Consider the following 57,671-nt stretch of genomic DNA (forward strand, 5'->3'; position numbering starts at 1 on the left):
CGGCGCCTGCCGGGGCGGCCGCCTGAGCCGGGGCGGAAGAGGCCGCCGGCGCGGCGGCGGTCAGCTGGCTGATATCGCCGCCGTCGCTGACCTTCACCACAAAGGCTTTGCCCTCCACTTCCACGGTGTAGACGCCGGAGGCCGCCGGTTTAGCGGCTTTTGCCGCCGGTTTGACCTCTTCAGCCTGCGGCACCGGCTCGAACGCCGCCGGGTTATTGCGATTCTCCAGGAACTTCAGGCCGATTTGCGGGAACAGGGCCACGGTGAGCACGTCGTCGATGGCGTTCTCCGCAAGCGTAATGCCCTTCTCCTGCGCCTGACGCTTCACGTCGGCTTCCAGAGCAGCCAGCTCCGGTTTGAGTAAATCCGCCGGGCGGCAGGTCACCGGGGCGGCCCCGTCCAGCACCCGCGCCTGCAGTGCCGCGTTCACCGGCACCGGGGTGTGGCCGTACTCGCCTTTCAGAATGCCCGCCGTTTCCTTCGCGATGGTTTTGTAGCGCTCGCCGGTCAGCACGTTGAGCACCGCCTGGGTGCCGACAATCTGCGAGGTCGGGGTGACCAGCGGGATGAAGCCGAGGTCCTCGCGCACGCGGGGGATTTCCGCCAGCACCTCATCCAGACGGTGGGCGGCGTTCTGCTGCTTCAGCTGGCCCTCAAGGTTGGTGAGCATCCCGCCCGGCACCTGGGCCACGAGGATACGGCTGTCGGTGCCCTTCAGCTGGCCTTCGAAGGCGTGGTATTTCCTGCGCACCTCGCGGAAGTACGCCGCGATGCTCTCCAGCCTGAGGATATCCAGCCCGGTGTCATATTTTGTGCCCGCCAGCGTCGCCACCAGCGCCTCGGTGGCCGGGTGGCCGTAGGTGGCGCTCATGGAAGAGATGGCGGTATCAACGCCGTCGACGCCCGCCTCGATGGCCTTCAGCAGGGCCATCTCCGCCATCCCGGTGGTGGCATGAGCATGCAGGTGCAGGCGCACGTCATAGCGCTTCTTGATTTCGCTGACCAGCGCAAAGGCGGCCCCCGGGGTGAGAATGCCCGACATGTCTTTAATCGCGATGGAGTCGACGCCGGTCTCCAGCAGCTGTTCAGTCAGGTCCAGCCAGGTCTGCAGGGTGTGGGCCGGACTGGTGGTATAGGAGAGCGTCCCCTGAGCGTGGGCGCCGTGGCTGCGCACCGCCTGCAGGGCGGCTTTCATGTTGCGCGGGTCGTTCATGGCGTCGAAGACGCGGAACACGTCCATGCCGTTTTTGACGGCGCGCTCAGTGAAGCGCTCCACCACGTCATCGGCGTAGTGGCGGTAGCCGAGCAGGTTCTGGCCGCGGAGCAGCATCTGCAGCGGGGTCTTCGGCATGGCCTTTTTGAGCTCGCGCAGGCGGACCCACGGGTCCTCGCCGAGGAAGCGGATGCAGGCGTCAAAGGTGGCGCCGCCCCAGCATTCAAGGGACCAGTAGCCCACGTCGTCGAGCTGAGCGGCAACCGGCAGCATATCGTCGAGGCGCAGGCGGGTGGCGAAAAGGGACTGGTGGGCGTCGCGCAGGACGACATCGGTAATGGCAACGGTCATGGATTCCTCCGTGAATTAAGGGTTAAGGCGGCGATGGTGGTGGATGGCGGCGGCAATCACCGGCTTCAAGCGGGCGAAATCGTCGGCGGGCGCGGCGGGCGCAGGTGCCGCCTTCGGGGCCGGAGCCGGTTCAGGGAAGAAGCGGTTAACGGCGGCGGACATGCCCTGGATGGCGAAAATCAGCAGAAACAGAAACGCCAGCACGAACCCCATGCCGAGGAACATCAGGGTGAAGCCTTCACCCAGCAGTACAGCTTCAGTCATTGAAAAACCCTAAAGTAAGGGCACGACGGCGTGTTTGAAGGCTAACCAAACGATGCTTCCGGCTAAGGAGTAGGGTGGATTTCCCGAAGCCGCCCCCGGCTCTGGCCCCTAATTGGCATCGCTGTGGTTGACGCTCAAACATCGCCATCGTGCGTGTTGGTTACATCATCATGCCGAACACAATGCTGGCGATGACCAGCACAATACCGCCGCCCAGACGGGAGGAGATTTGCGCATAAGAGATAAGATTCATACGGTTACAGGCAGAGAGCACTTCCAGGTCGCCTGAGCCGCCGCGGTTAGCCATGCACAGGCCTGCGGTGATGGCGGATTCGATCGGGAAGAAGCCAATCATCCAGCCGCCGACGGCCGCCCCGACGACAGCACCTACAACGATTACCGCAGCGATGATGACGTTCGCGAAGGTAATCGCGTCGATAATTTCCTGCAGGTCGGTGTAGCACACGCCGACGCCGACCATCAGTACCCACAGCAGCTGCTTAGAGAAGAAGTCAGACAGGCGTTTGGCCCCGGCTTTGATCTCCGGCGAGCAGAGGCCGGAAGCATTCAGCGCCGCGACGATCAGCACCATCCAGGCGAAATAGTGGATTGAGACACCGCCAATGCTTGGCAAAATTTTCTTAGCAATGACGTAGGCCAGCAGGAAACAGGTGGTGGCGAGCACCAGGCCGACCGCCGTTTCGCGATGGGTAATCTGGCCTGCTTTTTCATCATCATCGACTTTAAAGGAGGCTTTACGTACCAGTTCGCCTTCCCCGCTCAGCCAGGTGTGTTTTTTACCGATAATATCGAGCAGTGCGGCAAAAACGATGGCGAAGATATTGGCGATGGTCAGAATGGCAATCGCGGTGGAGTAGTACTCTTCACGGGAGCGGCCGGTGACGGAGTGATAAATTTCGGACAGCGGAACCGCGCCTGCGCCGTTGCCGCCGCCCATAATCGGCAGAACGTACAGCATCATGATGCGGTCTACGGAAATACCGAAGCACAGGCCGATGATAATCCCGAAGATAGATGCGCCGAGGATCCCCATAAGGATCGTCGGAATATAACCCAGCAGCGATTTCAACAGCAGTTTACGGTTAACCGAGAGAATTGCGCCAGTTATCAAAACTGCGATGAATAAGTTCAGGAAATTGCTTTTATCCATCACATTAGTGATTGCATCAATTTCTTTTTGGGTAAAAATGCCTGCGTAAACGAAATAAGCAGCTACGAGGAAGATCATCACCGGCGCGCCGCCAATATATTTATTAAATATCGGCAGCCGTTTGCCAATTTCGCCAAAGATGGCGCCGATAATAAACATGATGGCGAAGCCGCCAACAATGTCGGTCGGCAGCGCGTTATAAAAATGTGAAAGTAGTAAAGTGATTAACGCAAACGCGTATAGCGGAAGCGGCATGCCGAAGATTTTAAACTTCAGCAGTTCACTTACACCATTTTTCTCCGTCGAAGGAGCCTGGCTCATATTAGTCATATGACGTCACCCTGTTAAAAAAAGGAATAATGCCGTTAGAAAAAGCAATAATAGGACGGCGGCATAATAATAAAGATGCGCTACGGCGATATGTGATTACGTTCACTGATTAGTCGTGTTTTTAATTAATTTAATTGTTTTTATTCTTCTGAATTAATTAACAACATAAAAACCATAAAGCAAATTAAGGTACGGGGAAAAGTGTGATTCAAATAAAAGAACCGCTACGGGAACGGTGGCGAAATACAGCTCGTTTTGGTCAATGAAGCGCGAAAAAAATGAATCTGATATTAAAACGCGTCGTGGTACAGAAAGATCCCCGGCGGCGAGAGGCCGTTGACCTCTTTCTTCATCAGCATCAGCTCTCGCTGGAGGCGGATTGCGAAATAGTGATTGTCGCCGAGTACCAGCGGCGCATTGTTGGCTGCGGCGCGATTGCCGGATGCGTGCTGAAGTGCATTGCCGTCGACCCGTCGCTGCAGGGAGAAGGGCTTAGCCTGAAGCTGCTGACTGAACTGATGACCCTGGCGTATGAGCTGGGCCGCAGCGAGCTGTTTCTGTTCACTAAACCTTATAACGCGGCGCTCTTTTCCTGCGCCGGTTTCTGGCCTATCGCCCGTGCGGGCGACAGGGCCGTTTTGATGGAGAACAGCCGCGAACGCCTGGCCCGCTATTGCCGCCAGCTCAGGATGTATCGCCAGCCCGGAGAAAAAATCGGCGCCATCGTAATGAACGCCAATCCCTTTACGCTGGGGCATCGCTGGCTGGTGGAGCAAGCCGCTCGCCAGTGCGACTGGCTGCATCTTTTCGTGGTGAAGGAAGATGCTTCATTTTTCAGCTACCAGGATCGCGTGGCGCTGATCGAGCAGGGGATCGCCGGGATCGATAACGTGACCCTGCATCCGGGATCGGCCTATCTGATCTCGCGCGCCACTTTCCCCGGCTACTTCCTGAAAGACAAAGGCGTGGTTGACGATTGCCACTGCCAGATCGATCTGCAGCTGTTTCGCGAACATTTAGCTCCGGCGCTGGGGGTCACCCACCGCTTTGTCGGCAGCGAACCGCTGTGCGAATTAACCCGTAATTACAACCTGCGTATGCGACAGCTGCTGGAAGCGCCCGGCGACGCGCCGACCATTGAAGTGGTTGAGCTGGCGCGGGTTGAGAAAGAGGGCGCGCCGATTTCCGCTTCCCGGGTGCGCAAGCTGTATCAGCAGCGCCAGTGGTCGGCTATCGAGCCGCTGGTACCGCCGGGAACGCTCGCTTTTCTGATGCATCTGGCGGAAAGCGAACGCCAGACCGCCTGATTTTACCGCCATAACTAAGGATCAGCCTCTATGGAAATGATGATTGACGCCCTGGCCGGCACGCTGGAGTCCAGCGATGTGATGGTCAGGATTGGGCCTGCGAATGAGCCAGGTATTCAGCTTGAAATCGACAGCATTGTGAAGCAGCAGTTTGGCGCGGCGATTGAACGCGTCGTCAGAGAGACGCTGACCCAGCTTGGCGTTACCCGGGCGAACGTCGTCGTCGATGATAAAGGCGCGCTCGAATGCGTGCTGAAGGCTCGCGTCCAGGCCGCAGCGCTGCGCGCGGCGCAACAATCTCAACCGCAATGGAGCCAGCTATGAAACCTCGTCGCAGTATGCTGTTTATCCCCGGCGCCAACGCCGCGATGTTAAGCACCTCTTTTGTCTACGGCGCTGACGCGGTGATGTTTGACCTCGAAGACGCCGTCTCGCTACGAGAAAAAGATACCGCTCGCCTGCTGGTGCATCATGCGCTCCAGCATCCGCTCTACCGGGATGTGGAAACCGTGGTGCGTATTAACCCGCTCAGCACGCCGTTCGGCCTTGCCGACCTTGAGGCGGTGGTGCGGGCAGGTGTCGACATGGTGCGTCTGCCGAAAACCGATAGCAAAGAAGATATTCATGAGCTGGAGGCTCACGTCGAACGTATTGAGCGCGAGTGCGGCCGGGAGGTGGGCAGCACCAAATTAATGGCGGCGATTGAGTCGGCGCTGGGCGTGGTGAACGCGGTAGAAATCGCCCGCGCCAGTCCGCGTCTGTCGGCCATTGCGCTGGCGGCCTTCGACTACGTCATGGATATGGGGACCTGCCGCGGCGACGGCACGGAGCTGTTCTACGCCCGCTGCGCGGTGCTGCACGCGGCCCGCGTCGCCGGAATCGCGGCCTATGACGTCGTGTGGTCGGACATTAACAATGAAGAGGGTTTCCTCGCGGAAGCGAATCTGGCGAAAAATCTCGGCTTTAACGGCAAATCGCTGGTTAACCCGCGCCAGATTGAGCTGCTGCACCAGGTTTATGCCCCAACGCTGAAAGAAGTTGAGCATGCGCGGGACGTCATCGCGGCGGCGGAAGAGGCGGAAGAACGCGGACTCGGCGTGGTCTCGCTAAACGGCAAGATGATAGATGGACCGATTATCGATCATGCGCGCAAAGTCGTGGCGCTGTCGGCTTTCGGCATTCGTGATTAAGGAGGAAATAATGAAAGAGACCGTGGCAATGCTTAATCAACAGTACGTCATGCCGGAAGGATTAGAACCTTACGCAGGGGTAACGGCGAAGAGTCCGTGGCTGGCCAGTGAAAGCGAAAAGCGGCAGCGTAAAGTCTGCGCTTCGCTGGAGGAGGCGATTCGCCGCTCCGGGCTGCAAAACGGTATGACCATCTCCTTCCATCACGCGTTTCGCGGCGGTGACAAGGTGGTCAATATGGTGGTGGCGAAGCTGGCTGAAATGGGCTTTCGCGATCTGACGCTGGCCTCAAGCTCGCTGATTGACGCCCACTGGCCGCTGATCGAGCACATAAAAAACGGCGTGATCCGGCAGATTTACACCTCCGGTCTGCGCGGGAAGCTGGGGGAAGAGATCTCCGCCGGGCTGATGGAAAATCCGGTACAAATCCATTCCCACGGCGGCCGGGCGTATTTAGTGCAAACCGGTGAGCTAACCATTGACGTGGCGTTCCTCGGCGTGCCGTGCTGCGATGAATATGGCAATGCCAACGGCTTTAGCGGTAAATCCCGCTGCGGCTCGCTGGGTTACGCCAAAGTGGATGCCGATGCCGCCAGATGCGTGGTACTGCTGACTGAAGAGTGGGTGGATTATCCGAACTATCCGGCCAGCATCGCCCAGGATCAGGTGGATCTGATCGTGCAGGTTGATGAAGTCGGCGATCCGGCGAAAATCACCGCTGGCGCGATCCGTCTGACCAGCAACCCACGCGAGCTGCTGATCGCCCGCCAGGCGGCTAAAGTCATCGAACATTCGGGCTACTTCAAAGAGGGCTTCTCTTTGCAAACCGGTACCGGCGGCGCATCGCTGGCGGTAACCCGCTTCCTCGAAGATAAGATGCGTCGTAACAATATCACCGCCAGCTTTGGTTTGGGCGGGATTACCGGCACGATGGTCGATCTGCATGAAAAGGGCTTGATCAAAGCGCTGCTGGATACCCAATCTTTCGACGGCGATGCCGCCCGTTCGCTGGCGAACAACCCTAACCATATCGAAATTTCCGCTAATCAGTACGCCAATCCCGGTTCGAAAGGGATCTCCTGCGAACGCCTGAATGTGGTGATGCTCAGCGCGCTGGAAATCGACACCGGATTTAACGTTAACGTGATGACCGGCTCCAACGGTGTCCTGCGCGGGGCGTCCGGCGGCCATAGCGATACGGCGGCAGGCGCGGATTTAACCATTATCACCGCGCCGCTGGTGCGTGGGCGTATTCCGTGCGTGGTGGAGAAAGTCCTGACTCGCGTCACGCCGGGGGCCAGCGTGGATGTGCTGGTGACCGACCACGGTATTGCTGTTAACCCGGCGCGTCAGGACCTGATTGATAACCTGCGTAACGCGGGCATCCAGCTCATGACCATCGAAGAGCTACAGCAGCGCGCCGAACTGTTGACCGGCAAGCCTGATCCGATCGAATTCACCGATCGGGTCGTGGCCGTGGTGCGCTATCGCGATGGTTCGGTGATCGACGTGATTCGTCAGGTTAAAACCGCTGGTTAAACGCGCTGAGGAGAAAGGCATGAGCGAAGTGATAATAAGCCAGCATCGGCCATTGAGCCGTCAAACGGTGACGGCTGAGGAGATGGTTTCTCGCGTGGGACGGGCGCTACTGACTGAAGTTCGCCTGACGCCGAAGCCGGGTCTGGTGGATATTCGTAATGCCGGCGCGCATCGGGATATGGATCTGGCCACCTTTGAGGCCAGTACGGCGGTTGTCGCCCCGTGGATGGAGAAGTTTTTCATTATGGGACACGACACCGCCAATATCACGCCGGAACAGGTGTTGACGATGCTGCGTCCGGTGGGCATGGCCTGCGAGACGGATATGCTGGAAGCCACCGGCGGGGTGAACACCCATCGCGGCGCGATCTTCGCTTTTGGCCTGCTCTGCGCGGCGGCGGGAAGACTGGTTGCCAGAAGGGAGCCGGTTGAACAGCATCGGGTTTGCGATCAGGTGGCCCGATTCTGTCGCGGCCTGGTGGCGCGCGAGCTCTCCTCCTCTGAAGGAAAGAAGGTGAGCAAAGGCGAAGGGCATTTCCTGCGCTACGGGCTCTCCGGTGCCAGAGGCGAAGCGGAAAGCGGCTTTCACACCGTGCGCACTCAGGCGATGCCGGTATTCAATCGCGTCATGGCGAATACCGGCGACGCCAATCTGGCGTTATTGCAGACCCTGCTGCATCTGATGGCCTGGAATGACGATACCAATCTGGTATCGCGCGGTGGGCTGGAAGGGCTGAATTTTGTTCAGCAGCAGGCGCAAAAGCTGCTGTGGGAAGGCGGAGTGCTGGCCGATGGCGGGCTGGAAGCGCTGCGCCAGCTCGATGATGAACTGATTGTTCGCCATCTTAGCCCTGGCGGCAGCGCTGACCTGCTGGCGGTAACCTGGTTCCTGTCTGGTTTTCCTGCCGGGGAGATGTTCCTGCATTAATTGCCCGGTTTTTCATCGATAGCTGACCCCGGATTGACCTGCACATGGCTGAACCGGGGTTCCAGCCCCATTTGTTCATTCCTTCTCTCTGCCCAATGGCCGATTCCCGGCATAATCGTATAGTTTTTACTGATATCGGCGGCAGTTTGTCATAAATTTCTAATTATCGGTGTTTTTGAGTAGCGGCTCATCGTTGGGCTGGTTACTCTGAAAACAATTTACGTAGTGTTAACAAAAGAGAATAGCTATGCATGATGCACATATCCGCGTGGCCATCGCGGGCGCGGGCGGCCGGATGGGACGCCAGTTAATTCAGGCGGTACAGCAGATGGAAGGCGCAGCGCTTGGCGCGGCGCTGGAGCGCGAAGGTTCCTCGCTGCTCGGCAGCGATGCGGGCGAACTGGCGGGCGCGGGCAAGTCAGGGGTGGTGGTGCAGAGCAGCCTTGAGGCGGTAAAAGACGATTTCGATGTCTTCATCGATTTCACCCGTCCGGAAGGCACGCTGAACCATCTCGCTTTTTGCCGTCAACATGGTAAAGGCATGGTTATCGGCACCACCGGTTTTGACGACGCCGGGAAGCAGGCCATTCGCGAGGCGTCGCAGGAGATCGCCATCGTCTTTGCCGCAAACTTTAGCGTTGGCGTTAACGTTATGCTTAAGCTGCTGGAGAAAGCGGCGAAGGTGATGGGCGACTATACCGATATTGAGATTATTGAAGCGCATCATCGCCATAAAGTCGACGCGCCATCAGGTACGGCGCTGGCGATGGGCGAGGCGATTGCCGGCGCGCTGGATAAAGATCTGAAGGAGTGTGCGGTATACAGTCGCGAAGGCTATACCGGTGAGCGCGTTCCCGGCACCATCGGCTTTGCAACCGTGCGCGCCGGGGATATCGTCGGCGAACATACGGCGATGTTTGCGGATATCGGCGAACGTATTGAAATCAGCCATAAGGCTTCCAGCCGGATGACTTTTGCAAATGGTGCCGTTCGCTCTGCATTATGGCTAAAAGGCAAGAAAAATGGTCTTTTTGATATGCGTGATGTGCTTGAACTGAACTCTTTATAACGATTATTACCCATCGTGATGTGGTTATTGCTTTCAATAAGTAATTGATTGCAAGGGGCAATGCTTTATTGCCCTTTTTTATTTTTTGATTTTTGCGATTTTTATTGGCTGAACTCTTCAAAAAAATACATTATCTACCCTGATTTTGTTGTTTTATTGTAAATTTTGACCATCCGGTCCACTTTTTTACACCTTGAGCGCAGTTTTTACACTCTTCCGCCTCCGCAAGCGTTTTCCCAGGCGAGTTAGTTGATCTTTTTGCCGCTTAAAGCAGAGATTACAGAGTAGTCGCCTGAAACAAGATTAAAAATATCCGCTTTAAGTTGACTTTTACCCGCCATCTCTCCAGAATGCCGCCGTTTGCCAAAATTCTGCGGGCAACAGATTTGCATTGATTCAGATCTACATTATGAATTAATATGCAAATAAAGTGAGTGGATATTCTCTGGAGGGTGTTTTGATTAAGTCAGCGCTATTGGTTCTGGAAGACGGAACCCAGTTTCACGGTCGGGCCATTGGGGCTACCGGCACGGCGGTTGGGGAAGTCGTTTTCAATACTTCAATGACCGGTTATCAAGAAATCCTCACTGATCCTTCCTATTCCCGCCAAATCGTCACTCTAACTTATCCCCATATCGGCAATGTCGGCACCAATGCCGCCGATGAAGAATCTTCTCAGGTACACGCGCAGGGTCTGGTCATTCGCGATCTGCCGCTGATTGCCAGCAACTTCCGCAATACCGAAGACCTCTCTTCTTATCTGAAGCGCCATAACATTGTAGCGATTGCCGATATCGACACCCGTAAGCTGACCCGCCTGCTGCGTGAAAAAGGCGCGCAGAACGGCTGCATCATCGCCGGCGATAGCCCGGATGCGCAGCTGGCGCTGGAAAAGGCAAAAGCGTTCCCGGGCCTTAACGGTATGGATCTGGCGAAGGAAGTAACCACCGCAGAAACCTACAGCTGGACGCAGGGAAGCTGGACCCTTGCGGGTGACCTGCCGGAAGCCAAAGCGGAAAGCGAGCTGCCGTTTCACGTGGTGGCCTACGATTTCGGCGCCAAGCGCAACATTTTGCGCATGCTGGTAGACCGCGGCTGCCGTCTGACGGTGGTTCCGGCTAAGACTCCTGCCGAAGAGGTGCTGAAGATGAATCCGGACGGGATCTTCCTGTCCAACGGTCCCGGCGACCCGGCGCCTTGTGACTACGCTATCGACGCGATTGAGAAGTTTCTGGAAATCAGCGTTCCTGTATTCGGCATTTGCCTCGGCCACCAGCTGCTGGCGCTGGCGAGCGGCGCGAAGACCGTGAAGATGAAGTTCGGCCACCACGGCGGCAACCATCCGGTAAAAGATATTGATAACAACGTGGTGATGATCACCGCGCAGAACCACGGTTTCGCGGTGGATGAAGCGTCTATGCCGGCCAACCTGCGCGTCACCCATAAGTCGCTGTTCGACGGCACCCTGCAGGGGATTCATCGTACTGACAAACCGGCGTTCAGCTTCCAGGGACACCCGGAGGCGAGCCCCGGCCCGCACGATGCCGCACCGCTGTTCGACCATTTTATCGAGTTAATTAAGCAGTACCGTCAGTCCGCGAAATAATCAGGAGTTAAGAGAGCCATGCCAAAACGTACAGATATAAAAAGCATCCTGATTCTGGGCGCGGGCCCGATTGTTATCGGTCAGGCGTGTGAATTTGACTACTCCGGCGCCCAGGCGTGTAAAGCGCTGCGCGAAGAGGGCTACCGCGTCATTCTGGTGAACTCTAACCCGGCCACCATCATGACCGACCCGGAAATGGCCGATGCTACCTACATCGAGCCGATTCACTGGGAAGTGGTGCGCAAGATCATTGAGAAAGAGCGTCCGGATGCGGTTCTGCCGACCATGGGCGGCCAGACGGCGCTGAACTGCGCGCTGGAGCTGGAGCGTCAGGGCGTGCTGGCAGAGTTCGGCGTGACCATGATTGGCGCGACCGCCGACGCGATTGATAAAGCGGAAGACCGCCGCCGTTTCGACGTGGCAATGAAGAAAATTGGCCTCGACACCGCGCGTTCCGGGATCGCACATACCATGGAAGAAGCGCTGGCGGTTGCCGCTGAAGTTGGCTTCCCGTGCATCATCCGTCCTTCCTTTACTATGGGCGGCACCGGCGGCGGTATCGCCTACAACCGCGAAGAGTTCGAAGAAATCTGCGAACGCGGTCTGGATCTCTCGCCGACGAATGAGCTGCTGATTGATGAGTCGCTGATTGGCTGGAAAGAGTACGAGATGGAAGTGGTGCGTGATAAAAACGACAACTGCATCATCGTCTGCTCTATTGAAAACTTCGACGCAATGGGCATCCACACCGGCGACTCCATCACCGTCGCGCCGGCACAGACCCTGACCGATAAAGAGTACCAAATCATGCGTAACGCCTCGATGGCGGTACTGCGTGAAATCGGCGTAGAGACCGGCGGTTCCAACGTTCAGTTCTCGGTGAACCCGAAAGATGGCCGCCTGATCGTTATCGAAATGAACCCGCGCGTCTCCCGCTCCTCGGCGCTGGCCTCGAAAGCCACCGGCTTCCCGATCGCTAAAGTGGCGGCGAAGCTGGCGGTCGGTTACACCCTTGATGAGCTGATGAACGATATCACCGGCGGCCGCACCCCGGCGTCGTTTGAGCCGTCCATCGACTACGTTGTGACCAAAATCCCACGCTTCAACTTTGAAAAATTCGTCGGCGCCAACGACCGTCTGACCACCCAGATGAAATCGGTGGGCGAAGTGATGGCGATTGGCCGCACCCAGCAGGAATCCCTGCAGAAAGCGCTGCGCGGCCTGGAAGTGGGCGCCACCGGCTTCGACCCGAAAGTGAGCCTCGATGATCCGGAAGCGTTGACCAAGATTCGCCGCGAACTGAAAGACGCTGGCGCTGAGCGTATCTGGTACATCGCTGACGCTTTCCGCGCGGGCCTCTCCGTTGATGGCGTGTTCAACCTGACCAATATCGACCGCTGGTTCTTGGTGCAGATTGAAGAGCTGGTGCGTCTGGAGGAGAAAGTGGCTGAAGTCGGTATTACCGGCCTCGACGCCGACTTCCTGCGTCAGCTCAAGCGTAAAGGCTTTGCCGATGCGCGTCTGGCGAAGCTGGCTGGCGTGCGCGAAGCGGAAATCCGCAAGCTGCGCGACCAGTATGACCTGCATCCGGTCTACAAGCGCGTGGATACCTGCGCGGCGGAATTCGCTACCGACACCGCCTATATGTACTCCACCTATGAAGATGAGTGCGAAGCCAATCCGTCCGTTGACCGCGATAAAATCATGGTGCTCGGCGGCGGCCCGAACCGTATCGGCCAGGGCATCGAGTTCGACTACTGCTGCGTCCATGCCTCCCTGGCGCTGCGCGAAGACGGCTACGAGACCATTATGGTCAACTGTAACCCGGAAACCGTCTCTACCGATTACGACACCTCTGACCGCCTCTACTTTGAACCGGTGACGCTGGAAGACGTGCTGGAAATCGTGCGCATTGAGAAGCCGAAAGGCGTTATCGTGCAGTACGGCGGCCAGACGCCGCTGAAGCTGGCGCGCGCGCTGGAAGCCGCAGGCGTGCCGGTTATCGGCACCAGCCCGGATGCAATCGACCGTGCGGAAGACCGTGAGCGCTTCCAGCACGCGGTTGACCGCCTGAAACTGAAGCAGCCGGCGAACGCCACCGTGACCGCGATCGAAATGGCGGTCGAGAAGGCGAAAGAGATTGGCTACCCGCTGGTGGTGCGCCCGTCCTACGTTCTCGGCGGCCGCGCGATGGAAATCGTCTACGACGAAATCGACCTGCGTCGCTACTTCCAGACCGCCGTCAGCGTCTCTAACGATGCGCCGGTGCTGCTGGACCGCTTCCTTGACGATGCGGTTGAAGTTGACGTCGATGCCATCTGCGACGGCGAAATGGTGCTGATTGGCGGCATCATGGAGCATATCGAGCAGGCGGGCGTACACTCCGGCGACTCCGCGTGTTCGCTGCCGGCCTACACCCTGAGCCAGGAAATTCAGGATGTGATGCGCGAGCAGGTGCAGAAGCTGGCCTTTGAGCTGCAGGTACGCGGTCTGATGAACGTGCAGTTTGCGGTCAAAAACAACGAAGTCTACCTGATTGAAGTCAACCCGCGCGCGGCGCGTACCGTCCCGTTTGTCTCGAAAGCCACCGGCGTACCGCTGGCGAAAGTCGCGGCGCGCGTGATGGCGGGCAAAACGCTGGCTCAGCAGGGCGTCACTAAAGAGATCATCCCGCCGTACTATTCGGTGAAAGAGGTGGTTCTGCCGTTTAACAAATTCCCGGGCGTTGACCCGCTGTTAGGGCCAGAAATGCGCTCTACCGGTGAAGTCATGGGCGTTGGCCGCACCTTCGCGGAAGCGTTCGCCAAGGCGCAGTTAGGCAGCAACTCGACGATGAAGAAACAGGGACGCGCGCTGCTCTCCGTACGCGAAGGCGACAAAGAGCGCGTGGTGGATCTGGCGGCAAAACTGCTGAAGTTTGGTTTCGAGCTGGATGCAACCCACGGTACTGCGATTGTGCTGGGCGAAGCCGGCATCAACCCGCGTCTGGTGAACAAGGTGCATGAAGGCCGTCCGCACATTCAGGACCGCATCAAGAATGGCGAATACACCTACATCATCAACACCACCGCAGGCCGTCAGGCGATTGAAGACTCCAAGCTGATTCGCCGCAGCGCCCTGCAGTACAAAGTGCACTACGACACCACGCTGAACGGCGGTTTCGCTACCGCAATGGCCCTCAATGCCAACGCGATAGAGAAAGTGACCTCGGTGCAGGAAATGCACGCGCAGATTAAAAAGTAATCTCATCTGCCAGTAAAAGCGCCTCCGGTGGCCAACGCCGGAGGCGCTTTTTTTTTGCGTTGCGATAAAGCGAAATGGCGGGAGAGGGTTCATCCTTAATGGAACAAAACCATTTCATGACGCACGCAAGGATAACGACATGGCGATACTTTTGTTTGATTGGGGCGGTACATCGATTAAATATGGCGTCTGGCAGCAGGGGGAGCTGAAGGATACCACATCGGTTGAGACGCCTGATAGCTGGGAAGAGATGAAAAATCGGCTATTGGAACTTTATCAACAGTTTCAGTCGCGCTACGCCATTAATGGGATCTCAATTAGTGCTCCTGGGTGCGTGGATCCGCAGAGCGGGGTCATTAGCGGCCTGAGCGCCATTCCCTATATTCATCACTTTCCCATCGTCGAAGAGCTTTCCAGGCTGTTTTCACTGCCGGTATGCATTGAGAACGACGCCAACTCGGCGGGTATCGCCGAGGCGGCATTGGGCGCGGGCCGCGAGTATGACAGCGTACTGTTTGTGATTGCCGGTTCAGGTATCGGTGGCGCCATTGTCGACAATAAAGTCCTGCGCCACGGCAGCCATCGCTACGCCGGGGAATTTGGCATGATGACCCTGCACGAGGGGCAAACCTTTAGCGAACTGGCAACCGCCGTCGCTACGGCGCATCGTTATGCCCGGCGCATGTCGCTGGCGGCTGACTCCGTCTCCGGAGAGGATGTCTTTCGCCTGGCCGAGGAGGGCGACAATATCGCGAAGCAGGAAGTGGCGCAGTTTTACCACTGGATGGCGATAGGCTTACTGAATTTGCAGGTGTGCTACGACCCAGACTGCCTGATTATCGGCGGCGGTATCTCCGCCAGCGATAAGATTTTTAACGGCATCAAGCAGCGCCTGAACGAGCTGGTGAATGAAAAAGATTTAGCAGAATTTTTACCGCAGGTGGTGCTCTGCCAATACCGCAACGATGCTAACCTGATCGGCGCGGCGGTGAACTTCGAACAAAAACAGAGGGATCGGCGCTAACAGGCCACTTCGGAGAGTTCTGGTTTTCTCTCCCCGGACAGTCAGCTAGCCTAAAGTGGTTAGGGTGATAATGAATATGACTGAATAACGGGAGAGAAACACCATGTACAACAAGCCCCTCACCGCCGCTATTTTTGCCGCTGCTGCGCTTTTCACCGTGGCTGGCTGTTCATCTAATCAGTCGCTAAAAACCACCGATGGCAAAACTATTGTCACCGATGGCAAACCCCAGGTGGATGACGACACCGGTCTGGTGTCCTACAAAAACGCGGAAACCGGTCGTACCGAGCAGATCAATCGCGATCAGGTTAAATCGATGGATGAACTGGATAACTAAGCGTTATTCCTGGCCCCGTATCGCGGGGTCACCCCTGCCTGAGCGATCCTCGCCCTGAATGAGAGATAAATCACACTTATCATTGTAAGCGATTCGATTAACTGTCTACACTCTTGCTGATTACAACAAGAGCTAACGCAGGCTAATCAATGATCCTCATAATTTATGCGCACCCTTATCCGCAGCACTCGCATGCGAATAAGCGGATGCTTGAGCAGGCAGGGACGCTTGACGGCGTAGAGATACGCTCCCTCTATCAGCTTTATCCTGACTTTAATATTGATATCGCCGCCGAGCAGGCGGCGCTGGCCCGTGCCGATCTGGTTATCTGGCAGCATCCGATGCAGTGGTACAGCGTGCCGCCGCTGCTCAAGCTGTGGATGGATAAAGTGCTGGCGCACGGCTGGGCATACGGTCACAACGGTATCGCGCTGCGCGGTAAATCGCTGATGTGGGCGGTTACTACCGGCGGCGGCGAAAGCCACTTTGATATTGGTTCCTTTCCCGGTTTCGACGTCCTGGCGCAGCCGCTGCAGGCGACAGCCCTCTACTGCGGCATGACATGGCTACCGCCGTTTGCAATGCATTGCACTTTTATCTGCGATGACGAAACCCTACAGGCGCAGGCGCGCCGCTATCGGCAACGCTTAATCGAATGGCAGGAGGCGCACAACCATGGATAGCCATACGCTGATACAGGCGCTCATCTATTTAGGCTCCGCCGCGCTGATCGTGCCGATTGCCGTACGTCTGGGCTTAGGGTCGGTGCTCGGCTACTTAATTGCCGGCTGCATTATTGGCCCGTGGGGGCTGCGGCTGGTCACCGACGCCGAGTCGATTCTGCACTTTGCGGAAATCGGCGTGGTGCTGATGCTTTTCGTTATCGGTCTTGAGCTCGATCCCCAGCGCCTGTGGAAACTTCGCGCTTCGGTGTTTGGCGGCGGGGCGCTGCAGATGGTCGTCTGCGGCGTGCTGATCGGCCTGTTCTGCATGTCGCTTGGTCTGCGCTGGCAGGTTGCCGAGCTGATTGGCATGACGCTGGCGCTCTCTTCAACGGCGATCGCTATGCAGGCGATGAACGAGCGTAACCTGACGGTCACCCAGCTGGGCCGGAGCGCCTTTGCGGTGCTGCTGTTCCAGGATATTGCGGCTATTCCTCTGGTGGCGATGATCCCGCTGCTGGCGGCGAGCGGCGGCTCGACGACGCTGGGCGCGTTTGCACTCTCGGCCCTGAAAGTGGCGGGTGCGCTGGCGCTGGTGGTGGTGCTTGGCCGCTATCTGACCCGGCCGATGCTGCGTTTTGTTGCGCGCTCCGGCCTGCGTGAAGTCTTCAGCGCCGTGGCTCTGTTCCTGGTGTTTGGCTTCGGGCTGCTGCTGGAAGAGGTTGGGCTGTCGATGGCGATGGGGGCATTCCTGGCCGGGGTGCTGCTGGCGAGCTCGGAGTACCGCCACGCTCTCGAAAGCGATATTGAACCGTTTAAGGGGCTGCTGCTGGGGCTGTTTTTTATCGGCGTCGGGATGTCTATCGACTTCGGTACTCTGGTGACTCATCCGCTGCGGATCCTGATTTTGCTGGTGGGATTTCTGGTGATTAAATCCCTGATGCTGTGGTTGATCGCCAGGCCGTTAGGCGTACCTCGCGCGCAGCGCCGTTGGTTTGCGGTGCTGCTGGGGCAGGGGAGTGAATTTGCCTTTGTGGTCTTCGGCGCGGCGCAGATGGCCGATGTCCTGGACGGCGAATGGGCGAAGGCGCTGACCCTGGCGGTGGCGCTATCGATGGCTGCCACGCCAATCCTGCTGGTGTTGCTGACCCGTCTGGAGAAATCCACCAGCGGCCAGGAGCGCGAGGCGGATGAAATTGACGAAGAGCAGCCGCGGGTAATTATTGCCGGCTTTGGCCGCTACGGGCAGATTGCCGGCCGCGTGCTGCTCTCCAGCGGCGTGAAGATGGTGATTCTCGATCACGATCCTGACCACGTCGATACCCTGCGTAAGTTTGATATGAAGGTGTTCTACGGCGATGCGACGCGGGTTGACCTGCTGGAGTCGGCGGGGGCGGAAAAAGCGGAAGTGCTGATTAACGCCATCGACGATCCGCAGACAAACCTGCAGCTGGCGGAGCTGGCAAAAGAGCATTTTCCGCATCTGCAGATCATCTCCCGCGCCCGCGATGTCGATCATTACATTAAGCTGCGCCAGGCAGGCGTTGAGGCGCCGGAGCGTGAAACCTTTGAAGCGGCGCTGAAGTCCGGGCGTATGACGCTTGAGGCGCTGGGCCTGGGAGCCTACGAGGCCCGCGAGCGCGCCGATCTGTTCCGCCGTTTCAACCTGCAAATGGTCGAAGAGATGGTGGCCATGGCGGAAAACGATGCGGCCTCGCGGGTGGCGGTATTCAAGCGCACCAGCGATATGCTGACCGGAATAATCAACGAAGACCGCAATCATTTATCGCTGGTTCAGCGTCATGGCTGGCAAGGAACGGAAGAGGGGAGGCATACCGGTGATATCGCTGATGAGCCGGAAAATAAACCCCCGGCATAAGAGGGAATTCAGGGTGTTACGTTAGCTTTACAAGTAACATTTTGTTTTCAATTTAAATCCTGTCTGGCGGCTCACGGGGCTTACGTGGGCTCGCCAGCAAATCTTAAAATTTTCTGATTCTTTACTCTCCGCCCAGTCGACGAAGTATTACGCTTTCCGTATAGTGGCGGCAATTTTTTGCATTCGGGAATTATTCAATGATCAGTCTGATTGCGGCGTTAGCGGTAGATCGCGTCATTGGTATGGAAAATGCCATGCCGTGGAATCTGCCTGCCGATCTCGCCTGGTTTAAGCGCAATACCTTAAACAAACCGGTAGTGATGGGGCGTCTCACCTGGGAATCTATCGGTCGCCCATTACCGGGGCGTAAAAATATCGTTATTAGCAGCCAGCCCGGCACCGACGATCGCGTGCAGTGGGTGAAGTCGGTCGATGAAGCCATCGCCGCTTGCGGCGACGTAGAAGAGATGATGGTGATCGGCGGCGGACGCGTTTATGAGCAGTTCCTGCCAAAAGCGCAAAAGCTTTATCTGACCCATATTGATGCGGAAGTGGAAGGCGATACTCATTTCCCGGATTACGATCCGGACGAGTGGGAGTCGGTATTCAGCGAGTTCCACGATGCTGATGCGCAGAATTCCCATAGTTACTGCTTCGAGATTCTGGAGCGTCGCTAAGGTTTTCCCCGGTGGCGTTCGCTCACCGGGGTGACTCTCTTCAGGAGGCGATCGCCTCGCCTTCATCAAGATTTGGCTGCCGGTTTGACGGCTGCGTGAAGTACGTCTTATCTTCCCAGCGCAGGCAGGTCAGATCGCCGCCCCAGCAGCAGCCGGTATCCAGCGCGTAAATCCCTTCCGGCGTGCCTTTCCCTTCCAGCGAAGCCCAATGACCGAAGGCAATACTGTACTCGCTGGCCACCGGCCCGGGAATAGCAAACCACGGCTTGAGCGGCGCGGGCGCGTTTTCCGGCGCCTCTTTGGCATACATATCCAGCTGGCCGTTCGGAAAGCAGTAGCGCATGCGGGTAAAAGCGTTAGAGATAAAGCGCAGGCGCGCCAGTCCGCTCAGTTCGTTGCTCCAGTTGTTCGGCATGTCGCCGTACATCGCATCGAGGAAGAACGGATAGGAGTCGCTGGCAAGCACGGCTTCCACGTCGCGAGCGCACTGTTTAGCGGTTTCCAGATCCCACTGCGGCGTGATCCCGGCGTGGGCCATAACCAGCTTTTTCTCTTCATCGATTTGCATCATCGGCTGACGACGCAGCCAGTTGAGCAGATCGTCGGCGTCCGGCGCCTCAAGCAGCGATTTCAGCCGATCTTTGGGTTTATTGCGGCTAATGCCCGCAAAGACCGCCAGCAGGTGCAGGTCATGATTGCCCAGCACGATGCGTACGCTGTCGCCAAGCTGTTTCACGAAACGCAGTACTTCGAGCGAACCGGGGCCGCGCGCGACCAGGTCGCCCGTCAGCCACAGCGTATCAGTCTCAGGGTTAAACTCCACCTGCTCTAATAGTGCGATCAGTTCATCGTAGCAACCGTGAACGTCGCCAATAAGGTATGTAGACATTGTTTTAATGGATGAGAGTGGGTACTGCGAGACGGAAAACAGGGATTTCAATGGTGAACGGCGCGCCGTTCACATCGATCATCTCATAATGTCCCTGCATGGTGCCCAGCGGCGTTTCAATGACCGCGCCGCTGGTATATTGGTATTCACCGCCGGCCGGAATATGCGGCTGCTCGCCGACAACGCCTTCCCCCTGGACTTCGGTCTCACGACCGTGCCCATTGGTGATAAGCCAGTAGCGGCCAAGAAGCTGAACCTGAGTCCGCCCCAGATTGCGAATGGTGACGGTATAAGCGAAGACGTAGCGCTCTTCTTGCGGAGAAGATTGCGATTCGATATAGACGCTTTGCACCTGTACACAAACTCGGGGCGAATTAATCATGGTTAGCTCTCCTTGGTGGGCGCGTTCTCAGATAACCAGTTAGCTAGCTGACAGTACTGCGCCACGGAAATATTCTCTGCGCGCTTCGCCGGGTCGATGCCCAGCTCGGTCAGAACTTCAACGCTGAACAGATTGCCCAGACTGTTGCGGATCGTTTTCCGACGCTGGTTAAATGCTTCTGTCGTGATGCGGCTCAGCACGCGTACATCTTTAACGGGATGCGGCAGCGTGCGGTAAGGCACCAGGCGCACCACGGCGGAATCAACTTTAGGCGGCGGCGTAAAGGCGCTCGGCGGAACTTCAAGCACCGGGATAATCTGGCAGTAGTACTGCGCCATGACGCTTAGTCGACCATACGCCTTACTGTTCGGCCCGGCAACCAGACGATTGACCACCTCTTTTTGCAGCATAAAGTGCATATCGGCAATGGCATCAGTATAGCTGAACAGATGGAACATCAGCGGGGTCGAGATGTTGTACGGCAGGTTGCCGAATACGCGCAGCGGTTGGCCCATGTTCTGCGACAGCTCGCCGAAGTTCATGGTCATCGCATCCTGCTGATAAATCGTCAGCTTTGGTCCGAGGAACGGATGCGTTTGCAGACGAGCGGCCAGGTCGCGGTCCAGCTCGATAACGGTGAGCTGGTCGAGGCGTTCACCGACCGGTTCGGTCAGCGCGGCGAGGCCGGGGCCGATTTCAACAATCGCCTGGCCTTTCTGTGGATTGATGGCCGAGACAATGCTGTCGATCACAAACCGATCGTTGAGAAAGTTTTGCCCGAAGCGTTTACGGGCTAAGTGGCCCTGATGGACTCGATTATTCATTGAGTATTAACAATCATTTTAATGGCGAGATTAAGCGCCGTGATAAAACTGCCGACTTCCGCTTTCCCCTGGCCCGCAAGTTCAAGCGCGGTGCCGTGGTCAACGGAAGTGCGAATAAATGGTAAACCGAGCGTAATATTCACGCCGCGGCCAAAGCCCTGGTATTTTAGCACGGGCAGGCCCTGATCGTGATACATCGCGAGTACCGCATCGGCATGGTCGAGATATTTCGGCTGAAACAGGGTATCTGCCGGCAGCGGGCCGCTGAGATTCATCCCCTTCGCGCGCATCTCTTCCAGCACCGGAATAATGGTATCAATCTCTTCCGTACCCATATGGCCGCCTTCGCCCGCGTGCGGGTTCAGGCCGCAAACCAGCACGTGCGGGTTATTGATGCCAAATTTGGTGCGCAGATCGTGATGCAGAATGGTGATGATTTCCCGCAGCAGCTCGGGGGTAATCGCATCGCTTATTGCTTTAAGCGGCAGGTGAGTGGTCACCAGCGCCACGCGCAGCGCTTCGGTCGCCAGCATCATCACCACTTTACTGGCCTGCGAGCGCTCTTCAAAGAACTCTGTATGACCGGTGAAGGCGATTCCCGCATCGTTGATAATGCCCTTGTGCACCGGCCCGGTAATCAGCGCGGCGAATTCGCCGTTCAGACAGCCATCACAGGCGCGGGCCAGCGTTTCCACCACATAGCTGCCGTTGCTGACGTTGAGCACGCCTGGCTCAACCGGCGCATTGAGAGCGACGGGAAGAAGCGTCAGGGTGCCTGCGCGCTGCGGCGTAGCGGGAACGGTAGGGTCATAAGGCAGAAGCGATAAAGGAAGACCGAGCAGGCTTGCCCGGTCGGATAACAGAGCGCCATCGGCGCAAATCACCAGCTCGACCGGCCAGTCGCGCTGTGCAAGCTGCACAACGAGGTCGGGGCCAATCCCGGCAGGTTCGCCGGGAGTGATAACAACTCGATTCATACACTTCATCCTTCAGGCGTTCTCTTACTGGCTGCGCTTCGTCGCCCCAGTCAGAGACCAGGGCGATTCGCCGAGCCGCCTCGATACACCCTGAGTGATGTTGTGTATGAGGCTAATGCGATTAGTTGCTCAATACCTTAACGTAGGCGCTGGCGCGCTGTTCCTGCATCCAGGTAGCCGCTTCTTCAGAGAATTTACGGTTCATCAGCATGCGGTAAGCGCGATCTTTCTGCGCGGCGTCGGTTCTGTCGACGTTGCGGGTATCCAGCAGCTCAATCAGGTGCCAGCCGAAGGATGAGTGAACCGGTGCGCTGGTCTGGCCTTTATTGAGGCGCAGAATAGCGTCGCGGAAGGCCGGATCGAAGATATCCGGCGTTGCCCAGCCTAAATCACCGCCCTGGTTTGCCGAACCCGGATCTTCAGAGAACTCTTTTGCCGCTTTAGCAAACGTGGTTTTGCCGCTCTTAATGTCAGCCGCAATTTGCTCCAGCTTTGCCCGGGCCTGATTGTCATTCATGATCGGCGACGGTTTCAGCAGGATGTGGCGGGCGTGAACTTCAGTCACGGAGATATTCTGGCTGCCGCCGCGCATATCGTTGATTTTCAGGATATGGAAGCCAACGCCGGAACGTACCGGACCAACGATATCGCCTTTCTTAGCCGTGCTCAGCGCCTGGGCGAAGATGCCCGGCAGTTCCTGAATACGACCCCAGCCCATCTGGCCGCCTTTCAGCGCCTGCTGGTCGGCTGAGTAGGTGATCGCCAGTTTGCCGAAATCCGCGCCGCTGCGCGCCTGCTGAACCACCGAGTTGGCCTGGTCCTGAGCTTCTGCCACCTGCTCGGAAGTGGGGTTTTCCGGCAGCGGGATCAGAATGTGGCTGAGGTTGAGTTCGGTGCTGGCGTCGTTCTGATCGCCAATCTGCTTCGCCAGGGTTTCAACTTCCTGCGGCAGAACGGTAATACGGCGACGTACTTCGTTGTTACGCACTTCCGAAATCAGCATCTCTTTGCGGATCTGATTACGATAGGTGTTGTAGTTAATACCGTCATAGGCCAGACGGCTGCGCATCTGATCCATGGTCATGTTGTTCTGTTTGGCGATGTTGGCGATAGCCTGGTCCAGCTGATCGTCAGAGATCTTCACGCCCATTTTCTGACCCATCTGCAGGACAATCTGGTCCATGATCAGACGCTCAAGGATCTGATGACGCAGGGTGGCGTCATCCGGCAGCTGCTGCCCGGCCTGGCCGGCGTTAAGTTTTACCGATTGCATCAAGCCATCGACGTCGCTTTCCAGAACAACGCCATTATTGACGACAGCCGCTACTTTATCGACAACCTGTGGGGCAGCGAAACTGGTATTCGCGATCATGGCGATACCGAGAAGCAGCGTTTTCCAGTTCTTCATACTTTTTCCATTTCAATTAACCGCAATTGCGGATTACGTTTAAACCAGCCACATCACAGGGAGCTCTGGTACGGTAAAATGTTCGAACGCAGCATCTGCTGGGTGCCGAGACCGTAATTGGAGCTCAGGCCGCGCAGCTCAATGTTAAAGCCGAAGGTATTGTCGTATTTGCTTTCGCTGCTGCTGTTATCCCAGCCGTTGATCTTACGTTCATAGCCAACGCGGATAGCGTAGCAGCAGGAGCTATACTGCACCCCTAACATCTGGTTCGCTGACTTTCTGGTATTCGTATCGTAGTAATACGCGCCGACGACTGCCCAACGATCGACGATTGGCCAGCTGGCGGTCATTCCCACCTGCGAAATACCATCTTTATACTGCTTAGCGGTGGAATACGAAGGCAGAGTCGCCTGAATGTATTCCGGACTTGCATAACGATAGTTAAGTTGTACTAAACGGTTTTCGTCGCGACGGTATTCCACGGTTCCGCTGCTGGTCGCGACGTTATCCAGACGCGTATCGTACTGAATTCCCCCGCGTAAACCCCAGTCGTCGGTAATGCGCCAGTAGGTATCCCCGGCCCATACCAGTGAACCTCGCGTGTCGTTGTTCTCCCAGTTGATGTTGTCGTCACCGGTACGTGCTTCGGTGAAATAGTAGATTTGACCAACGGAAATATTAAAACGTTCAACTGCGGCGGCATCATAAACGCGAGATGTGATGCCGGTGGAGACTTGGTTGGCGGACGCAATACGGTCCAGACCGCTGTAGGTGCGGTCGCGGAACAGGCCGCTGTAGTCTGATTGCAACAGCGTTGAGTCGTAGCTGCCGATCTTGCTCTGGTCACGATACGGGATATACAGATACTGCATGCGCGGTTCAAGCGTCTGGGTATAGTTCTCTTGCATATCGCGCTCGAAAACCATTTTGCCGTCGACTTTAAACTGCGGCATGACGCGGTTAACGGAGTCTTTATAGTCAGTGCCGTTGGCCGCGTTGTAGCTATCAAGGTTGCTTTGCTGGTAATGGGTGGCCAGCAGTTTTGCCTCAGTATTGATGCTTCCCCAGCCGTTAGACAGCGGCAGGTTGATGGTTGGCTCAAGGTGAAGACGCGTTGCTTCCGGCATTTTGCTGTTCGAGTTAACAAAATGCACCGCCTGGCCATAAAGATGCGTATCAAACGGGCCGACGTCGTTCTGGTAGTAGTTCACGTCCAGCTGCGGCTCGGCGGAATAGGCATTGCTTGAGTCGCGGTCAAAGACCTGGAACTGCTTGGTCGATACGGTGGCATCGAAATTCTGATTCGCGTAGCCGGCGCTGAGTTTCTGCGTGGCATAGCCATCGGTACTGGAACCGTATTTGGAGCTGAAATCGTTAAAGTAGTCCGGGTCGCTGACTTTGGTGTAGTCGGCGTTGAAACGCCACACCTGGTCTACGACGCCTGAATGGTTCCAGTAGAACAGCCAGCGGCGGCTGTTGCTGTCGTTCGAATGATCGTCATGATAAATTTTATCCGACGGCAGGTAGTCGAACTCAAATAAACCGGTCCCTGCTTTGGTCAGATAGCGGAATTCGTTTTCCCACATCACGCCGCCGCGCTTGCTCATATAGTGCGGGGTCAGGGTGGCGTCAAAGTTAGGCGCGATATTCCAGTAGTAAGGGAGATAGAACTCCGCGCCGTTTTTGGTGCTGTATTTAGCGTTGGGGATCAGGAAACCTGAACGGCGCTTATCGCCCACCGGCAGCTGCAGGTAAGGACTATAAAAAATCGGCACTGAACCGAGCTTAAAGCGCGCGTTCCAGATCTCAGCCACCTGCTCTTCGCGGTCGTGGATAACTTCGCTGCCGACCACGCTCCAGGTGTCAGAGCCCGGCAGACAGGAGGTAAAGCTGCCGTTTTCCAGAATGGTGTAGCGGTTTTCACCGCGCTGCTTCATCAGGTCAGCGGTACCGCGCCCCTGACGGCCTACCATTTGGTAATCGCCCTGCCAGACGTTGGTATCTTTGGTGTTGAGATTCGACCAGGCCTTCGGCCCTTTGAGGATCACCTGATTATCGTCATAGTGCACGTTGCCGAGGGCATCAACCGTCCGCACCGGCTGCGGCTGGCCTTCCGCCTGCTGCTGGTGGAGCTGGACCTCATCGGCCTGCAGCCGGCTGTTTCCCTGATTAATATCGACGTTGCCGGTAAATACGGCGTTATCAGGGTAGTTGCCTTTCGCATGATCGGCATCGATCGTCACCGGCAGGTCGTTGGGTTTCCCTTCGACCAAAGGACGATTGTAGCTTGGGACGCCAAGCATACACTGCGTGGCGAGATCGGCAGCGAGGCCCTGTTGGCTATACAAGGCGCTGGCGATCATGGTGGCCAGGAGGCTGGGAATACGTTTTTTCATACGTTGTATTTGTTGTTCCGTCATCGTGTGGCAGCGGCTTGCAAACGGTCAGAGCCTAACTTACTCGTCTAAATCGCGCTAGTGTTAATCCTGCCCGTTTCGAGCCCGAGCGTTAGGCACCGTGTAGAATGACGAGTATGATAAAGCAAATTATAGGCTATGTCCCACAATTGACCGAGGCGTAAACGCTTTGTAACGTGCGGTCAGATATAGCTTAACTGGCGGCAGAGAGATTGGGGAGTCTATGCAGTATTTGGGTAAAATAATTGGCGTTGCGGTTGCGTTGATGATGGGCGGCGGCTTTTGGGGCGTGGTACTGGGCTTTTTAATCGGGCATATGTTTGACCGCGCGCGCAGCCGCCGGCTGAACGTCTTTGCCAACCAGCAGGAGCGCCAGTCGCTGTTCTTCTCGACGACGTTTGAAGTGATGGGGCACCTGACCAAATCAAAAGGGCGCGTCACCGAAGCCGATATCCACGTCGCCAATTTGCTGATGGATCGCATGAATCTTCATGGCGAAGCGCGGACGGCGGCACAGCACGCGTTTCGGGTAGGGAAATCAGATGACTATCCGCTGCGTGAGAAAATGCGCCAGCTGCGCAGCGTCTGTTTTGGCCGCTTTGATTTAATTCGGATGTTTCTGGAAATTCAGCTGCAGGCGGCTTTTGCCGATGGCGATCTGCATCCCAACGAACGTGAAGTGCTGTTTGTGATTGCCGATGAGCTGGGCATCTCCCGCGCTCAGTTTGAGCAGTTCCTGCGCATGATGCAGGGCGGGGCGCAGTTCGGCGGCGGGTCGCAGCAGCAATCTTACGGCCAGCGCGGCGGCAACGCCGGCTGGCAGCAGGCGCAGCGCGGGCCCACTCTGGAAGATGCCTGCAATGTGCTGGGGGTAAAACCGACTGATGATGCCGCCACCGTCAAGCGCGCCTATCGTAAGCTGATGAGCGAGCACCATCCGGATAAGCTGGTGGCGAAAGGGCTACCGCCGGAAATGATGGAGATGGCTAAGCAGAAAGCGCAGGAGATCCAGAAAGCCTGGGAGCTGATCAAAGAACAGCGCGGCTTCTGAACGACCGGCCTCTCCCGGGCGGGGGAGGCGTCACGATGGGCTGGCGGCGCGGCGGTACATACGCCGCGGATGGCCAATCTTGCCGTACAGCATTTCCACCTCCAGAAAGCCGATTTCCACGCAGTGCTCCAGATAGCGACGAGCAGTGGTTTTGCTCAATCCAGCCTCGCTCACCACGTCATCGACCGAAAAGCAGCGTTCTTGATCGCCGGTAAACAGATTTTGCACCAGCGCCAGCGTTTTTTCTTCAATCCCTTTACTGCCGCTATCGGCACGATAGTTTTTGGCCTGTAGCTGATACAGCGAATCCACGTTCTGCTGGTCGACAATCTTCCACTCGCGCTGCTGATCGTAGAACTGCACAAACCGTTCAAGGGACTGGCTCAGGCGCTTCCATGACACCGGCTTAAGAATGTAGTCGAAGGCGCCGTTGCGGATTGCCAGACTACAAGTTTCCATATCGCTGGCGGCGGTGATAAAGATCACCGAGCAGTTAGCCTGGGCCATGATCGGGTCGTTCATCAGCGTGACCCCTTTGCCGTCCGGCAGATAATTATCCAGCAACACCAGCTGGGGCGGCCTGGCGTTGAGTCTCTGCCGCGCCTGGGCGAGGGAGGCCGCCGTGCCTGCCAGCCGCATGCGCGGGTGTTTTTGAATAAGCTCGGCGTGCAGCCGCGCCAGTTCGCTTTCATCTTCGATGATCAGAACATCGACCAGGTCATGATGCATAGTGCGTCTCTTCTTGCGGATGGGCTGGCCCGCTGGCGGGGATAAACAGCGTAAAAATCGCGCCGCGCGGGGCGTTGTCGGCCACTTCAATTGTGCCGCCGGCCTGGGTTACGTAGCGCTCAATAAGATACAGGCCAATACCGTGATCGCCGCGGGTTTTGGTGGTGACGCCGCGCTCAAAAATATGCTCGCGGATCTCCGGACGAATACCGACGCCGCGGTCGGCGACTTCAATCATTAATTCCCGGGCGTTGAGCTGAATCAGAATCTCGACCGGTTCGTGCGGCAGTTCGGCGCGCTGGGTAGCCTCAATAGCGTTATCCAGCAGATTACCGATGATAGAGATAAGCTCGGACTCCATCAATGACGGCAGCGGACGGTCAATGCGGCAGGCCGGGTCAAAGCTCAGTTCAACCCCTTTTTCCCGCGCGCGGGCGGCTTTGCCCAGCAGCAGACCGCACAGCGTCGGCGAATTAAAGTGTGATGAGATAAAGTCCAGCAGCTCCTGGGCATGCTCCGACTGCGCCTGAATGTAGCGAATCGCCTCATCATAGTGGCCCATATGCAGCAGGCCGGAAAGGGTGGTCATACGGTTCAGCTGTTCATGGCGCATGATGCGCAGATTATCAACGTAGCGCTTCACCTGGCTAAGCTGGGCGCTCAGCGAGTTGATTTCGTCGCGGTCGCGGAAAGTGATCACCCAGCCCTGCAGTTCACTCTCCAGCAGGATACGCACCCGGCTGGCGAGAACGGTCAGCTGATTAAAGCGGCACAGCTCGTCGTGGGTATCGTTTTCGAGCATCTCCCCGCTGGCGAAAAACGGCTGCGGCGTAATGACGCTATCGATAGACTTACCGCGCAGCTGATGCGCCGGCTGGCTCAGTCCGAGCAGGCTGCGGGCGGCATGATTTATCACTTCGATACGCCGGTGATGGTCAATTACGATCACCCCTTCGTATATCGACTCCATCATCGCCTTTTGCTGGCGCACCAGCAGGCCGATTTCCCGCGGCTCCAGCGAGAAAATTTGCTTCTTAATGCTGCGGGTGAAGTACCAGGAGAAGATAAACAGCGCAATCAACAGCAGCACTGCGGCGACAAAGATATTGATGACTTTTTCCAGCGTGATGCTGTCGAGATAGCTGGTAAGGTAGCCGACGGAAACAATACCGATGACCCGGCCCGCATCGTCGAAAATCGGCGCTTTGCTGCGCAGGGAAATCCCCAGTCCCCCTTTGCGGATGGTGGTGGCGCTTTTCCCCTCCAGCACCGGCTGGTTATCGCCGCCAACCAGCCGCGTGCCGACCCATTCCGGGTGGACCGAATGAAACAGATGCACGCCTCGCCTGTCGCCAATGACAATAAAGCTGGCGTCGCTGTGGGCGGCGATATTTTGCATAAAAGGTTTTATCGCCAGCGCGTCTTCACGCGCGACCTGTTGGCGTAAATCCGGCATCAGGGCAATTTCTTGCGCCTGTATTTTCGCGCGGGCGCTCATTTCCTGATAAAGCTGACGGCTGGCGTCAAAATAGTAATACACGCCCAGCAGCGCGAAAAGCACTGAGAAAAAAGCGACCAGTGAAATGAACAGCTTAAATTGAAATGAAACCTTCATAATTCTATTGCACCGTATCAGGGATGCGGCACTGTATCATCTTTGGCCATACCGACATCGTGGCTGAGGGAAAACGGTGACCCCCTTCGCAGGCGTCCGGAAACCACAATTATCTGCTGGCGCGGAATTTATCAAGGTTAATCAGGCGCTGGATTTAAAAACCTTAAAAACCACGACCATAAATCAGAGCGGTTTCACAATAATAATAGAAACCATAAAAACCATAGTGACCATTAAAACTTCTTTTTTAATCTGTCGATCCTCACATTAACTCTGCGGATGGCCCTCTAACCTGAAAAATAATAATAACCAGAGGGCTTAATTATGAGCACCACAGACAATGCATTCTCTGCAACCATCGACCCTATCAATACCCCGAAAGCGCCGCTTAAGCAGCGCTGGTGGCATATCCTCGATAACTGGAAAGTCGGTATTATCCCGCTGCCGCTCTTTCTGCTGGCCGGCGGCCTGATTGCCCTGGACTGTTTAGGCGGCAAGCTGCCGAGCGATATCGTCGTGATGGTGGCGACGCTGGCCTTTTTCGGCTTTGCCTGCGGTGAATTCGGCAAACGCCTGCCGGTTCTGGGTAAGCTTGGCGCAGCGGCCATCTGCGCGACTTTTATTCCTTCTGCGCTGGTTCATTACGGCCTGCTGCCGGAGGTGGTGGTGGAATCGACCACCAAATTCTATAAGTCGACCAACATTCTTTATCTTTATATCTGCTGCATTATCGTCGGCAGCATTATGAGCATGAACCGCACCACGCTGATTCAGGGCTTTCTGCGGATTTTCTTCCCGATGCTGTGCGGAGAAATCGTCGGCATGGTCGTTGGCGTCGGCGTCGGTACCGCGCTAGGGCTGGAGCCGTTCCAGGTGTTCTTCTTTATCGTCCTGCCGATCATGGCCGGCGGCGTCGGCGAGGGAGCGATCCCGCTGTCGATTGGCTACGCCGCGCTGATGCATATGGATCAGGGCGTGGCGCTTGGGCGCGTTCTGCCGATGGTGATGCTGGGCAGCCTGACGGCGATTGTTATCTCCGGCTGTTTAAATCAGCTGGGCAAGCGTTTTCCGCATTTGACCGGTGAGGGACAGCTGATGCCGAACCGCCGCAACGAGACGCATCGCGAAACGCCCGTCGAGGGCAAAATGGACGTAACGACGCTGGCCTCCGGCGCGCTGCTGGCGGTGCTGCTCTATATGCTGGGCATGCTGGGGCAGAAGACCATCGGCCTGCCCGCGCCGGTGGGCATGCTGTTCCTCGCGGTGCTGCTGAAGCTGGTGAACGGCGTCTCTCCGCGCCTGCAGGAGGGATCGCAGATGGTGTATAAGTTCTTCCGCACGGCGGTTACCTATCCGATTCTGTTTGCCGTCGGCGTGGCGATCACCCCGTGGCAGGAGCTGGTCAACGCGTTTACCGTAACCAATTTGCTGGTGATTATCAGCACCGTAACGGCGCTGGTGGCGACCGGTTTCCTGGTCGGCAAAAAGATTGGCATGTACCCGATTGACGTGGCGATTGTCTCCTGCTGCCAGAGCGGTCAGGGCGGTACCGGCGACGTGGCGATACTGACCTCCGGCAACCGCATGAACCTGATGCCGTTCGCGCAGATCGCAACCAGGATCGGCGGCGCGATTAATGTTTCGCTGGGTCTGCTGTTCCTCAGTCACTTTCTGGCCTGATTTAACTTTTTTATAACCGCTAAGTCTGCTTTTTCGTGCTAAATGGCGCAGAAAATATCTGCGCCCCGTCTCCAAAACAGGGATCGTTTAGCGATACAATCAGCGCCATTATTCGCGACTGCGACGGCAGCCTGTCCGCTGCCTGTAATTGAGTGAGGAGAGAAACAAATGTCAGTGGATACTCTCGCCCGTGAGGGCGTAAGCATGGAAGCGCTGCTGGCGGCGAAAGAGCAGCGCGCCGCGCGTCAGGCCGACTGGTTAGCCCATTATCAGCGGCCGGTGATTTCGCTGACCCTGGTGACCCCGGGCGCGGTGAAAGACAGCATTCGCTACCGTAATATGATGGGCGTAGCGCTGCAGGCCTGCGATCAGATGCTGTGGAAACACCGCTGGCAGACGCTGGATCGCCAGGTGCTGTGGCTGCCGACCGGTCCGGAAGCGCTGTGGTGCGTCGATCACGCCGCCAGTGAAATCAAAGCCTTCTGTACCGATCTTGAGCATACCCATCCGCTGGGCCGCCTGTGGGATATCGACGTTATTTGCCCGAAAGATGGCCTGGTTGGCCGTCAGTCTATGGGGGAAAACCAGCGCCGCTGCCTGCTGTGCGATGAACCTGCGCACGCCTGCGCGCGCAGCCGCCGTCATGACACCGGGGAGGTTGTCGCCCGCGTTGAGCAGATGATTGATGCGTGGTTTGCCCGCGACTAACGTCGGTGTTCCGCTGCGATGATGAGCGAGGAATTGCCCGGGTATGCCGCTGGCGGCAAGACCCGGGACAGATTTGAACGATCAGAAGTCGATCGGCGCGCGGAACGTCATCGTATTACCGAATGACGGATGGGTGATGGTCAGGGTTTCAGCGTGCAGCAGCAGACGCGGCGCCATGGCCAGCGCTTCCGGCGACGCATAAAAGCGGTCGCCAAGAATCGGATGGCCCAGCGCCAGCATATGCACGCGCAGCTGATGCGAACGCCCGGTAATCGGCTTCAGGCGCACGCGGGCGGTGTTGTCCGTCGCGAACTCCAGCACTTCATACTCGGTTTGCGCCGCTTTGCCGGTTTCGTAACACACCTTCTGCTTTGGCCGGTTCGGCCAGTCGCAAATCAGCGGTAAATCCACCAGACCCTCGGCTTTTTCCGGGTGCCCCCAGACGCGGGCGACGTACTGCTTTTTCGGCTCGCGTTCGCGGAACTGCCGCTTAAGCTCGCGCTCTGCCGCTTTGGTCAGGGCTACCACAATCACGCCGCTGGTCGCCATATCCAGCCGGTGCACCGACTCGGCCTGCGGGAAATCGCGCTGAATGCGCGTCATCACGCTGTCCTTGTGCTCAGCCAGCCGGCCCGGTACGGACAACAGGCCGCTTGGCTTGTTGACCACCATAATGTGCTCATCCTGGTAGAGGATAACCAGCCAGGGATCCTGCGGCGGATTGTAGTTTTCCATCGCCATATTCGCGTTCCGTTACTGGTGGGTGACCACGATTAAGCGCAGCGCATCCAGGCGCCAGCCCGCCTGCGCCAGCGCGTCCATGACCTGTTGACGGTTGCTCTCGATAGCCGCCAGTTCATCATCGCGGATGTTCGGGTTAACGGCGCGCAGCGCTTCAAGGCGCGACAGTTCGGCCGACAGCTTATCGTCGGCTTCTTGACGTGCGGCGTCGATCAGGGCCTGGGCCGCTTTGGCCACCTGGCCTTCGCCCTGCTGCAAAATGGCGTGGACGTCCTGCTGGACGGCGTTGACCAGCTTGCTGCCGGTGTGGCGGTTTACCGCGCTCAGCTGACGGTTAAAGCTTTCGAACTCCACCTGACCGGCAAGGTTGTTGCCGTTTTTGTCGAGCAGCATGCGCACCGGCGTCGGCGGCAGGAAGCGGTTGAGCTGCAGATGCTTCGGCGCCTGGGCCTCAACGACGTAAATCAGCTCCAGCAGCAGGGTACCTACCGGCAGCGCTTTGTTCTTCAGCAGCGAGATGGTGCTGCTGCCGGTATCGCCGGAGAGGATCAGATCCAGACCGTTGATAATCAGCGGATGCTCCCAGGTGATGAACTGCGCGTCTTCGCGGGACAGGGCGACGTCACGCTCAAAGGTAATGGTGCAGCCATCTTCCGGCAGGCCAGGGAAGTCCGGTACCAGCATATGGTCGGAGGGGGTCAGGACAATCAGGTTTTCACCACGGTCGTCCTGGTTGATGCCGACGATATCGAACAGGTTCATGGAGAAAGCGATCAGGCTGGTGTCGTCATCCTGTTCTTCAATGCTTTCCGCAAGCTGCTGGGCTTTTTCTCCGCCGTTGGAGTGGATCTCCAGCAGACGATCTCGGCCCTGTTCCAGCTGCGCTTTCAGCGCTTCATGCTGCTGGCGGCAGGCTTTGATCAGGTCGTCGAAGCCGTCGGTATTTTCCGGCGCGGCGAGATAGTTAATCAGTTCATTATGCACGCTGTCGTAAACGGTACGGCCGGTCGGGCAGGTGTGCTCGAACGCGTCCAGACCTTCGTGATACCAGCGCACCAGCACCGACTGGGCGGTTCTTTCCAGATACGGAACGTGGATCTGAATATCGTGGGCCTGGCCGATACGGTCAAGACGACCGATACGCTGCTCCAGCAGATCCGGGTTGAACGGCAGGTCGAACATCACCAGGTTGCTGGCGAACTGGAAGTTGCGGCCTTCCGAGCCGATTTCAGAACACAGCAGCACCTGAGCGCCGGTATCTTCCTCGGCGAACCAGGCGGCGGCGCGGTCGCGTTCGATAATTGACATCCCTTCGTGGAACACCGCTGCACGGATGCCTTCGCGCTCGCGCAGAACCTGCTCCAGCTGCAGCGCGGTGGCCGCTTTAGCGCAGATCACCAGCACTTTCTGCGAGCGGTGGCTGGTGAGATGGCCCATCAGCCATTCAACGCGCGGGTCAAAGTTCCACCAGGTACCGGTATCGCCTTCAAATTCCTGATAAATCTGCTCCGGATAGAGCATGTCGCGGGCGCGCTCTTCGGCCGTTTTGCGGGCACCCATAATGCCGGAAACCTTGATGGCCGTCTGGTACTGGGTCGGCAGCGGCAGACGAATCGTATGCAGCTCGCGTTTCGGAAAGCCTTTGACACCGTTACGGGTATTGCGGAACAGCACGCGGCTGGTACCGTGGCGGTCCATCAGCATTGACACCAGCTCCTGACGAGCGGCCTGGGCATCATCGCGATCGCTGTTGGCGGCCTGCAATAACGGCTCGATATCCTGTTCGCCGATCAGATCGCTCAGCGCGTTCAGCTCGGCGTCGTTCAGCTTATTGCCGGCCAGCAGCAGGGCGACGGCGTCGGCAACCGGACGGTAGTTCTGCTGCTCTTCAACAAACTGGGCGAAGTCGTGGAAACGGTTGGGGTCGAGCAGGCGCAGACGGGCGAAATGGCTCTCCATTCCCAGCTGCTCCGGCGTCGCGGTGAGCAGCAGAATGCCCGGCACGCATTCGGCCAGCTGTTCAATCGCCTGATATTCCCGGCTCGGGGCGTCTTCGCTCCAGACCAGGTGGTGCGCTTCATCAACGACCATCAGATCCCACTCCGCTTCGCACAGGTGTTCCAGACGCTGCTTGCTGCGGCGTACGAAATCCAGCGAACAGATCACCAGCTGTTCGGTTTCAAACGGGTTAATTGCATCGTGCTGCGCTTCGGCATAGCGCTCATCGTCAAACAGCGAGAAGCGCAGGTTAAAGCGGCGCAGCATTTCCACCAGCCACTGGTGCTGCAGGGTTTCCGGAACGACAATCAGTACGCGTTCGGCGGCGCCGGAGAGCAGCTGCTGATGCAGGATCATCCCGGCTTCGATGGTTTTACCCAGACCCACTTCGTCCGCCAGCAGGACGCGCGGCGCATGGCGGCGGCCAACGTCATGAGCGATATTCAGCTGATGCGGGATCAGGCTGGTGCGCTGACCGCGCAGGCCGCTCCACGGCATGCGGTACTGTTCGCTCTGGAATTTGCGCGCGCGATAGCGCAGAGCAAAACGATCCATACGGTCAATCTGTCCGGCGAACAGACGGTCCTGCGGTTTGCTGAAAACCAGCTTGCTGTCGAGCAGCACTTCACGCAGGGTAACGTTGGCTTCCTGGGTGTCGAGTCGGGTGCCGGTGTAGGCCAGCAGGCCGTTCTCTTCATTAACTTCGTCAACCTGGAGTTGCCAGCCTTCATGGCTGGTGATGGTGTCGCCCGGGTTAAACATCACGCGGGTGATCGGGGAGTCGTTGCGTGCGTACAGACGGTTTTCGCCGATGGCGGGGAAAAGCAGGGTAACCATGCGCGCGTCCAGCGCAACGACCGTCCCTAATCCCAGTTCGCTCTCTGTGTCGCTAATCCAGCGTTGACCAAGTGTAAAAGGCATATATGTTCGGCTCTTTAGTTCTTTAATTGCAGGCAATAGTTGATCATCTCCATGGAGAATCGGAGATGCGTCAAAATTGGGTCCAGGAATGGAAAGGGCGCTATATTACTGGATGGCGGAACGTTCGTCACGTCCTCCTCACCCTTCATTTTGCGGCTTTTGTGCTGACGGAACGAGTGAGAAAAAATCAAAATAGCCCCAGTTGCCCCGTCACTATTGTAGCAAAATCGTCGTCGACAAAGGGAAGTATTCCTTCGGCGACAGGCTCTAATTGCTTAGAGAGATAGTGCTCATAATCCAGCGGCGACTGCTGATAATCCACTGGTTCCGGCCCGCCGGTGGTCCAGACGTATTTAATGCTGCCGCGCTGCTGATACTGCTGCGGTCTACCCAGCCGAACGTTGTGCTCATCAGCCAGCCGCGCCGCGCGCACGTGCGGCGGCACGTTGCGCTGATACTCCGCCAGCGGACGGCGCAGGCGTTTGCGATAGACCAGTCGATCGTCAAGCTCGCCGTTCATCAGCTTATCAATGGTTTCGCGCACATAGTCGCGATAGGGCTGATGGCGGAAAATGCGCAGATAAAGCTCCTGCTGAAACTGCTGGGCCAGCGGCGTCCAGTCGGTGCGTACCGTCTCCAGGCCTTTAAACACCATGCGCTGCTCGCTGCCTTCCTGAATCATCCCGGCGTAGCGCTTTTTACTGCCGGTATCCGCGCCGCGAATGGTAGGCATGAGAAAGCGGCAGAAGTGGGTTTCAAACTCCAGCTCCAGGGTGCTGGCGAGCCCCTCTTTGCCCAGCTCCGTCGCCCACCATTCGTTGACGAAGGCCACCAGCGACCGACCGATAGCGCCAGCTTCCTCTTCGCTGTGGGCCCGCTTGAGCCACACGAAGGTGGAGTCGGTATCGCCGTAGATAACGTCATAGCCCTGGGATTCAATCAGCGCTTTGGTCTGGCGCATAATCGCGTGACCGCGCATGGTAATGGAAGAGGCCAGGCGCGGATCGAAAAAGCGGCAGGCGCTGGTGCCGAGCACGCCGTAGAAGGCGTTCATAATGATCTTCAGCGCCTGCGACAGCGGTTTGTTTTTATGCAGCTTGGCTTCGTCGCGCCCGTGCCAGATCTGCCCGACAATCCCCGGCAGGCAGTGCTTATCTCGCGAGAAGCGCGCGCCGAGAAAGCCTTCGGTGCTGTGAGCGTCATCGGGCTGCGCCAGACCTTCAACCAGCCCCACCGGGTCGATCAGGAAGGTGCGGATAATCGACGGGTACAGGCTTTTGTAGTCCAGCACCAGCACAGAGTCGTACAGACCGGGGCGTGAATCCATTACGTAGCCGCCAGGGCTGGCCTGCGGCGGCACTTCTCCGAAGTTCGGCGCGACGTAGCCGAGCCGGTGCATGCGTGGAAAATAGAGGTGGCTGAAGGCGGCGACCGAACCACCGTGGCGATCCGCAGGCAGGCCGTTGACCGTCGCGCGCTCCAGCAAAAACGGCATGATCTCGGTTTTATGGAAGATGCGGGTGACCAGCTCGCAGTCCTGCAGGTTGTAGGTGGCCAGCGCCGGTTTATCCTGGTGAAAACGGCGGTCGATTTCATCCATCCGATCCCAGGGATTATCAATGGCTTTGCCCTCGCCGAGCAGCTCGCGGGCGACCGATTCCAGCGCAAAAGAGGAGAAGTTCCAGAACGCGGATTTCAGCGCCTCAATGCCGTCGATAATCAGGCGGCCGTTGGCCTGAGCAAAGAAGACGCCATTCTTAAAACCGTGTTCGCGCCACTCCAGTTCGCTGTTGCCGCGCCCGAGCAGCAGCGGGATGCGATAGCGCTCGGCGTGCTTTTGCAGGACGCGTAAATCGAACTGCACCACGTTCCAGCCGATCAGCACGTCCGGGTCGTGAGCGGCAAACCAGGCGTTAAGCTTTTCCAGCAGCTGCGGGCGGCTGGTGACGTACTCTAGCTGGAAGTTGACGGCAGGGGGCGAGGCGGGCTCCGGCCCGAGCATGTAGACAACCCGCTGGCCGCAGCCTTCAAGACCGATGCAGTAGAGCTCGCCGTGGCGGCTTGTTTCAATATCCAGCGAAACCCATTTTAGCGGCGGGCGGTAGTGGGGATTGGGCTTCATCCGGGCGTTGACCAGCTGCTGGCCGCGCGACTCCCCTTCAACCCACACCGGGGCGGTGATAAAGCGCTCCATCAGATAGCGCTCCGGCGGGCGAACGTCGCCTTCATAAACCGTGACGCCGTTTTCGCGCAGCTTTTTTTCCAGCCGCATCAGCTGGCGGTGAGCGCGGCAGTAAAGGCCAAAAACCGGCTGGCGATGAAAATCTTTCAGGCTGAGCGGGGCAAGGCGATGGCCGTTTTCCCCCTGCAGCAGGCGTTCAACCTGCGCGCGCTGGGATTCAGGGATAAACGCCACTGACTCCTGGGGCGGCAGCGTGACCTCAAGCGGGCCGTCATCGGTCGCCAGCCAGAAAGTCAGTTCGGTGCCCTGCGGGGTATCCCGCCAGTGACGGGTCAGTAAAAAACCTTCTCGTGGCTGCGTCACGCCGTGCTCTCATCAGTAAAAACCAGGCCTGATTATAACCTGGTTCACCGAGTAATGCTGGGATTTTATACAGGTGTGGCGCGGTTGTCTGTTTTCAAAGGCAGTGCCGCGCGCTATTTCCCGGAGGCGGCGCTTGACGCGCCTTGTCCGGGCTACCTGGCTCGCAGACGGCTGTGAACCTGTAGCCCGGCTGAGCGCAGCGCGAGCCAGGGAGATCGCGGGTTTATTGCCCGTAATAGGCTTTCGCGCCGTGCTTGCGCAGATAGTGTTTATCCAGCAGGGTTTGCTGCATATCCGGCAACTGCGGTGCCAGCTGGCGGCAGAAGATGCCCATATAGGCGATCTCTTCCAGCACAATGGCGTTATGCACTGCGTCTTCGGCGTTTTTACCCCAGGCAAACGGCCCGTGAGAGTGCACCAGCACGCCGGGCATTTGCGCCGGATCGATGCCTTTTTCACGAAAGGTTTCGACGATCACTTCGCCGGTTTGCCACTCGTACTCGCCGTTGATCTCGTCGTCGGTCATCAGGCGGGTGCAGGGAACCGCGCCGTAGAAATAGTCGGCGTGGGTCGTGCCGGTAGCGGGAATGGGCTGACCGGCCTGCGCCCAGATGGTGGCGTGACGCGAATGAGTGTGGACAATACCGCCCAGCGTCGGGAATGCCTGATACAGCAGACGGTGGGTTGGGGTATCAGACGAGGGCTTTTTCTGACCTTCAACCACTTCGCCGGTCTCCAGGCTGACCACCACCATATCCTCGGCGGTCATGACGCTGTAGTCGACGCCGGAGGGTTTAATCACCAGCACGCCCCGTTCACGGTCGACGGCGCTGACGTTGCCCCAGGTGAGAGTGACCAGATTGTGCTTTGGCAGGGCCAGGTTGGCTTCGAGAACCTGGCGTTTAAGATCTTCTAACATAATGTGCTCCGAATAGCTGGCGAGTCAGCTTCTCCTCACCCGGCCCTCTCCCGGAGGGCCAGGGAGGAAGCCGTCCCGTGCCCGAACTTTTCTTCCCGGTTCAAGGGTAGGGGAGAAAAGCAGTTTCGCGCCCGAGCGGTACCCTCTCCTTATGGGAGAGGGTAAGGGTGAGGGGACGATCTCTTAGCGTTTTGAACCGTAATACACTTCGTTCCAGCGCAGCGCATCCTTGAAGGAGGGCAGGCGGGTCTCGTTGTCAATCACGGTCAGTTCGATATCCTGTAGCTCTGCGAACTGGCGCATATCATCAAGGGTCAGCGCATGGCTGAAGACGGTGTGGTGCGCGCCGCCAGCAATGATCCAGGCCTCGGACGCGGTGCGCAGATCCGGATGGGCTTTCCACAGCGCATTGGCCACCGGTAGCTTCGGCAGCTCGTGCGGCGTTTTCACCGTCTCAATGGTGTTCACCAGCAGACGATAGCGATCGCCGAGATCGATCAGGCTGGCGACGATCGCCGGGCCGGTCTGGGTGTTGAAGATGATGCGCGCCGGATCGGCTTTACCGCCGATGCCCAGCGGCTGCACGTCGAGAATCGGTTTCTCCGCGGTAGCGATGGTCGGGCAGACTTCCAGCATATGCGAGCCCAGCGCCAGATCGTTGCCTTTCTCGAAGTGGTAGGTGTAATCCTCCATAAAGGAGGTGCCGCCCTGCAGACCGGTTGCCATCACCTTCATGATGCGAAGCAGGGCGGCGGTTTTCCAGTCGCCTTCGCCCGCAAAGCCGTAGCCCTGCTGCATCAGACGCTGTACGGCGAGACCCGGAAGCTGTTTCAGGCCGTGCAAATCTTCAAAGGTGGTAGTAAAGGCGTGGAAGCCGCCCTGTTCCAGGAAGCGCTTCATCCCCAGCTCAATGCGTGCGGCATCAAGAAGGTTCTGCCGCTTATCACCGTGGATTTGCACCGCTGGCGTCAGGCGATAGCTGCTTTCATACTCATCGACCAGGGCGCTGATTTCGCCATCGGTGACCGCATTGACGACCTGTACCAGGTCGCCCATCGCCCAGGTGTTAACCGAGAAACCAAACTTAATCTGCGCGGCGACTTTATCCCCGTCGGTGACCGCCACTTCACGCATGTTATCGCCGAAACGGCACACTTTCAGGTGGCGGGTATCCTGTTTCGAAACCGCCTGACGCATCCATGCGCCGATGCGCTGATGGGCTTCTTTATCCTGCCAGTGGCCGGTTACCACGCTGTGTTGCTGACGCATCCGCGCGCCGATGAAGCCGAACTCGCGGCCGCCGTGGGCGGTCTGATTCAGGTTCATAAAGTCCATATCGATACTGTCCCACGGCAGCGCCGCGTTGAACTGAGTATGGAACTGCATCAGCGGTTTATTCAGGATCGTGAGGCCGTTGATCCACATTTTCGCCGGTGAGAAGGTATGCAGCCACACCACCATCCCGGCGCACTTATCATCGTAGTTTGCGTCGCGACAGATATGGGTGATCTCATCCGGCGTGGTACCCAGCGGCTTAAGCACCAGTTTGCACGGCAGTTTGGCTTCCGCATTCAGGCTGTTCACCACATGTTCTGCGTGCTTTGTCACCTGGCGTAGCGCTTCAGGGCCATACAGATGCTGGCTACCGATGACGAACCACACTTCATAATTATCAAAAATTGTCATTTTCATGTCCTTAATGGGTGAAGGCTGCCTGAGATTGCGGCGCGGATTCCGCTTTTGCAGTCGAAGGGAGGTAACGTTGTTCCGCGCTGAGCGACCACTGCTGGTAGCGCTGATAGAGTTGTTCAAAACGTTGCGCCTGCGCCGGGCGAGGCTGCAGGGTGCTTTCCACCCGGCTGGCCATTTGCTCCTGCGCGGCAGGAATATCGTGGTAGACGCCGGCAGCAACGGCGGCGAAGATAGCCGCGCCCAGCGCGCAGCACTGATCGGACGCGACGATTTGCAGCGGGCGATTCAGCACATCGCAGCAGGCCTGCATGATCACCGGGTTTTTGCGCGCGATGCCGCCGAGCGCCATCACGTTATTGACCGGGATCCCCTGTTCGGTGAAGCACTCCATAATGGCGCGGGCGCCGAAGGCGGTGGCGGCAATCAGCCCGCCGAACAGCGCCGGGGCGTCGGTGGCGAGGTTCAGATCGGTAATGACCCCTTTCAGACGCTGGTTGGCATTCGGCGTACGGCGCCCGTTAAACCAGTCCAGCACTACCGGCAGGTGGTCGAGAGACGGATTTTTCGCCCATGCGTCGGTCAGCGCGGGCAGCAGCTGTTTCTGGCTGGCTTTGATCTGTTCTTTAAGTTCCGGGTGGGCCTGCGCCAGCTGCTCCAGCGGCCAGCCGAGAATACGGCCAAACCAGGCGTAGATGTCGCCAAAGGCGGATTGCCCCGCTTCCATACCGATAAAGTCAGGCACGACGCTACCATCAACCTGGCCGCAAATGCCCTTTACCGTGCGCTCGCCAACGCTCTGTTTATCGGCGATCAGAATGTCGCAGGTGGAGGTGCCGATAACTTTAACCAGCGCATTTGGCTGCGCTCCGGCGCCGACGGCGCCCATATGGCAGTCGAATGCGCCGCCGGAGATGGCGACGGTTTGCGGCAGGCCCAGACGCGCGGCCCATTCGGTGGTCAGCGTGCCGACCGGCAGATCCGCAGTCCAGGTCTCGCTGAACATCGGGTAGGCCAGGTTCCGGTTAATTATCGGGTCAAGTTCATCGAAGAACCCGGCTGGCGGCAGGCCGCCCCAGCTTTCATGCCAAAGGGATTTATGCCCGGCGCTGCAGCGGCCGCGGCGAATATCCTGCGGGCGCGTCGTCCCGGAAAGCAGGGCCGGCACCCAGTCGCACAGCTCAATCCACGACGCGGCGGCCTCGGCGACGGCGCGGTCCTGGCGAGTCACGTGGAGGATCTTGGCCCAGAACCATTCGCTGGAGTAGATACCGCCGATATAGCGGGAGTAATCTTCTTTGCCGGGCTGGTGGCACAGGCGGGTAATTTCCTCCGCCTCCTCCACCGAGGTATGGTCTTTCCACAGCACGAACATGGCGTTGGGGTTGTTGGCGAACTCTTCGCGCAGCGCCAGCACGTTGCCGTCAGCGTCGATGGGCGCGGGTGTTGAGCCGGTGCTATCAACGCCGATACCTACGACGGCAGCGCGCTGTTCGGCGCTAAGGGCGGCGAGGACGTTTTTCAGCGCGGCTTCCATTGATTCGATATAGTCGCGTGGATGATGACGGAACTGGTTGTTCGGGCCATCGCAGAATAGCCCCTCCTGCCAGCGCGGATACCACTCGACGCTTGCGGCGAGCTCTTCGCCGGTCGCGCACTCTACCGCCAGGGCGCGTACTGAATCACTGCCAAAATCGAGGCCAATCGCAATTGCCATACTGTTACTCCATGCTAAAAATCATTCATGGTGCAACAGTAGATATCTGGGCTGAAAACCGTCAGGCCGTATTCGCTAATCTTATGGACTATATTGCTGTGAAGCTGCAAAGTGTGACGCCGTGCAAATATTCAATGTGGACTTTCCTGCCGTCTTTATAGACACTTCAGTTATGCGCCAAAAGTGCCTGAATTGTGCGCCGTGCTCAGTTTTTGCCGAGATGAGGCGGGTTTTAATCCGATTTCTAACGCGCGTCGCAGTACGGGTCTTCAGCCTGAGGATAAAATACAAGGTATGGACAATTGGTGTCCTTAATGTCTCCGGGAGAGCAGAGTTTATGGCCGAAACGCAAAACGATCCTTTGTTGCCGGGTTACTCTTTTAATGCCCATCTGGTGACGGGCCTGACGCCGATTGAGGCCGACGGCTATCTGGATTTCTTTATTGACCGTCCGCTGGGCATGAAGGGCTATATCCTTAATCTGACGATCCGCGGCGAAGGGGTGATCAATAACCACGGGGAGCAGTTTATCTGCCGCCCCGGCGATATGCTGCTGTTTCCGCCGGGAGAGATACACCACTACGGCCGCCATCCCGATGCCCGCGAGTGGTATCACCAGTGGGTCTATTTCCGGCCGCGCGCCTACTGGCATGAATGGCTTAACTGGCCAACGATTTTTGCCCAGACCGGCTTTTTCCGCCCGGATGAGCAGTGGCAGGCGCGCTTTGGCGAGCTGTTCGGGCAGATTGTGGAGGCCGGGCAGGGCGCGGGGCGTTATTCCGAGCTGCTGGCGATCAATCTTATGGAGCAACTGCTGCTGCGCCGTATGGAGGCCATCAATGAATCGCTGCATCCGCCGCTGGATAACCGGGTGCGCGATGCCTGCCAGTACATCAGCGATCATCTGGCGGACAGCCATTTCGACATTGCCAGCGTCGCCCAGCACGTGTGCCTGTCGCCGTCGCGCCTGTCGCATCTGTTCCGCCAGCAGTTAGGGATCAGCGTACTGGGGTGGCGGGAGGATCAGCGCATTAGCCAGGCCAAGCTGCTGCTGAGCACGACGCGGATGCCGATCGCTACCGTTGGCCGTAACGTCGGTTTTGAGGACCAGCTCTACTTTTCGCGCGTGTTTAAGAAATGCACCGGCGCCAGCCCGAGCGAGTTTCGCGCTGGGTGTGAATAAAAAGTAAAGAAAGTGAAATGATGGCCCGGATTTTTAACACAGCCAGTAAACTATACAAACAAATGATGGCTTGACGAAGTATGAACGGCTCCGGAGAATCCGTGCTTCGTTTTTAATCCGGGTACATTATGCAAGCATTGCTGGAACACTTTATTACTCAATCGACGGTCTATTCCCTGATAGCCGTTCTGCTGGTCGCCTTCCTCGAGTCGCTGGCGCTGGTGGGGCTTATCTTACCGGGAACGGTGATGATGGCCGGATTGGGGGCGCTGATCGGCAGCGGAGAGGTTAACTTCTGGCAGGCGTGGCTGGCGGGGATTATCGGCTGTTTGCTCGGCGACTGGATCTCATTCTGGCTTGGCTGGCGGTTTAAAAAGCCGCTGCATCGCTGGTCTTTTTTAAAGAAAAACAAAGCGCTGCTGGATAAAACCGAACATGCGCTGCATCAGCACAGCATGTTTACCATTTTGATTGGCCGCTTTGTCGGGCCAACGCGCCCGCTGGTGCCGATGGTCGCCGGGATGCTGGATCTGCCGGTCGCGAAATTCATTCCACCGAATATCATTGGCTGCCTGCTATGGCCGCCGCTCTACTTCTTACCGGGGATACTAGCCGGGGCGGCAATTGATATTCCGGCCGATGAGAATAGCGCCAGCTTTAAGTGGCTGCTGCTGGGGGCGGCGCTGCTGGCGTGGCTGGCGGCGTGGCTGTGCTGGCGATTGTGGCGCAGCGCCAAAAGCGCCGGCGATCGTCTCACCCGCTTTCTGCCGCGTTCGCGCCTGCTGTGGATCGCGCCGCTGATGGTATGCGCCGCCGTCGCGGCCCTGGTGCTCGCCTTCCGTCATCCGCTGATGCCGGTCTATCTCGACATCCTGCATAAGGTTATTTTGCGCTAATTCCCAGTAGCGCCGAGGCGCTGCTGCTGCCGTTGAGCAGCGCGGCGGTCTCGCCATCCCAGGCAATCCGTCCCTCAGCCACGACCACCGACCGCGGCGCGATACGCGCAGCATCTTCCACGCTGTGCGAGACCATTAACAGCGTCAGCTGCTGTTGCCGGCAGATGTCGGCAACCAGGGTCAGCATCTCCTGACGCAGCGCGGGATCGAGCGCGGAGAAGGGCTCATCCAGCAGCAGTACCGGCTGCTGGCGTACCAGACAGCGCGCCAGCGCCGCACGCTGACGCTGGCCGCCGGAAAGCTCGCCCGGCAGCCGCTCTAACAAGGCGTCGATTCCCATCTGCCCGGCAATGGCCTGCAGGCGGGCGATCTGCGTCGCGTTCAGCTTGAGCCCCGGATGCATTCCCAGAGCAATGTTCTGGCGGATGGTGAGATGGTTAAACAGATTATTTTCCTGAAACAGCATCGATACCGGGCGACGCGCGGGCGGCGTGTAGGTATGGGGCTGACCATCGATCTCGATACTGCCGCTGGCAGGCGGCAGAAAACCGGCAATCAGGTTCAGCAGCGTACTTTTCCCGGCGCCGCTGGGGCCAAGAACCGCAATGCGCTCACCGCGTTCGACGGCAAGCGTGAAACGCATCGGCAGATGCTGATAAAGCCAGGTCACATCATTCAGTTTTAGCATCGCGTCCCGGAAGTTTTTCAATCACGCTAAAGAGTAAAAAGCACAGCAGCAGAAGCAGGAGGGCGGTGACGGCGCCGTCCTGGCTGCGATAAGAGCCAATTTGCTGATACAGATAAAAGGGCAGAGTACGAAAATCTTCGTTGCCGAACAGCGCTACGACGCCGAAATCGCCAATCGACAGCACACAGGCGAAGGCCAGCGCCTGGGCCAGCGGCCGTTTTAAAGCGCGAAGCTCGACCACCCGGAGGCGGGTAAAGCCGTGCATCCTCAGCGACTCGCAGAGGGTACCGTAGCGGGCGCCGATATCGCGCATCGGGTTTTCCAGCACCTTAAGCGCGTAGGGGATCGCCATCAGCGCATTGGTGAAAATGACGATGGCGTCGGCGGATTCCGGCAGGCCCACGCTATTATTGAGCAGCAGGAAGAAACCGGTGGCCAGCACGATGCCCGGCATGGCGAGGATCAGCATGCCGCTCAGCTCAAGCGCCTGACCGGCGAGAGGGCGACGGCGGGCGCGGAGCTCACGGCTGCTCCACAGCAGCATCATGGTCAGGATGACGCTTAAGAGTCCGGCGGCAAGGGCGATACGCAGCGATGTCCACAGCGCCTGCCAAAGCGCGGGCTGCTGTAGCACGCTAAACAGATTGCTGTTCAGCCCGTCGCCTATCACCGCCAGCAGCGGCGGTAGCAGCAGTAAAAGCGCAGCGCCGATCAGCGCCGTGTCGCACAGCCGGCTATATAGCCGGTCGTCGGGATCGCGCCAGCCGCGGATATGACTGGCCCCGATGGCGAGCGCTTTACTCAGGCGCTGGCTAAGCAACACCAGTCCGAGACAGCAGATCATCTGGATGAGCGCCAGCATCGCCGCGCGCGCCGGGTCGTAGTCGAAATTGAGAGCCTGGTAAATCGCCAGCTCGATCGTCGTGGCCCGCGGGCCTCCGCCCAGCGACAGCACGGTCGCAAAGCTGGCGAAACAGAGCATAAAGATCAGCGCCGCAACCGGCGGGATTTGCCGACGCAGCCACGGCCATTCAACCAGCCGGAAAAAGACGTAGCCGCGCATGCCGAGCTGGGCGGCGATTTGCCGCTGCTCGCCGGGGATATTTTCCAGCGTCTGCAGCAGCAGGCGCGTAGCCATCGGCATATTAAAGAACACGTGCGCCAGCAGGATCCCCTGTAGCCCGTAGGGCGAGAATTCCCACTGCCAGCCGAACGCGTTGCATAATTCAGCCAGCCATCCCTGACGACCGTAGACGCTCAGAATACCGAAGACCGCCACCAGTACCGGCAGGATTAAGGTCATGGCGCAAAGGCGCAGCAGCAGCGTGCGCCCGGGGAAACGTCGCCGGTACAGAGCGCGGGCGAGGAATATCGCCGGTAGCACCGAAAAAAGCGCGGAAAGGAAGGCCTGCCAGAAGGAGAAACGCACCACGTGCCAGAGATAGCCGTCGCTGATAAGCGCTTTCCAGGTGGTCTCCGGGGCGCTGAACCATAGCGCCAGAAAGGCGGCCAGCGCCACGACGACCAGAACGATGGCCGCCGTGAGTCCCGGCAGGAGCCAGCCGAAAGCTAGCGGCTGACGGCGCGTTGCCATGCGCTAATCCAGTTCTGACGTTCGGCGGCCACCTGTTGCGGTGTAAATTCGAGGGTCGTCTGCGGTTTCATCAGCGCGTCAAAGCCTGCCGGAAGCGCAACCTGAGTGACCGGATACATCCAGTTGCCGGTGGGGATCGCATTCTGGAAGCCCGGCGATACCATAAATTTGAGGAATTTTTCCGCCAGTTCCGGCTGCTTGCTGGCCGCGGTGCGGGCGGCGACTTCGACCTGCAAATAGTGTCCTTCAGCGAAGTTTGCCGCGGCGTAGTTATCCTTCTTCTCTTCGATAATGTGGTAAGCCGGGGAGGTGGTGTAGCTCAGCACCAGATCGCTTTCGCCTTTCAGGAACAGGCCGTAGGCTTCGCTCCAGCCTTTGGTGACGGTGACGGTTTTCGCCGCCAGCTTCTGCCAGGCTTCCGGCGCTTTATCGCCGTAGACTTTTTGCATCCACAGCAGCAGGCCCAGACCCGGCGTGCTGGTACGCGGATCTTCATAAATCACCCGCCATTTTTGCTCGCCCTCAACCAGCTCTTTCAGGCTCCTGGGCGGATTTTTCAGCTTGTTTTTATCGTAAACAAAGGCGAAATAGCCGTAATCGAACGGGACGAAGGTGTCGTTGTTCCAGCCGCCGGGTACGTTCACCGCGCTGGCAGGGACGCCGCTTTTGGCGAACAGCTTACTTTGCGAAGCCGCTTCCAGCAGGTTGTTATCCAGTCCCAGCACTACGTCGGCTTTGCTGTTTTTGCCTTCCATCCGCAGACGATTGAGCAGCGAGACGCCATCTTCCAGCGCCACGAACTTCAGCTCGCAGCCGCAGTCGGCTTCAAAGGCTTTTTTAACCGCCGGGCCAGGGCCCCAGTCGGCGGAGAATGAGTCGTAGGTATAAACGGTGAGCAGCGGTTTGGCAAAAACGGGCGCGGCGGCCAGCGCCAGCAGGGGGAGTAATTTTTTCAACACTTTGCACCTCAGAAAAAGGGGTGGCAAAGGATTTTGAGAGGGCCTCAAATCCCTTCGCCGGCGTTATCCGGATCAGGTTCGACGGGTATTTTCTCAGCCCATACGCTTTATCTTCGGGTTGCTTCCGCGCTAACCGCGCGTTGAAGCAACTTGAATGAGATTGCGTATGTTTATTAGCACCCCGTTGAGAACGGCAGTTAGTGTAATGATTTTGTCAGCGGACTGAAAGCATTACGGCTCCGGCGGCGCGAACCACGCGGATTTAAAGTCAAACCAGCCGAGCGTGTTCATGCGTACGCCGCGCATACTGCGCTGCCCCTGGATCATCAGCCAGTGGTGAATGAGCGGCACCACGGTTTGATTGGCCAACAGCTGCTGGCTCCAGGTCGCCGGATTCAGCTCACCCGCGCGCCAGCGAGCGGCGTCCTGCTCCCAGTCGATGGGGATACAATTGCGAATCAGGGGAACTTCATACAGCCAGGCAAACAGGGAGAAATCGATCGGCAGCGTAAAGTTGGCGCTGTTGAGCCATACGTCGCTGACCACCTCACCGCGGTGCCACTCCTGATACTCCAGTTCCTGGATCTCCAGCTTAACCTGATGCTCGGCCAGCAGCGTCGCCATGATCCCGCCCATCACGCGATGCTCGACGTGGTCCTGGTAGTAGGTCAGCCTGACCGTTTCAAGACCGGGTGGTTTTTCACAGGCGTGGCTGCGCGCATGATGCCAGCGGGGCAGCAGGCCATATGCCGGGAACCAGTTGCCCTGATAGTGCTCGCCCGCGTGATAGAGCAGATTAGCGGGCTGGAATACATAGCTTAGCCACTGGCGTACCGCGCTGTTCGCGCCGAGCGGGCTACGGGCATCGAACAGCAGGTAATAACACCCCTCTTCCAGACGGCTTTCCACCGCCTTTTCGCTTTGCGTGGTGCCCTGTAACGTTAACCCACCGTTGGGCTCTTCGCTGATTTCCGGCAGAACCCAGACGTTCACTTCATCGATCAGCGCCCGGTAGCCGAAATAGTCATCGAAGGCGTGAATTTTGAGCTGGTTCTGATTATTACGCACAACCGAGTAAGGCCCTGTCCCCACGGGGATGCTGGAGAAATTCTCCATCGTTCGCCACTCATGCGGAAGGATCATGGCCGGTACCTGGCTTAACAACCACGGTAGCCAGCGGTCGGGTTGGCTGAGATGAATGTCGAGAGTCCAGGCGGTGGGGGAGTCGATACGCTCGATGTGAGAGAAGAGCGGCAGCGCGTTACTGCGCTGCAGGGAGGTGATGACATCCTCCATCTCCAGCTCACGCCCATGGTGAAAATGAATGCCTGGACGCAGAAAAAAACGCCAGTGGGTCGGCGCGATCTGCTGCCAATGGTGAGCAATATCGGCTTCCAGTTCCCCATTTTCCTCATTTACTCGCGTCAGGGCGCTAAAAATCTGCCGGGCAATATGGGTTTCCGAGCGGCGCAGCGCGCTGCCGGGCAGCAGATTTTTCATCGGCCGGTAGTAGAGCACGCGCAGGATATGCCGACCCTGGCGAAAGCTGCGGCCTAAATGGGAAACCAGCATTTGGCGGACGGCGGCTTTATCGCCAACCAGCTGCACCAGCTGATCGATTCTGTCCTGCTCCAGCAGATCTTCCGCCCTCTGCTGCTGCAGCGCGAGACCGGTATAGAGAAAAGCGAGCCGGGAACGCTTGCCGCGTCCGGCCTCCGCCTCCCAGGTCAGCCAGCCGCGCGCCTCCATCATGTTGAGTAAGGTACGCATATGACGACGCGAGCAGCTTAGCATCTCTGCCAGTTCATTCAGCGTTGTCTCCTGCGACTTGCCGTCGCAGCACTGCCACAGGCGGATGAACTGCTGTTGTAAACGACCGGAAGACATAAAAGGGGAACTCCTGATAAAAACTCAGCAATTTATTACTTCCTATATTAAGTCAATAATCAACGTCGATGAAGCGAGGAGGTGAATATGATGGGGTCAACCATTAAACAGTTCTACCAACGCTACTTTTCTGCGACGCAGGATGCGTCCTGGCTGGCCCGCCTGATGGCAGGAAGACAGCAGGAAATTCTCGGCGAACTGATGCAGTGGGGAGTTACGTCGCAGGCCTCTGATCATTGACTTGCAGACATCATGTGTGACTGAGTATTGGTGTTATACTCGTCGTCTTTCAAGCTGCAGGTGCGTTGGCTGCGCCCGCTCGCCCGGGTCACATAGTTATCTATGTTCCCAGGGACTTACGTTCTGGCCGCCTGCCCGCAACTCGAAATCCATAGAGTATAGAATCACCCGCCAGCAGAAAACTTCTGCTGGCTTTTTTCGTTTTCTTCGCGTGCTTAAGGATATTTCATGCTGTGGTTAATGACGATGGGTCGACGTCTTAACGGCGTTTACGCCGCTTTTATGCTTGTCGCTTTCATGATGGGAATCGCAGGCGCGCTGCAGGCGCCGACGCTCAGCTTATTTCTCAGCCGCGAAGTGGGCGCGCAGCCTTTCTGGGTAGGGCTATTCTATACGGTTAACGCCATTGCCGGCATACTGGTCAGCCTGGCGCTGGCTAAGCGCTCCGATAGTCGGGGCGATCGCCGACGGCTGATTATGTTTTGCTGCCTGATGGCGGTGGGAAACGCGCTGCTGTTTGCTTTTAATCGTCACTATCTGACGCTGATTACCTGCGGGGTTATGCTGGCCTCCGTGGCGAATGCCGCGATGCCGCAGCTTTTTGCCCTCGCGCGGGAATATGCTGATAGCTCGGCGCGTGAAGTGGTGATGTTCAGTTCGATAATGCGTGCGCAGCTCTCGCTGGCATGGGTTATTGGCCCGCCGCTGGCCTTTATGCTGGCGCTGAACTACGGCTTCACCACCATGTTTTCGATTGCTGCCGGGATCTTTGTTATTAGCCTGGCGCTGATTGCTTTCAAGCTGCCCTCGGTCGCCCGCGTTGAACAACCCTCGGAAGGCGCTGAAGTTCTGGTACAGGCCGGAGGATGGCACGATAAAAACGTACGCATGCTGTTTATTGCCTCGACGCTGATGTGGACCTGCAACACCATGTATATCATTGATATGCCTTTGTGGATCAGTAGCGATCTTGGCCTTCCCGATAGCCTCGCGGGGATTCTGATGGGCACCGCCGCCGGGCTGGAGATCCCGGCGATGATCCTGGCGGGCTACTACGTTAAGCGCTGGGGGAAACGCAAGATGATGGTGACTGCGGTGGCGGCGGGCGTGCTGTTTTATATTGGTCTGATTCTGTTTCACGACCGCGTGGCGCTGCTGGTGTTACAGCTGTTTAATGCCGTGTTTATCGGCATTGTTGCCGGCATTGGCATGCTGTGGTTTCAGGATCTGATGCCCGGACGGGCGGGCGCCGCGACGACGCTGTTTACCAACAGTATCTCTACCGGGGTGATTCTGGCCGGGGTGATTCAGGGCGCACTGTCGCAAAGCTATGGGCACGCCAGCGTCTACTGGACAATTGCCGCTATCTCGCTGGTGACGCTATTTATGACCAGCCGGGTGAAAGATATCTGATTGTCGTTACCGCCCCGGCTGGCTACCGGGGCAGCGTCCCGGGCGGGTTATTTCAACACGATCCTTTTTATATCGCCGATAATAAAAATATAAGCGATAACGCCAATCAGCGCGGTTAAACCGATATAAATCAGTGCGTAGAAAAAATTACCGGTCATGGATATGATGACCCCGATAATTAACGGGGTAATAATTGACGCCATATTTGCACAGAAGTTGAAGATCCCCCCGGTGAGTCCGCCCATGTTTTTAGGCGCAATGTCTGAAATAAGCGTCCAGCCGAGTCCAACCATGCCCTGACCAAAAAAAGCGATCGACATAATAATAATAACAGCGGTGTTACTCTCGACCCAGTTAGCAATGATGATGCAGCTCGAAAGCAGCAGTCCGGAAATAATGGGTAGCTTTCTGCTAATATTTACAGAACGGGTTTTCTTTAAGATTTTATCGGATACCCAACCGCCGAAAAAGATACCGATAGCCGCGGCCAGGAATGGCCAGGAGGCGAAGAAACCCACGTGAAGCCACGGTAAATGGCGTTCGTTAGCCAGATAAGTGGGGAACCAGGTCAGGAAGAAAACCAGCGTGGTGTTACCGGCAAACTGCCCCAGGCTGGCGCCGATAATCTGTCGGCAGCACAGCAGGCGTTTGGCATCGGGCCAGTTAAACGGGATATTTTCATCGGCGCTAGCCGTATTTTCTACGCCGATATATTCCAGCTCTGCTTTATTTGCAGTCTTTGATTGATGCGGTTCATGATAAAATTTCCACCACACAAAAGTGAATGCAATGCCCAGGCCGCCGGTCAGGAAAAATAGCGTTCTCCAGCCATGATGCTCCAGAATTAAAAAAAGTAGCGGAGAGAATGCGGCCAGTCCAATATATTCACCGACGGTGTAAGTCGCCGTTGCCCGAGCGCGTTCATGCTGGGGAAACCATTTACTCACGACCCGACTATTCACCGGAAAGCAGGGGGCTTCGCTGATGCCTAAACCTAATCGCAGCAGCAGCAATGATTTTAAGCCTACGGAAAAGCTTTGTAATAGGGTAAAAGTTGACCAGAAGAAAATAGAAAGCGCGTAAGTTAATTTATTACCGAAGCGATCTAAAAACATTCCCCCGGGAATTTGTGCCAGCGCGTAGGTCCAGGCGAAAGCGGAAAAAACGATACCCATCATCGCCGGGTCGATATGGATTTCGCTCGTTAACTTAGGTGCAACAATACCTAAAATAGTACGATCGAGATAATTTATCATCGTCCCGATCGATAGTAACATTAAAATTACAATTCGTGTTTTAGTTCGCTTTTGCGTGGCCGACGGCAAAATCGGCCGTTCCTGAGCATTGAGTGTCCTCATAGAGAGTTCCTTTAAAGTTTAAAATATTTTTGCATGTATTTATGCATGCAGAAATACTCTGCTTAAGTATTGACTCTATCGATGATTGGTCATGCCTTGTTACCCCTGGAACGAAATGGTAAAACAATATTTGATATGACTCCGATATTTCTCCTTTCCGGCTCATCATAGATAGCTTGTATGGTATATTAAGCACATTAGTTTTATTTTTATATTATACGAGCAAAAATAATGAACCTAAAGCAACTTTATTATTTTAAGCGACTGGCAGAAACTGAGCATTACACTGAAGCTGCCTCCAGCCTTTTTATCACCCAACCGTCCCTCAGCCATGCCATATCTGAACTGGAGAAAGAGCTGGGAGTGGCGCTATTTGCCAGGAAAGGGCGCAATGTCAAGATTACGCAGAATGGTAGGCGCTTTCTGCCCTACGTGGAAGATGCGCTGGCCTCGTTAGAAAATGGCCGTATGACGTTGCAAAAAAATAGCGCTGAGAACAAAGAAAATATTCGCATTGCATTTATTTATACCATGGGCGAATATGTTGTTCCGCAGTTAATTAACAAATATTCGCTGTCACCATCTCGTCACAATGTGACATTTTCTTTTACTCAGGGAACCTCGTTAACCCTTCTCCAGGAACTGAAAGCCGGAAAAAGCGATCTGGCTATTTGTTCCTATATTGCGGATGAACCGGATATTGACTTTATTCCTATTATTCAACAAGAACTGGTCGTAGTGACGGCAAAAGATCATCCTCTGGCCAGGCTTTATGAAAATGAAGTCGACTTGGTGGAGACGATCCACTACCCCTATATCTATTTTTCAGAAAATAGCGGTCTGCGACCTTTTATTGATAACGTGTTTATGCAGCAAAAACTGGTTCCGGATATTGCCTGCTACGTTGATGAGGATACGGCGATGGCGGGGCTGGTTAGTATTGATTACGGTATTGCGATTATGCCGAGAATTTCCGCGCTGTCGTATTACAACGTGCATATCCTGACGATCAAAAATGCCATTCCTCCGCGTTATATCTATCTGGCGACTATGAAGGAGCGGGTACTTTCCCCGGCCATTCAGTCATTTAAAGATGTCATTATTAATGACAGCCAAAAAATCAGATAACAAGATGCCCGGAGGGTGACCTCCGGGCGATGGTTTCATCAGGAAAGAATATCCATCAGTTCACGCAGCTGGGTAATGGCGATTTGCCCTGGCGCAGAAGCCTGACCGACGGTGCCAAAGGTCATTGCTGAACCGAACAAACGGCCGGTTACCCGGCTCACGCCGCCGGATTTACCCATCGACATCGTGATTAATGGGCGAGTGGCATACTTCTCTTTCATCGTCAGCGTTGCCGAAAGCAGGGTCAGAACATCTTGCGGCGACTGTGGCATAACCGCGATCTTCGGCAGGTCAGCGCCAAGATCCTGCATGCGACGCAGACGGTAGATGATATCTTCCTGAGCTGGCGTTTTATGAAAATCGTGATTGCTCATGATAACTTTAACGCCCGCAGCGTGGGCATCGCTCACCAGCGAGCGAATTTGCGCTTCGTCGTTGAACAGCTCGATATCAATCACGTCGGTCAGACCGCTAACGGCCGCCTGGCGATTCAGCTCAAAATAGGCTTCGTCGCTGATTTCCGTTTCGCCACCCTCTTTTTTGCTGCGGAAGGTAAACAGCAGAGGAATCTCTTTCAGCAGCTGGCGAATTTCGCCCAGCGCCAGCAGAACCTGCTCAGTTTCTCTGACCTGGGTGAAGTGATCGACGCGCCATTCGATAATATCGGCTCCGGCGGTAGCCAGCGCGCGTGCGTTAGTCTGCAGCTCGGCAAGCGTTTTGCCGATCAGCGGTACGCAGATTAAGGTTTCCCCTTCCTGGAAGGTGATGTTTTTTACTGTTACTGCTTTAGTCATGTTGGTATCCATTATTCTTTTTGTCATTGACCATCAGGCGGTTGCTGCAACGCGGGATGTTTTTGCAGCGGCGCGAACCTGAAGCTGACGATAACCGATGTACAGGGCGATCACAAAGCCGACGATAGCGATCAGAAGATCGAACCACATAATGCTGGCGATACCAATCTTCGACAGTTTTGCCGTAATCAACGGGATCGTAAAGCTGGCCAGACTTCCTGCGGTATAAAAGATCCCGGTGGCTTTGCCTTTCCCGTTCGGAAAGCTCATGGCCATGATGGTCGCGCCTATCTGCAGCACGCCGCCAGCGGCGGCAAAGCCGATGATAAAGGCAAAGCCGGTCACAATCATTGGCGTCGGGAACAGGCAAACGATCAGCAGTGAAATCATCGACAGGAAAGTGTAGATGATCATAGCGACGGCTGAGCTGAATACCTCTTTAACAAAAGCCGCAGTGACGAATACGCAGGTCAGTGAACCGGCAGTATAGACGCTCAAGAGTTTAATAGCCGACTCGTGAGGGATGCCGGCAACGAACTCGCCGTACTGCGCTAACCACTGGCTTACCAGATAAAAAGTCGCCATACCGATATAACCGTACAGGGTAAAGATGACCATATCCAGTTTGCCGGAGTCCGCCTGCGGAGCGGCGGCGGCAGTCACTGATTTCTCTGCGGTTTCCTTTTTCGCCCGATGATCCGGGAAAGGCATTTTTATCAGGTAGACCGCGCTCAGGATCATTAATGCTGCAGCGATGATAAACGACCACCCGTACCACATATTCGCCCATATCAGCGCACCGATAATAAACGGCAGCAGGAACTGCCCGGCAGAGACAAAGGCTTTGATCAACACATTAGCCCGGCTGGCGGAGTTAGGGAAAGACTCCATCAGCGCCGGATAGGTACCGGAGTCGAGGAAGCTGTTCGCCAGGCCCGCCATAATGCCGCAGCAGTAGGCCAGATAGATGTTTTTCGTCAGCAGAATACCGAGGAAGAACACCACATAACTGGCTATGCCGAGATAGATAAAGGGTTTACGACCAAAACGGTCGGACAGGAATCCTGTCACGATCGTGGCGAGCTTACCGATCCCGAGCGACGAGATAACGATGGAGACGCCGGCAGCGTCGGTTCCCCATTGTTCCTGCAGATTCGCCATATTGAGGGTAATTAACAAAACCCCCATACCGTGGATCAGATAGTTAAGATATAGCCCAGCTGCCGTTGGGACATATTGATTTTTCATCGCGCCCATCCTTAGAACAGGATATTTTTGACGTGTTCAACCGGCATTTCTTTGCCTGTCCAGATTTCAAAAGCGCGCGCGCCTTGCCAGAGCATCATCCCCAGACCGTTGATGGTGCGGCAGCCTTTTTTCTCAGCCACTTCCAGCAGATAAGTTTTGCGCGGGTTGTAGACCACGTCAGAAACGATCAGGTCCGGGCGCAGGAAGCTGTCGTCAGGCAGCAGCATCTGGCCTTCAAACGGTTTCATCCCCACGCCGGTGGCGTTGGTCAGAATGACGCTGCTGTCGATTTCCGCGCGCAGTTTGTCATGATCGTCCAGATCGAACAGGTGGATCTCGCAGTTGGTGTTATTACGGATTTTGGCAACGGTCTGTTCTGCGTTGGCGAAGAATTTATCTTTGCGGTTGAAGATGGAGATCGCTTTGACGCCATCAAGCGCGGCCTGAACGCAGAGCGCGGTTGCCGCACCGCCAGCGCCCAGAACGGTCATTTTTTTGCCGATGATATCAATGCCTTCTTCTTTGAGCGCGCGCATATATCCGGTGCCATCGGTGATATGGCCGGTCAGGACGCCATTGTCGTTCACCACGGTATTCACCGCGCCAACCAGTTCTGCCGCCGGCGAGAGTTTGTCCAGATACTGGCAAATCTCCGTTTTGTTCGGCATGGAGACGTTACAGCCGCGCAGTTTTAATGCACGAAAACCCTGTACGACATCTTTCAGCTCTTCATTACCTACTTCGAACGCCAGATAAACGTAGTCCAGTCCCAGATGGGCAAAGGCTTCGTTATGCATAGTCGGCGACATGCTGTGACGAATCGGGGTCGCAATCAGGCCAATCAGCTCGGTGTGTCCAGTAATACGTTCTGCCATGATAAAGTCCTCAATATGTTAGAAATGGAATTTTTGTCGATTCGCGGTTGCCGAGAGCGCCCATATCTTCAAGGGTGTCCAGCACGTTGCGCCCTTCGCGCACGCCATCAATGATTCGCCGGGCCATCAGGCTGTCGCCGATGTTCATTATTTTTACGTTATTGGCTCTGGCCCATTGTTCAATCTCAGTGAGACCGGCGGTATTGGCGCGCATTCCCAGGCAGACGAAGCCGTAATCAAAAGGAATGTCAAAGGTGCCATCCGCATTTTTAACGGTGAAATGCGTTGGGGTGACGGCAACCAGCTGCGTACGCATGTGCTGTTCCACGTGATGTTCATCGAGCATGGTCAACATGGCATTTTTAGTAATGATGTCCAGGTCGCGTCCCGGCGCGTCCTGCATCTCGATAAGCACGGCGCTGGCGCCGCGCGCGGAGAAGTATTCAATAACATCCAGACCTACGGCGCCTGCGCCGACGACAGCGATGCGTTTACCTGTAGCATCGGCAAACTGGTCCAGATGATGAATCATGTTGGTGATGGAGAAGACGTTTCCGCCTTCGACATCGATGTTCTCGCGCAGTCCTTCAATTGGCGGCAGCAGAGGAACTGAACCGGTTGCGTTGACGATTAAATCCGGGCGAAGAGCGGAAACGGATGCCACGGTGGCGCGCTTGCCGACCTGCAGCATCAGGTTATCGAGCGAGGCGATACGGTTTTTCATAAACTGCGGAAAATCGGCGATACGCTTTTTCTCCGGCAGCAGGGAGATCTCGCTGGCCAGTCCGCCGATGCTGTGCTTCTCTTCCAGCAGCCAGGTATGGCAGCCGACTTCCGCCGCGGTGCAGGCCGCTTCCATTCCCGCCGTACCCGCGCCGATAACCACGACGTTGGTATCGCGGATAACGCGCTGCTGTTTATAGGCATCGCCGTGGATAATATCCGGGTTAATCGAGCAGCGCAGAGGGCGGGAGCGGGCGATGCGGTGATCCGCGCAGCCGATGTTGCAGGAGATGCATTTCCGCATCAAACGCTCGTTACCGCTCTGCACTTTTTGTACCCACTCCGGCTCGGCGATCAGTCCGCGGCCAATGGCTATCAGGTCAGCATCGCCGCTGGCGATAATATCTTCAGCGACTTTCGGGGTACGGATATTGCCGGCAATTACCGTTGGCTTGTGGAATTTGTCGCGTACCGCACGGGAGAGATAGCGCTTCCAGCCATCTTCCAGAGACATCTGGTCAATCTGGAAATTCAGGTTGTCGTTTTGCGCGGCGGAGACGTTGATAATATCGACTTTCTCCTGGCACAATTCGAGGATCCGCAAGGAATCTTCGAGCGTATTCCCGCCCTCCAGGAAGTCATCGGCGCTAATACGCAGGCTGACCGGGAAACGCGGACCTACGCAGG

General features: G+C 57.0%; 47 protein-coding genes and 1 riboswitch (1 of these 48 running past the window's edge). Of the genes, 21 read left to right on the plus strand and 26 right to left on the minus strand.

What is annotated here, in order from left to right; translation table 11 throughout:
* From oadA to citS, 3 genes are all read right to left on the minus strand, one after another.
* A partial coding sequence (gene oadA, locus ABLV11_RS27525) for a sodium-extruding oxaloacetate decarboxylase subunit alpha (protein WP_348856110.1) occupies positions 1–1,564 on the minus strand: 1,564 nt, incomplete at its 3' end.
* 15 nt (positions 1,565–1,579) lie between these two features.
* The gene (locus tag ABLV11_RS27530; protein WP_017145015.1) at positions 1,580–1,828 is read right to left on the minus strand and encodes an oxaloacetate decarboxylase subunit gamma; all 249 of its coding nucleotides are present in this window, start codon (positions 1,826–1,828) and stop codon (positions 1,580–1,582) included.
* Between the two features lie 160 nt (positions 1,829–1,988).
* Positions 1,989–3,329, minus strand: a complete 1,341-nt coding sequence (citS, locus tag ABLV11_RS27535) for a citrate/sodium symporter CitS (protein ID WP_004108277.1) — start codon at positions 3,327–3,329, stop codon at positions 1,989–1,991.
* Positions 3,330–3,607: 278 nt separating this feature from the next.
* On the opposite strand from citS, the gene citC reads away from it, so the two are divergent.
* The 13 genes from citC (at position 3,608) to folA (ending at position 18,788) form a co-directional block, all read left to right on the plus strand.
* The gene (citC, locus tag ABLV11_RS27540) at positions 3,608–4,636 is read left to right on the plus strand and encodes a [citrate (pro-3S)-lyase] ligase (RefSeq protein ID WP_049593847.1); all 1,029 of its coding nucleotides are present in this window, start codon (positions 3,608–3,610) and stop codon (positions 4,634–4,636) included.
* A gap of 30 nt (positions 4,637–4,666) precedes the next feature.
* Entirely contained in the window at positions 4,667–4,960 is a 294-nt protein-coding gene (gene citD, locus ABLV11_RS27545; RefSeq protein WP_004108271.1) for a citrate lyase acyl carrier protein, read from the plus strand.
* On the plus strand, positions 4,957–5,826 hold the full coding sequence (gene citE, locus ABLV11_RS27550; protein ID WP_348856113.1) for a citrate (pro-3S)-lyase subunit beta: 870 nt from the start codon (positions 4,957–4,959) through the stop codon (positions 5,824–5,826). The genes citD and citE overlap by 4 nt, the downstream gene beginning before the upstream one ends.
* 10 nt (positions 5,827–5,836) lie before the next feature.
* On the plus strand, positions 5,837–7,363 hold the full coding sequence (gene citF, locus ABLV11_RS27555; protein ID WP_004108265.1) for a citrate lyase subunit alpha: 1,527 nt from the start codon (positions 5,837–5,839) through the stop codon (positions 7,361–7,363).
* Positions 7,364–7,382: 19 nt separating this feature from the next.
* Positions 7,383–8,291: a triphosphoribosyl-dephospho-CoA synthase CitG gene (gene citG, locus ABLV11_RS27560; protein WP_126488441.1), complete on the plus strand. Its 909-nt coding sequence runs from the start codon at positions 7,383–7,385 to the stop codon at positions 8,289–8,291.
* 247 nt (positions 8,292–8,538) lie between these two features.
* A complete protein-coding gene (gene dapB / locus ABLV11_RS27565) occupies positions 8,539–9,360 on the plus strand; it encodes a 4-hydroxy-tetrahydrodipicolinate reductase (protein ID WP_004108255.1) in 822 nt (273 codons plus the stop codon).
* A 457-nt stretch (positions 9,361–9,817) separates the two neighbouring features.
* Complete coding sequence (gene carA / locus ABLV11_RS27570; RefSeq protein ID WP_224329813.1) at positions 9,818–10,966, plus strand: glutamine-hydrolyzing carbamoyl-phosphate synthase small subunit; 1,149 nt, start codon at positions 9,818–9,820, stop codon at positions 10,964–10,966.
* An 18-nt stretch (positions 10,967–10,984) separates the two neighbouring features.
* A complete protein-coding gene (carB, locus tag ABLV11_RS27575; RefSeq protein ID WP_004108241.1) occupies positions 10,985–14,209 on the plus strand; it encodes a carbamoyl-phosphate synthase large subunit in 3,225 nt (1,074 codons plus the stop codon).
* A 139-nt stretch (positions 14,210–14,348) separates the two neighbouring features.
* A complete protein-coding gene (locus ABLV11_RS27580; protein ID WP_224329815.1) occupies positions 14,349–15,233 on the plus strand; it encodes an ROK family protein in 885 nt (294 codons plus the stop codon).
* 103 nt (positions 15,234–15,336) lie between these two features.
* Positions 15,337–15,570, plus strand: coding sequence for a YgdI/YgdR family lipoprotein (locus tag ABLV11_RS27585; RefSeq protein ID WP_004108236.1), 234 nt, complete (start codon positions 15,337–15,339; stop codon positions 15,568–15,570).
* A 149-nt stretch (positions 15,571–15,719) separates the two neighbouring features.
* Entirely contained in the window at positions 15,720–16,253 is a 534-nt protein-coding gene (gene kefF, locus ABLV11_RS27590; protein WP_004108234.1) for a glutathione-regulated potassium-efflux system oxidoreductase KefF, read from the plus strand.
* Positions 16,246–18,111, plus strand: coding sequence for a glutathione-regulated potassium-efflux system protein KefC (gene kefC / locus ABLV11_RS27595; protein WP_004108233.1), 1,866 nt, complete (start codon positions 16,246–16,248; stop codon positions 18,109–18,111). Before kefF ends, kefC begins: the two co-directional genes overlap by 8 nt.
* Positions 18,112–18,308: 197 nt before the next feature.
* Positions 18,309–18,788 carry a type 3 dihydrofolate reductase gene (folA, locus tag ABLV11_RS27600; RefSeq protein WP_004108231.1) on the plus strand — a complete coding sequence of 160 codons (480 nt, stop codon included), beginning with the start codon at positions 18,309–18,311 and terminating at the stop codon, positions 18,786–18,788.
* A 40-nt stretch (positions 18,789–18,828) separates the two neighbouring features.
* Here folA and apaH read toward each other — a convergent pair whose 3' ends face one another.
* The 6 genes from apaH to lptD form a co-directional block, all read right to left on the minus strand.
* Positions 18,829–19,677 (minus strand): bis(5'-nucleosyl)-tetraphosphatase (symmetrical) ApaH, encoded by an 849-nt coding sequence (apaH, locus tag ABLV11_RS27605; RefSeq protein WP_004108229.1) that lies wholly within the window; start codon positions 19,675–19,677, stop codon positions 18,829–18,831.
* A gap of 4 nt (positions 19,678–19,681) precedes the next feature.
* Complete coding sequence (gene apaG / locus ABLV11_RS27610; RefSeq protein ID WP_004108227.1) at positions 19,682–20,059, minus strand: Co2+/Mg2+ efflux protein ApaG; 378 nt, start codon at positions 20,057–20,059, stop codon at positions 19,682–19,684.
* A 2-nt stretch (positions 20,060–20,061) separates the two neighbouring features.
* Positions 20,062–20,883: a 16S rRNA (adenine(1518)-N(6)/adenine(1519)-N(6))-dimethyltransferase RsmA gene (gene rsmA, locus ABLV11_RS27615; protein WP_004108225.1), complete on the minus strand. Its 822-nt coding sequence runs from the start codon at positions 20,881–20,883 to the stop codon at positions 20,062–20,064.
* Positions 20,880–21,869: a 4-hydroxythreonine-4-phosphate dehydrogenase PdxA gene (gene pdxA, locus ABLV11_RS27620; RefSeq protein WP_024273721.1), complete on the minus strand. Its 990-nt coding sequence runs from the start codon at positions 21,867–21,869 to the stop codon at positions 20,880–20,882. The genes rsmA and pdxA overlap by 4 nt, the downstream gene beginning before the upstream one ends.
* A 112-nt stretch (positions 21,870–21,981) precedes the next feature.
* On the minus strand, positions 21,982–23,268 hold the full coding sequence (surA, locus tag ABLV11_RS27625) for a peptidylprolyl isomerase SurA (RefSeq protein WP_004108221.1): 1,287 nt from the start codon (positions 23,266–23,268) through the stop codon (positions 21,982–21,984).
* A gap of 53 nt (positions 23,269–23,321) precedes the next feature.
* Positions 23,322–25,664: an LPS assembly protein LptD gene (gene lptD, locus ABLV11_RS27630; protein WP_024273722.1), complete on the minus strand. Its 2,343-nt coding sequence runs from the start codon at positions 25,662–25,664 to the stop codon at positions 23,322–23,324.
* A gap of 244 nt (positions 25,665–25,908) precedes the next feature.
* On the opposite strand from lptD, the gene djlA reads away from it, so the two are divergent.
* Positions 25,909–26,736, plus strand: coding sequence for a co-chaperone DjlA (djlA, locus tag ABLV11_RS27635; RefSeq protein ID WP_004108210.1), 828 nt, complete (start codon positions 25,909–25,911; stop codon positions 26,734–26,736).
* Positions 26,737–26,766: 30 nt separating this feature from the next.
* Here djlA and ABLV11_RS27640 read toward each other — a convergent pair whose 3' ends face one another.
* Both ABLV11_RS27640 and ABLV11_RS27645 read right to left on the minus strand, forming a co-directional pair.
* Positions 26,767–27,465 (minus strand): response regulator, encoded by a 699-nt coding sequence (locus ABLV11_RS27640; protein WP_004108208.1) that lies wholly within the window; start codon positions 27,463–27,465, stop codon positions 26,767–26,769.
* Positions 27,455–29,080: a sensor histidine kinase gene (locus ABLV11_RS27645; protein WP_004108206.1), complete on the minus strand. Its 1,626-nt coding sequence runs from the start codon at positions 29,078–29,080 to the stop codon at positions 27,455–27,457. Before ABLV11_RS27645 ends, ABLV11_RS27640 begins: the two co-directional genes overlap by 11 nt.
* 324 nt (positions 29,081–29,404) lie before the next feature.
* Between ABLV11_RS27645 and ABLV11_RS27650 the strand changes: the two genes are divergently transcribed.
* On the plus strand, positions 29,405–30,760 hold the full coding sequence (locus ABLV11_RS27650) for a 2-hydroxycarboxylate transporter family protein (protein WP_004108203.1): 1,356 nt from the start codon (positions 29,405–29,407) through the stop codon (positions 30,758–30,760).
* A gap of 168 nt (positions 30,761–30,928) precedes the next feature.
* Entirely contained in the window at positions 30,929–31,468 is a 540-nt protein-coding gene (gene citX / locus ABLV11_RS27655) for a citrate lyase holo-[acyl-carrier protein] synthase (RefSeq protein ID WP_017145010.1), read from the plus strand.
* 81 nt (positions 31,469–31,549) lie between these two features.
* Here the strand turns inward: citX and rluA are convergent, their stop codons facing one another.
* The 6 genes from rluA to araB all read right to left on the minus strand — a co-directional run bounded on the left by rluA (position 31,550) and on the right by araB (position 41,998).
* A complete protein-coding gene (rluA, locus tag ABLV11_RS27660; RefSeq protein ID WP_004108199.1) occupies positions 31,550–32,209 on the minus strand; it encodes a bifunctional tRNA pseudouridine(32) synthase/23S rRNA pseudouridine(746) synthase RluA in 660 nt (219 codons plus the stop codon).
* 12 nt (positions 32,210–32,221) lie between these two features.
* Positions 32,222–35,128, minus strand: a complete 2,907-nt coding sequence (rapA, locus tag ABLV11_RS27665) for an RNA polymerase-associated protein RapA (protein ID WP_004108196.1) — start codon at positions 35,126–35,128, stop codon at positions 32,222–32,224.
* 187 nt (positions 35,129–35,315) lie between these two features.
* A complete protein-coding gene (polB, locus tag ABLV11_RS27670; protein ID WP_126488443.1) occupies positions 35,316–37,673 on the minus strand; it encodes a DNA polymerase II in 2,358 nt (785 codons plus the stop codon).
* 223 nt (positions 37,674–37,896) lie between these two features.
* On the minus strand, positions 37,897–38,592 hold the full coding sequence (gene araD, locus ABLV11_RS27675; RefSeq protein ID WP_126488445.1) for an L-ribulose-5-phosphate 4-epimerase: 696 nt from the start codon (positions 38,590–38,592) through the stop codon (positions 37,897–37,899).
* A 183-nt stretch (positions 38,593–38,775) separates the two neighbouring features.
* The gene (gene araA / locus ABLV11_RS27680) at positions 38,776–40,278 is read right to left on the minus strand and encodes an L-arabinose isomerase (protein ID WP_126488447.1); all 1,503 of its coding nucleotides are present in this window, start codon (positions 40,276–40,278) and stop codon (positions 38,776–38,778) included.
* A 10-nt stretch (positions 40,279–40,288) separates the two neighbouring features.
* Entirely contained in the window at positions 40,289–41,998 is a 1,710-nt protein-coding gene (gene araB / locus ABLV11_RS27685) for a ribulokinase (protein WP_049593854.1), read from the minus strand.
* 337 nt (positions 41,999–42,335) lie between these two features.
* Between araB and araC the strand changes: the two genes are divergently transcribed.
* A complete protein-coding gene (gene araC, locus ABLV11_RS27690; RefSeq protein ID WP_004098545.1) occupies positions 42,336–43,181 on the plus strand; it encodes an arabinose operon transcriptional regulator AraC in 846 nt (281 codons plus the stop codon).
* A 128-nt stretch (positions 43,182–43,309) separates the two neighbouring features.
* On the plus strand, positions 43,310–44,077 hold the full coding sequence (locus ABLV11_RS27695) for a DedA family protein (RefSeq protein WP_004108185.1): 768 nt from the start codon (positions 43,310–43,312) through the stop codon (positions 44,075–44,077).
* Here ABLV11_RS27695 and thiQ read toward each other — a convergent pair.
* From thiQ to sgrR, 4 genes are all read right to left on the minus strand, one after another.
* Entirely contained in the window at positions 44,064–44,765 is a 702-nt protein-coding gene (gene thiQ / locus ABLV11_RS27700; RefSeq protein ID WP_004110537.1) for a thiamine ABC transporter ATP-binding protein ThiQ, read from the minus strand. The genes ABLV11_RS27695 and thiQ overlap by 14 nt on opposite strands.
* On the minus strand, positions 44,749–46,359 hold the full coding sequence (gene thiP / locus ABLV11_RS27705; protein WP_126488449.1) for a thiamine/thiamine pyrophosphate ABC transporter permease ThiP: 1,611 nt from the start codon (positions 46,357–46,359) through the stop codon (positions 44,749–44,751). Before thiP ends, thiQ begins: the two co-directional genes overlap by 17 nt.
* Positions 46,335–47,318, minus strand: coding sequence for a thiamine ABC transporter substrate binding subunit (thiB, locus tag ABLV11_RS27710; protein WP_026055846.1), 984 nt, complete (start codon positions 47,316–47,318; stop codon positions 46,335–46,337). Before thiB ends, thiP begins: the two co-directional genes overlap by 25 nt.
* Positions 47,319–47,349: 31 nt before the next feature.
* A riboswitch (TPP riboswitch) is annotated at positions 47,350–47,512 on the minus strand.
* Between the two features lie 37 nt (positions 47,513–47,549).
* Complete coding sequence (gene sgrR, locus ABLV11_RS27715; RefSeq protein ID WP_032728894.1) at positions 47,550–49,205, minus strand: HTH-type transcriptional regulator SgrR; 1,656 nt, start codon at positions 49,203–49,205, stop codon at positions 47,550–47,552.
* An 87-nt stretch (positions 49,206–49,292) separates the two neighbouring features.
* On the opposite strand from sgrR, the gene sgrT reads away from it, so the two are divergent.
* Positions 49,293–49,445 carry a glucose uptake inhibitor SgrT gene (gene sgrT / locus ABLV11_RS27720; protein WP_004108171.1) on the plus strand — a complete coding sequence of 51 codons (153 nt, stop codon included), beginning with the start codon at positions 49,293–49,295 and terminating at the stop codon, positions 49,443–49,445.
* A 228-nt stretch (positions 49,446–49,673) separates the two neighbouring features.
* Positions 49,674–50,858, plus strand: a complete 1,185-nt coding sequence (locus ABLV11_RS27725; protein WP_004108168.1) for a sugar efflux transporter — start codon at positions 49,674–49,676, stop codon at positions 50,856–50,858.
* Positions 50,859–50,905: 47 nt separating this feature from the next.
* On the opposite strand, the gene ABLV11_RS27730 is transcribed toward ABLV11_RS27725, so the two are convergent.
* On the minus strand, positions 50,906–52,216 hold the full coding sequence (locus ABLV11_RS27730; RefSeq protein ID WP_004108165.1) for an MFS transporter: 1,311 nt from the start codon (positions 52,214–52,216) through the stop codon (positions 50,906–50,908).
* Between the two features lie 231 nt (positions 52,217–52,447).
* Here ABLV11_RS27730 and ABLV11_RS27735 point away from each other — a divergent pair, with 231 nt between their 5' ends.
* Positions 52,448–53,344: a LysR family transcriptional regulator gene (locus ABLV11_RS27735; RefSeq protein WP_004108162.1), complete on the plus strand. Its 897-nt coding sequence runs from the start codon at positions 52,448–52,450 to the stop codon at positions 53,342–53,344.
* Between the two features lie 38 nt (positions 53,345–53,382).
* On the opposite strand, the gene aroD is transcribed toward ABLV11_RS27735, so the two are convergent.
* The 4 genes in view from aroD to ABLV11_RS27755 are tightly spaced (at most 33 nt apart) and all read right to left on the minus strand, a layout consistent with a single transcriptional unit that may run on beyond the window.
* Positions 53,383–54,138 carry a type I 3-dehydroquinate dehydratase gene (gene aroD, locus ABLV11_RS27740; RefSeq protein ID WP_004108159.1) on the minus strand — a complete coding sequence of 252 codons (756 nt, stop codon included), beginning with the start codon at positions 54,136–54,138 and terminating at the stop codon, positions 53,383–53,385.
* Between the two features lie 33 nt (positions 54,139–54,171).
* On the minus strand, positions 54,172–55,386 hold the full coding sequence (locus ABLV11_RS27745; protein WP_016807515.1) for an MFS transporter: 1,215 nt from the start codon (positions 55,384–55,386) through the stop codon (positions 54,172–54,174).
* Positions 55,387–55,397: 11 nt separating this feature from the next.
* On the minus strand, positions 55,398–56,261 hold the full coding sequence (locus ABLV11_RS27750) for a shikimate dehydrogenase (protein ID WP_004108154.1): 864 nt from the start codon (positions 56,259–56,261) through the stop codon (positions 55,398–55,400).
* Between the two features lie 10 nt (positions 56,262–56,271).
* Positions 56,272–57,671: the 3' portion of an FAD-dependent oxidoreductase gene (locus tag ABLV11_RS27755; RefSeq protein ID WP_004108151.1), read on the minus strand. Its footprint extends 634 nt past the window's final position; 1,400 of the gene's 2,034 nt are visible here — the last part of the coding sequence; its start codon lies beyond the right edge, outside the window; the stop codon is at positions 56,272–56,274.

Source organism: Klebsiella sp. GW_Kp181, assembly GCF_040062315.1.
GTDB classification, from domain to species: Bacteria; Pseudomonadota; Gammaproteobacteria; order Enterobacterales; family Enterobacteriaceae; genus Klebsiella; species Klebsiella oxytoca.

Coding starts and splice junctions, on each gene's coding strand:
- araB (WP_049593854.1), bottom strand. CDS start 41,998: ATGGCAATTGCGATTGGCCTCGATTTTGGCAGTGATTCAGTACGCGCC.
- citE (WP_348856113.1), top strand. CDS start 4,957: ATGAAACCTCGTCGCAGTATGCTGTTTATCCCCGGCGCCAACGCCGCG.
- citD (WP_004108271.1), top strand. CDS start 4,667: ATGGAAATGATGATTGACGCCCTGGCCGGCACGCTGGAGTCCAGCGAT.
- kefC (WP_004108233.1), top strand. CDS start 16,246: ATGGATAGCCATACGCTGATACAGGCGCTCATCTATTTAGGCTCCGCC.
- rluA (WP_004108199.1), bottom strand. CDS start 32,209: ATGGCGATGGAAAACTACAATCCGCCGCAGGATCCCTGGCTGGTTATC.
- ABLV11_RS27735 (WP_004108162.1), top strand. CDS start 52,448: ATGAACCTAAAGCAACTTTATTATTTTAAGCGACTGGCAGAAACTGAG.
- thiQ (WP_004110537.1), bottom strand. CDS start 44,765: ATGCTAAAACTGAATGATGTGACCTGGCTTTATCAGCATCTGCCGATG.
- dapB (WP_004108255.1), top strand. CDS start 8,539: ATGCATGATGCACATATCCGCGTGGCCATCGCGGGCGCGGGCGGCCGG.
- ABLV11_RS27645 (WP_004108206.1), bottom strand. CDS start 29,080: ATGAAGGTTTCATTTCAATTTAAGCTGTTCATTTCACTGGTCGCTTTT.
- sgrT (WP_004108171.1), top strand. CDS start 49,293: ATGATGGGGTCAACCATTAAACAGTTCTACCAACGCTACTTTTCTGCG.
- surA (WP_004108221.1), bottom strand. CDS start 23,268: ATGAAGAACTGGAAAACGCTGCTTCTCGGTATCGCCATGATCGCGAAT.
- kefF (WP_004108234.1), top strand. CDS start 15,720: ATGATCCTCATAATTTATGCGCACCCTTATCCGCAGCACTCGCATGCG.
- araA (WP_126488447.1), bottom strand. CDS start 40,278: ATGACAATTTTTGATAATTATGAAGTGTGGTTCGTCATCGGTAGCCAG.
- ABLV11_RS27580 (WP_224329815.1), top strand. CDS start 14,349: ATGGCGATACTTTTGTTTGATTGGGGCGGTACATCGATTAAATATGGC.
- sgrR (WP_032728894.1), bottom strand. CDS start 49,205: ATGTCTTCCGGTCGTTTACAACAGCAGTTCATCCGCCTGTGGCAGTGC.
- pdxA (WP_024273721.1), bottom strand. CDS start 21,869: ATGAAGTGTATGAATCGAGTTGTTATCACTCCCGGCGAACCTGCCGGG.
- thiP (WP_126488449.1), bottom strand. CDS start 46,359: ATGGCAACGCGCCGTCAGCCGCTAGCTTTCGGCTGGCTCCTGCCGGGA.
- ABLV11_RS27745 (WP_016807515.1), bottom strand. CDS start 55,386: ATGAAAAATCAATATGTCCCAACGGCAGCTGGGCTATATCTTAACTAT.
- rsmA (WP_004108225.1), bottom strand. CDS start 20,883: ATGAATAATCGAGTCCATCAGGGCCACTTAGCCCGTAAACGCTTCGGG.
- aroD (WP_004108159.1), bottom strand. CDS start 54,138: ATGACTAAAGCAGTAACAGTAAAAAACATCACCTTCCAGGAAGGGGAA.
- ABLV11_RS27585 (WP_004108236.1), top strand. CDS start 15,337: ATGTACAACAAGCCCCTCACCGCCGCTATTTTTGCCGCTGCTGCGCTT.
- ABLV11_RS27530 (WP_017145015.1), bottom strand. CDS start 1,828: ATGACTGAAGCTGTACTGCTGGGTGAAGGCTTCACCCTGATGTTCCTC.
- apaG (WP_004108227.1), bottom strand. CDS start 20,059: ATGATTAATTCGCCCCGAGTTTGTGTACAGGTGCAAAGCGTCTATATC.
- folA (WP_004108231.1), top strand. CDS start 18,309: ATGATCAGTCTGATTGCGGCGTTAGCGGTAGATCGCGTCATTGGTATG.
- ABLV11_RS27640 (WP_004108208.1), bottom strand. CDS start 27,465: ATGCATCATGACCTGGTCGATGTTCTGATCATCGAAGATGAAAGCGAA.
- ABLV11_RS27730 (WP_004108165.1), bottom strand. CDS start 52,216: ATGAGGACACTCAATGCTCAGGAACGGCCGATTTTGCCGTCGGCCACG.
- citS (WP_004108277.1), bottom strand. CDS start 3,329: ATGACTAATATGAGCCAGGCTCCTTCGACGGAGAAAAATGGTGTAAGT.
- citF (WP_004108265.1), top strand. CDS start 5,837: ATGAAAGAGACCGTGGCAATGCTTAATCAACAGTACGTCATGCCGGAA.
- citC (WP_049593847.1), top strand. CDS start 3,608: ATGAATCTGATATTAAAACGCGTCGTGGTACAGAAAGATCCCCGGCGG.
- apaH (WP_004108229.1), bottom strand. CDS start 19,677: ATGTCTACATACCTTATTGGCGACGTTCACGGTTGCTACGATGAACTG.
- ABLV11_RS27695 (WP_004108185.1), top strand. CDS start 43,310: ATGCAAGCATTGCTGGAACACTTTATTACTCAATCGACGGTCTATTCC.
- rapA (WP_004108196.1), bottom strand. CDS start 35,128: ATGCCTTTTACACTTGGTCAACGCTGGATTAGCGACACAGAGAGCGAA.
- citG (WP_126488441.1), top strand. CDS start 7,383: ATGAGCGAAGTGATAATAAGCCAGCATCGGCCATTGAGCCGTCAAACG.
- araC (WP_004098545.1), top strand. CDS start 42,336: ATGGCCGAAACGCAAAACGATCCTTTGTTGCCGGGTTACTCTTTTAAT.
- djlA (WP_004108210.1), top strand. CDS start 25,909: ATGCAGTATTTGGGTAAAATAATTGGCGTTGCGGTTGCGTTGATGATG.
- citX (WP_017145010.1), top strand. CDS start 30,929: ATGTCAGTGGATACTCTCGCCCGTGAGGGCGTAAGCATGGAAGCGCTG.
- ABLV11_RS27650 (WP_004108203.1), top strand. CDS start 29,405: ATGAGCACCACAGACAATGCATTCTCTGCAACCATCGACCCTATCAAT.
- ABLV11_RS27750 (WP_004108154.1), bottom strand. CDS start 56,261: ATGGCAGAACGTATTACTGGACACACCGAGCTGATTGGCCTGATTGCG.
- ABLV11_RS27725 (WP_004108168.1), top strand. CDS start 49,674: ATGCTGTGGTTAATGACGATGGGTCGACGTCTTAACGGCGTTTACGCC.
- araD (WP_126488445.1), bottom strand. CDS start 38,592: ATGTTAGAAGATCTTAAACGCCAGGTTCTCGAAGCCAACCTGGCCCTG.
- carB (WP_004108241.1), top strand. CDS start 10,985: ATGCCAAAACGTACAGATATAAAAAGCATCCTGATTCTGGGCGCGGGC.
- lptD (WP_024273722.1), bottom strand. CDS start 25,664: ATGAAAAAACGTATTCCCAGCCTCCTGGCCACCATGATCGCCAGCGCC.